Source organism: Pseudomonas sp. Irchel 3E19, assembly GCF_900187585.1.
GTDB lineage: Bacteria > Pseudomonadota > Gammaproteobacteria > Pseudomonadales > Pseudomonadaceae > Aquipseudomonas > Aquipseudomonas baetica.
On sequence record NZ_FYDT01000052.1, the window covers coordinates 1 to 43966 of the forward strand.

The following is a 43966-nucleotide window of genomic DNA, read 5'->3' on the forward strand; positions in this document are numbered from 1 at the left end:
CACCACGCAGGCGTTGGTGATGCTGGCTCGCAAACTTGCTCGGGTGGTATTCGCCTTGCTGAAAGGGCAAAGCGAATATCAGACAAAAGTCAGTTGAGGGCTTCCCCTCAACCATAGAATCTCCCACGCAATGCGTGGGAGCGATGAGATCGCAGCCTTCGGCAGTGCCTGGAATGGATGCAAGTGCTGCCGCAGACGACGATCTTTTGCGATATACGCTGACTACTGCGCCGTCAAAACCTGCTCGGGCTTAATACTGCCAAAGCTGAGCTGTTTGCCATTGATGTATCGAGTGCCGCGGAACATGTGCTGCCCACCCACCTCGACGAAATCCTCATTCATATACATGAGCACGATCACTGACACAGGCGCACTGACGCCAGGAAGATGACCTTGCAGCAGATTGAGCGCCCAATGGAATTCGAAGATCGGTAAATCATCGATTTCAATCTGGCGCACCTCATTGAGCAATCGGATGTCTTTGCAGGCAGTAATGCGCAACTTGTTCTCGAGCACTTCAAACATTGGCTTGCCATAACGCACTTCATAATCAGCGCCGGTCGCCCATTGATTCATGTAGTACAACGGAGAGGTGAACAGCTCGAACAAGCCCTTGTTGTCATGAATACTGCCAGCGGCGCCAAACAGATAGTTGTAGGAGTAGTGGTAAGCCAGGCCATCCAGCTCAGGCCGAATAGCGTTGACAGGGTTGTGCAGATAACCGGGGATATTAAGGTTGGCCATTTGCACAAAGTGAGTGAAGTCCAGCCGCATGTCGAAAGTGACCGTATAACGAATGGCCCGCTCATTCGGGCTCTCTTCCAGCTTGCCGTCTACATAGTCCAGCGTCATTCCTTCGAGTTTTCTATAGATACGTTCTGCCATGATCGCGCTTCCTGAACAGCGGAGAAATTCCACCACTCATGTGATCCGTTTTCAACACCAACGTCTACTGTCAGAAATTACAGGTAAAGCACCGTTTCCGATGAACGGTACGCCCCGTGCAAGTTAATAAGGATCGCGCCACAGGTCCGGTGGAATCGGCAGGGCGTCTTTCGACGGATCCGAGCGTTTGCTTTTAGGAAAAGCGGCGAAAAACCGGGACGGATTTATTTATCTTAAAAAGCCTTTCGGACGAACGGTTCGCATACCTGTGATTTCTGACAGTAGATGCGTTTTCTTATATCTGCTTGAGTAGCCACTCCTCAACTCAGCAGGACAATAGCCATGACCCCGAACAATAAGATCATCGAAGATTTCAATGATATGAAAGATTGCGCATATGGCGGCAACCAGGGATTCAGCAGACCCCATATGGACTTTAAATTCATTAGTCGACCTGATGAGACCTCTGCAATGGCCATCAGGAGCGCTCCGGATCGAGAGCACTTCGGAGGCAAGGTATTAGCGGTGATGGGTGGCAAGCTTAAAATAAGCTTGAACACGGCCGTTTCGGCTATCAGTTTCCGATTCATCAATGCCGGTAATGGATTCAAAGCCTATTTCTATGATGAAAATAATCAGGAACTAGGGCAGAAGGACGAGGAAGCACAGGGTGACGGCACAACGCTGAAGGAGTTGAAATTCGAACATCCGGGCATACACCACATCCACATCATCGAACCCAACGGAACGATCATGTTTTTTGACAATATCGAGGCGACTTCATGACGGGAGCCAGTCGATTCGCAGGTGCCTGAACTCAAGAGTCGCGCCGCAGGTCCGGCGGTATCGGCAAATCATCCTTGAGCGGATCCGGGCGCTTGCCCTTGCCTGCGCGGTACTGGCGGATCTGGTAGACGTACGCCAATACCTGCGCAACCGCCAGATACAGCCCGCCGGGGATTTCTTCTTCAAGCTCGGTGGAGTAGTAGATCGAGCGCGCCAGCCCGGGCGATTCGAGGAGCATGACATTGTTGGCCACGGCGATTTCGCGGATCTTCAGTGCGAGGAAGTCGCTGCCCTTGGCCAGCAACAGCGGCGCCCCACCCTTTTCCGAATCGTATTTGAGCGCCACCGCATAGTGGGTCGGGTTGGTGATGACCACGTCGGCGTCGGGAATCGCCGCCATCATCCGCCGCTGCGACATTTCGCGCTGGGTTTGCCGGATGCGCTGCTTGACCTCCGGCCGGCCTTCCTGATCCTTGTGCTCGTCGCGCACTTCCTGCTTGGTCATCTTGAGCTTTTTCATGCTCTCCCAGATCTGCACCGGGACGTCGACCGCCGCGATGATGATCAGGCCGCAGGCCAGCCACAACGAACTCCAGCCGACCAGCACCACGCTATGAATGATCGCCTGTTCCAGCGGCTCATGGGCAATGCGCAAAAGGTCATCGACGTCCGCCGACAACACCAACAAGGCCACCCCCAGGGTGATCAAAAACTTCGCCAGTGCCTTAAGCAATTCGATGACGGCCTTCATCGAGAACATCCGCTTCAGGCCTGCCCCAGGATTCATCCGGCTGAACTTGGGCGCCATCGAGCCTGCCGCGAACAACCAGCCACCCAAAGAGATCGGCCCGATCAGCGCGGCCAGCAACAGGGTGATCATGATCGGCTGAATCGCTACCAGCGCGATCTTTCCCGATTGCAGGAGAAACGCACCCATGGAGCCCTGATCCATGATCACCTCGCGCGACAGCGTGAAGTTCAGGCGCATCACGTCCATCATGTCTTCGGCGAGCATGCCGCCGAACACCAGCAGTGCGCCGGCACCGGCCATCACCACCGCGAGGGTGTTGAGCTCTTTGGAGCGGGCAATCTCGCCCTTCTCACGGGAATCCTTTTTACGTTTCTCCGTGGGGTCTTCTGTTTTGTCCTGACCGCTTTCGCTCTCTGCCATGACTCAGCGCGCCCGTGCCAGTTCGCGTAACAACTGCAAGGCCTCGGTGGCCAGCGGCTGGTACTGATTGAGAATGTCCGCCAGGCCGACCCAGACGATGAACAGCCCGAGCACCAGGGTCAGCGGAAAACCGATGGAGAAAATGTTCAGTTGCGGTGCGGCGCGGGTCATCACGCCGAAAGCGATGTTGACCACCAGCAACGCGGTCACCGCCGGCAATACCAACAACAGCGCCGCACCCAGAACCCAGCCAAGCTTACCGGCCAGCTCCCAGTAATGCGCGGTCATCAGCCCACTGCCGACCGGCAATGTCGTAAAACTTTCGGTCAGCACCTCGAAGACCACCAGATGGCCGTTCATCGACAGGAACAGCAAGGTCACCAGCATGGTGAAGAACTGTCCGATCACCGCCACCGAGACGCCGTTGGTGGGGTCGATCATCGAGGCGAAACCCATCCCCATCTGGACCGCGACAATTTGCCCGGCCACCGCAAAAGCCTGGAAAAACAGCTGCAGGGAGAACCCGAGCACGGCGCCGACCAGAATCTGTTCGGCAATCAGCAGCAGACCACTGAGATCAAGTGGACTGACAGCCGGCATCGGCGGCAGGCCCGGCACGATCACCACGGTAATCGCCACGGCGAAATACAGGCGCACGCGTCGCGGTATGAGGGTTGTGCCGAACACCGGCATGACCATCAGCATCGAAGCCACGCGAAACAGCGGCAACATGAACGTCGCCACCCAGGAACTGATCTGGGTGTCGGTCAGCTGAAGCAGCGATTGCATGGCTTAGCCGATAACCATCGGAATGTTTTTGTACAGCTGGATGATGTATTCCATGAAGGTCTGCACGATCCACGGACCGCCGACGATCAGGGTCACCAGCATCACCAAAAGACGCGGCAGGAAGCTCAGCGTTTGTTCGTTGATCTGCGTCGCCGCCTGAAACATCGACACCAGCAGACCGACCAACAGACTTGGCACCACCAGGATGGCGACCATCATGGTGGTCAGCCACAGGGCTTCGCGGAATATGTCGACCGCGACTTCTGGCGTCATGGCGTGACACCTCCAAAACTGCTGGCAAGCGTGCCGATAATCAGCGCCCAGCCATCCACCAGCACGAACAACATGATCTTGAACGGCAGGGAAATGATCAGCGGCGAGAGCATCATCATACCCATCGCCATCAGTACACTGGCCACGACGAGGTCGATGATCAGGAACGGAATGAAGATCATGAAGCCGATCTGGAACGCGGTCTTGAGTTCGGATGTGACGAACGCCGGCACCAGAATGGTCAGCGGCGCCTGATCCGGGGTGGCGATGTCAGTGCGCTTGGACAGGCGCATGAACAGCTCCAGATCGCTGGTACGCGTCTGCGCGAGCATGAAGTCCTTGATCGGCACCTGGGCTTTTTCCACCGCTTGCTGGGCGGTGAGTTTTTCCGCCAGATACGGTTGCAGCGCATCGTTGTTCACCCGGTCGAACACCGGGGCCATGATGAACATGGTCAGAAACAGCGCCATACCGGTGAGGATCTGGTTCGACGGCGTCTGTTGCAGCCCGAGGGCCTGACGCAGGATCGAGAAGACAATGATGATCCGGGTAAAACTGGTCATCAGGATGACCGCCGCCGGGATAAAGCTCAGCGCGGTCATGATCAGCAGGATCTGCAGACTGACCGAATACTCCTGAGCGCCGTCGGCGTTGGTGCCCAGCGTGATCGCCGGGATCGACAACGGATCGGCGGCCAATGCCAGCGGCGCGGCCAGCATCAGAGCCAGCGTCAAGACGATGCGTAGCGCACCCATTACTTCTTATCCTTCTGATCCTTGCCGAGAATCTTCAGCAGGTGCTGGGCGAATTCCGGCGTCGCTTTCTCGCTGCCACCCGGCACCTCGACCGGCTCCTTGAGCACGTGCAGCGCGGTGATGGTGCCAGGGCTCAGCCCGAGCAGAATCTGCTCGTTACCGACCTGCACCAGCATCAAACGGTCACGCGGACCCAGCGCGCGCGAACCGATCAGCTCGATCACCTGGCCCTTGCCCGCCGGCCCCGCCTGCTGCACCCGGCGCAACAGCCAGGCGAGGAAGAAGATCAACCCCAGCACCAGCAACAGGCCAAACACAAGCTGCGTCAATTGCCCGGCCACGCCACTGTTGACCATTGGCGCAGTAGCGGCGACAGGCGCAGCAGTGGTAGCCGCCGTGCCAGCAGTTGCCGCCGGCTCAGCGGCGAGCACGCTCAATGGCAATGCCAGTAGAACCCAGAGAAACCGCTTCACTCAGCGCAGCTTCTTGATGCGTTCGCTTGGACTGATCACGTCGGTCAGGCGGATGCCGAACTTCTCGTTGACCACTACCACTTCGCCGTGCGCGATCAGCGTGCCGTTGACCAGTACGTCCAGCGGCTCACCGGCCAGGCGATCAAGCTCGATCACCGAGCCCTGGTTCAGTTGCAGCAGGTTGCGGATGTTGATGTCAGTGCTGCCCACTTCCATCGAGATGGACACCGGGATATCGAGGATCACGTCCAGATTCGGACCGTCCAGCGTCACCGGATCGTTGTTCTTCGGCACGCTGCCGAACTCTTCCATCGGCAGACGGTTGGAGCCCGAAGCACCGGCATCGGCATCGGCGGCCAGCAGCGCGTCGATGTCGGCCTGGCCGTCACCGGTTTCTTCCAGGGCAGCAGCCCATTCATCAGCCAGTGCCTGATCGTCCTGGGCGTTCATATCGTCGTTCATCATTTGTCCTCGGCGGGCAACAATTCAGCTAAATGTGGGGGTGAAAGCGTCGCTTCAGCGACGCTCGATCGGCTCGATCACCTGCAACGCGAGGTTGCCTTTGTGCGAGCCCATCTTGACCTTGAAGGCCGGCACGCCGTTGGCGCGCATGATCATTTCTTCCGGCATTTCCACCGGGATCACATCCCCCGGCTGCATGTGCAGGATGTCGCGCAGTTTCAACTGGCGGCGGGCCACGGTGGCACCGATCGGCACGTCGACATCAAGCACGTCCTGGCGCAGGGCGTTGACCCAGCGTTCGTCCTGATCGTCGAGGTCCGACTGGAAACCGGCGTCGAGCATCTCGCGAACCGGCTCGATCATCGAGTACGGCATGGTCACGTGCAGATCGCCGCCGCCGCCATCGAGTTCGATGTGGAAGGTGGAGACCACAATTGCTTCGCTCGGGCCGACGATGTTGGCCATGGCCGGGTTCACTTCCGAGTTGATGTACTCGAAGTTGACTTCCATGATCGCCTGCCAGGCTTCTTTCAAGTCGACGAACGCCTGCTCCAGCACCATGCGCACCACGCGCAGTTCGGTCGGGGTGAATTCACGCCCTTCGATCTTGGCGTGACGGCCATCGCCGCCGAAGAAGTTGTCCACCAGCTTGAACACCAGTTTGGCGTCGAGGATGAACAGCGCAGTGCCGCGCAACGGCTTGATCTTGACCAGGTTGAGGCTGGTCGGCACGTACAGCGAGTGCACGTACTCGCCAAACTTCATCACCTGTACGCCACCGACGGCAACGTCCGCCGAGCGGCGCAGCATGTTGAACATGCTGATGCGAGTGTAACGGGCAAAACGCTCGTTGATCATCTCCAGAGTCGGCATGCGTCCACGGACGATGCGATCCTGGCTGGTCAGGTCGTAGCTTTTGACACTGCCGGGTTCGGCAGCGTTATCGGTCTGTACCAGACCATCGTCGACGCCATGCAACAGCGCATCGATTTCATCCTGGGACAGCAGATCCTGCACGGCCATGTCGTGTTCCTACTGCAGTACGAAATTAGTGAAAAGCAACTGTTCGATCACCACTTTGCCCAGCTCCTTTTGCGCCACTTCCTGGACGCTGGCTGTAGCCTTCTGGCGCAACATCTCCTGCCCGACCGGCGTCGCCAATGTGGCGAAATCCTGACCGGAGAAGAGCATTACCAGGTTGTTGCGAATCACCGGCATGTGCACTTTCAGCGCTTCCAGATCGGCCTGATTGCGGCCCAGCATGGTGATGCTCACCTGCATGTAGCGTTGACGGCCATTCTGGGTGTAGTTGGCGACAAACGCCGGCGCCATAGGCTCGAAAATCGCCGGTTGCTTGCCGACCGGCGCAGCATCGGCGGCCTCGGCAGGCTTGCTTTGGGCACTGTGCATGAAGAACCAGGTCGCCCCCACGGACGCGCCAATGGCCAGCAGCAACGCCAGCACGATCACGATGATCAGCTTGAGTTTGCCTTTGGTCGCGGGGTCTTTTACTGCTGCTGTTTCGCTCTTCGCCATGCCAATAATCCGTCACTATTCGGGTTTTCACAGTCGCACGGCAAGGCAAGAGCAAGTGTTATGCCAGAAGTGTCGGAGCAAATTGGGAGAACACACAAAACCAATGTGGGAGCGGGCTTGCTCGCGAATGCAGTGTGTCAGTCAACATTAATGTTGAATGTCAATGCGCATTCGCGAGCAAGCCCGCTCCCACAGGGGGTACAGGGTTGTGTCAGGCGTAGTAATCGACGGCACTGCTGCCGATCACGCTGGTCGTTTGAGTCGCTTCGGCCACGCTGACAGGCGCCAATTCTTCATCCGCAGAATCCAGACGACCACCGGCAGCGCTGCTACGACCACTCTGGCCCTGCTGCGCCTGTTCCTGACCTTGCTGGCCCTGCCAGCCACGGTTCTGGTCAGACACGTTAACGTCGACCTGGCCCATGCCCTGCTGGTTGAACATCTCCCGCAGACGATGCATCTGCCCGTCGAGCGCTTCACGCACACTTGGGTGCGCGCTCATGAACGTCACTTGGGTCTGCTGGTCCGGCACCATGTTCACGCGGATATCCAGGCGACCGAGTTCGGCCGGCTGCAATTGAATGTCCGCCGCCTTCAGGTTGACGCTCGACAGATACATGACGCGGTTGACCACTTCTTCCGTCCAGCCGCTTTGATGCATGGCGATCGGCTGGTTCACCGGCACGGCGTTCGCAGTCTTCGGCGTGGCAGCCTGAGTCAGTGCAGCCAGACGGTTGGCAAAGTCATCGACGCGGGTATCGCTGGTCGCGGCTTTCAGGTCTTTCAGACCCTCGTCGATCAACCCGCTGAAGGCTTTCTCGCCACCCTGACTGGTGCTGTCCTTGTCGGACTGCACGTCGAGCATGCTCGCCATGCCGGCGGCAAAGTTCTGCGCCGAGGTCAATTCACCGTCAGCCTGAGCTTGCGCAGGGGTCGCTTTCGGTTGTGCCTGGCTGGCAGCGGAAATGTGCCCGCCCTGCTCCATCGCCATGCGCACGGCCGGCAACGCATCGAGTGGATCGGTTGAAGGATCGAAATCGCTGTCGGCGCTGGCTGCCGGGTCTTTGAGCACACTTGGCAACACGGCGACTGCCGGGGTTTCGGTTTTCGGCGCGGCGCCGGCCTCGACGACCGGAGCTGGCGCTACGACTGGGGTTACTACCGGCTGCACTACGGCGGCCAACGCAGGATCCAGCGTCGGGTCGACCGGCGCGGCGTCGGTCACCGGGGTCTGCGACGTATCAATGGCGTCATCGCCGCTGACGGACTTGTCATCGGTCGCGGCAGGCTTGTCGGCAGGCAAGGCATTGCCGCTATCGGCAACGGCAGGCTTGGAAGTGGCCGACTGATCCTTGCCGACGTCCTTTTTGCCGCCATTGTCAGCGACCTTGTCACGCGGTGATTTGACCGAGTTGTCAGCGCTCGTCGCAGGCTTTTTCGAACCTTGATCGGCGAACACTTGAGCGAAGCTTGAGGCCTTGTCCCCGGCGTCTGCGGCCATTGCCGAGGTTTTGGCAGAGGCGGCCTGAGCCTTGGCCTGGGCGGCGTTCTGAAGAAGAATGTTGGGGGTCGCAGGCATGAAACGGTCTCCGCTGCACTGGGATCGTAGGTACAGTTGGCGGAGATAACTGCAAGTGCCGGGCCAGTTTTGTCCGACGCTTGAGAAAAGCGCCGGACGGTGGGATCAGTGCGTGTGAGCGGGATGTTTTTCGCTTTCGTAAACCGGACGAACTTCAGCAAATTCGCCGCTGATCTCAGCGACCAGTTTGACTATTTCCGCCGGGCTCTTGTCTTTGGCGTCCGATTCGAGTTCCTGGCAGAGCGCCGCCAGGCGGACAGCTCCCATGTTGCTGGCACTGCCCTTGAAACTATGGGCAACTTCCGACAACACCTTGGCATCAGAGGTCTTTTGCAACTCGCCCAAGCGACTTTCGGAATCCGCCAGAAAGGTATCCAGAAGCTCCGGATAACCCTCCTCCATGACTTCGCGCAGTACGCTCAGCGCCTCGCGATCTACATGTGTGTCAGCCACTTGTTCACTCCTTGATCAAGAATTACGCGGATTATGCCTCAACCTCCCAGAAAAACTCCACGCGAGCACTACGACCTTCGTCCGACCAACTGGCGTTGCGCCCCAATTGACGGACCAGGCTGACTCCGCGCCCCGACAGACGGGCACCGTCCAGCGGTCGCTCCATCACCCTCGCCACATCGAAGCCTGCGCCGCTGTCTTCGACGCGAATGACCAGACACCCGCCCTCGCCTCGCGGCGTGACCTGCAAATGCACGCGCACGTAACCGTCCTGCAGGGACTCCAGTCGCGTGTTGCGCTGCCCATAATAGCGAGCGAATCCCGATGCATCGCGCTTGAGGCTTGAGTCGAGCCCAAGCACGCCGTGCTCCAGGGCATTGGAATACAGTTCGGCGAGCACGCTGTAGATGGCGCCACCCTGCACCCGTAATCCGTGCACTTCCAGCAGTAACTGCAACAGATACGGCAAGGGATTGAAACGCTTGAGCGTGGTACCCCGAAACTCGAAGCTCACCGACCAGTCCAGCGGGCACGACTGGCCGCTGTCGGAATACACCGGCGTCGACGGCTTGACCTGCGCGGGCGCCAGGAGGCTGACTTCGACCATGCTCACATCATCTCGAGCCTCACCGCGAAACGCTTGCAGTGCGCGCTCGATATCCTCAAACAACTGATCCGGCTCACGGTTGTTGGCAAACACCTGCTGCAGGCGCTCGACACCGAACAGTTGATCACTGGCATCACTGGTGTCGAGCACCCCGTCCGACAACAGAAACACCCGATCGCCCACGGCCATTGAATGAACTTCGGTACGATCGTCGAACGCCTGCGGGCTCAGCACCCCCAACGGCAAATGCCGCGCCGCCAGCGGTTCGCGCTCGCCACTGGCGATGCGGTGCAGATAACCGTCGGGCATGCCACCGTTCCACACCTCGACCGAACGCCGTTGAAAACTAAGACACAGCAGCGTCGCGCAGCAGAACATGTCCACCGGCAGGATGCGCTTGAGCTTGGCGTTCATCTCGCGCAGGGTTTCAGCCAGCCCGTAACCTTTGGCGGTCATGCCGTAAAACACCTCCGCCAGCGGCATCGCCCCCACCGCCGCCGGCAGACCATGGCCGGTGAAGTCCCCCAACAGCACATGCATGTCACCGGCCGGCGTGTACGCCGCCAGCAGCAGATCCCCGTTGAACAACGCATAAGGTGACTGCAGGTAGCGAATATTCGGCGCACTCAGGCAACCGGAATGCGCGACTTTGTCGAACACCGCTTTGGCGACGCGTTGCTCGTTAAGCAGGTAATCGTGATGTTTGGCGATCAGGTCGCGCTGTTGCAGGACCGTGGCCTGAAGGCGCCGCAAGCGATCCATCGCCTTGATTTTGGCGGCGAGGATCACCTGATTGTAGGGCTTCGCCAGAAAGTCGTCGCCACCGGCCTCCAGACAACGGGCCAGCGCTTCGCTCTCAGTCAGCGATGTGAGGAAGATGATCGGCACCAGCGTTTCTCCGGCCAGCGCCTTGATCTGCCGCGCAGCTTCAAAGCCGTCCATCACCGGCATCATCGCGTCCATCAGGACCAGATCGGGTTGCTGGCGACGAAACAATTCGACCGCTTCTGCACCGTTGGCCGCCGTCAGGACTTCGTGCCCCTGGCGACGGACGATGGTCGACAGCAGCAAGCGGTCGGCAGCGCTGTCTTCGGCGATCAGGATGGTCAGCGGCTCTTGCGCCTGCATGGCCGTCAACTGATGTCGAAGAGCTTGTCGAAGTTGGAGATGGCGAGGATCTTGCGCACGTCGGAGTTGCTGTTGACCACCCGCACATCCGAGTCGTCGCCGCCGGCGTGATCGCGCAGCAGGAGCAGCATGCCCAATGCCGAACTGTCGAGGTAGGTGGCTTCTTTCAGATCGACCACAATGGATTCGGGTTTCTTGGCAAGATGCTCATAAGACTCACGAAATTCCTGATGGCGGCCAAAATCGAACCGCCCCCTGACCGAAATCGTCAGCTTTTGACCATCCGGGGATACTTCTGTAACGACTGACATTGACTGGCTTCCTTGTCATTGACGAACGTGTACAAGGTTTAGCACCTGGACTGGGTTGGGGCAAGGTTCAGAGTCGGATCAAATGCGGGAGAGGCGTGTGACATTGTGGGAGGGGGCTTGCTCCCGAAGGCGTTGTGTCAGTTAACACTTCCATCAGCTGACCGACCGCGTTCGGGAGCAAGCCCCCTCCCACTGATTTCGAGGCAGCCCCGCATCCAGTGAACAACCCCCACAGGGTTTAGCCGCGCGGCCTAGAAGGGTTCATGTCGTGGCAACCGCTGGGACAACTCGTCCAGCAGTTTCTGCTCGCGCTTGTCTTCGAGACGTTGCGCCTCTTCGCGATAACGCTGCACCAACTTGCGCAAACCTTCGACTTTGGCGAACGCCTGCTGCCATTCCTCACGCGCCTTATCGAGCTTGTTCTGGTGCCAGACCAGGCTTTGCCGCTGCTGATCGACAGCGGTGTCGAGTTGCGCCAGAAAGCCCTGAAAACCAAGCAGCCACTGCCCGCTCACGCCGGTGCTGCCGCGCACGATCCATTGCTGCGAGTAATCCAGACGGAAGGCATTGAGGTCGGCGAGTTTGCTTTCGGCGACTTTGACCTGACCCTGAAAATAGCCCAGGCGTTGCACGGCGGTTTTCTCGGCCTGTTCGGCCATGTCCACCACCGGTGCCAGGCGCGCGGCTCGGCTGACGGCCATGAGTGGTTACCCGCCCGCCGCAGGGGCGAACAGCGTTTCCAGATAAGCCTGGCTTTCGCCCATGTTGATTTTGTCGTTCAGCCCCTGGCGCTGGTACCTGACCAACTGCGGTTGCAGGGAAATCGCCAGATCGGTCTCGCGGTCGCCACCAGCAACATAGGCGCCGACACTGATCAGATCGCGACTCTGCTGATAGCGCGACCACAACTGCTTGAAATACTGCGCACGCTGCATATGTTCCGCCGAGACCACCGCCGGCATCACCCGGCTGATCGACGCTTCGATATCGATGGCCGGGTAGTGCCCTTCCTCGGCCAGTCGCCGGGACAGCACGATGTGCCCGTCGAGTACGCCCCGCGCCGAGTCGGCAATCGGGTCCTGCTGGTCATCGCCTTCGGACAACACGGTGTAGAACGCCGTGATCGAACCGCCGCCCTTCTCCGCGTTACCGGCGCGCTCCACCAGTTTCGGCAGTTTGGCGAATACCGATGGCGGATAACCCTTGGTCGCTGGCGGCTCGCCGATGGCCAGGGCGATTTCCCGCTGGGCCTGGGCGAAACGGGTCAGCGAATCCATCAGCAACAGGACGTTCTTGCCCTTGTCGCGGAAATACTCGGCGATCCGCGTGCAGTACATCGCCGCGCGCAAACGCATCAGCGGCGCATCGTCCGCCGGCGAGGCGACCACCACCGAACGCTTGAGGCCTTCTTCACCGAGAATGTGCTCGATGAACTCCTTAACTTCTCGACCCCGCTCACCGATCAGACCCACGACGATGATGTCGGCCTCGGTGAAGCGGGTCATCATGCCCAGCAGCACGGATTTACCCACGCCAGTACCGGCGAACAGACCGAGGCGCTGACCACGACCGACCGTCAACAAACCGTTGATGCAACGGATGCCGACGTCCAGCGGCACGCTGATCGGGTCACGGTTGAGTGGGTTGATGGTCGGGCCGTCCATCGGCACCCAGTCTTCGGCTTTCATGCCGCCCTTGCCGTCCAGCGCACGACCGGCACCATCGAGTACGCGACCGAGCATGCTCATGCCCATCGGCAAACGACCGGTTTCGGCCAGCGGCACCACGCGGGCACCCGGAGCAATGCCGGCGACGCTGCCGACCGGCATCAGAAATACTTTGCTGCCGGAGAAGCCCATGACTTCCGCTTCCACCTGCGAGGGGTGATAGCTGTCGTCGTTGATCACCAGGCAGCGCGTGCCCATGGCTGCACGCAGGCCTTCGGCTTCCAGCGTGAGGCCGACCATGCGCAGCAGGCGACCTTCGAGAATCGGCGCGCCGGCAATTTCGGTGGCCTCGGCATAGGTGCTCAGGCGCTTGGCGAAACTGGTGCGTTCAAGGCGCATCGGGTTCGTCCGCGAGCGGCTCTTCCGGGACTGCCGCCGGTTTGATGTCTTCAGGAATGTCCAGGCTCACGTCCGGCTCGGCCGGATGAAGGACTTGTTCGTGCAACTGGTCGAACAGCTTGTCCATGACCTGGATGACGCGGCTTTCGATGCTGGCATCAATGCGACTGTGCGCGGTTTCGACCCGGCAACCGCCCGGTAACAAGGACTCGTCTTCGACGATGCGCCAGCTTTCCTCATGACGTTCGCGCAGGGCTTTGGCCTGCTCGAAGTCCTGCGGATTGACGTACAGACGCACGTTGTCGACACCCAGCGGCAGCAACTTGAGGGCGTCGCGCATGACGTGTTCGATCTGGCTGGAGTCGATCGCCAATTCGCGCTTGATCACCTGTTTGGTGATGTGTTGCACGAGATCGACCAGCGACTTTTCGATCTGGGTATCTTGCTCGGCGATCGGCTCGAACAAATGACTCATCAGTTGCTCAAGGCTGGCGAGTTTTGCCGCCAGGGCCACTTCGGCCTCTTGACGCACCTTCAGCGTGGCGCTGTGAAAACCTTCTTTTTCGCCAACGGCGAAGCCCTCGTTGTAAGCCTCCTGGCGGATGCTTTCGAGCTCCTCAAGCGTCAGTGGCTGGACTTCTTCCAGCGGCACTTCTTCCATTTCCGGCGGTTCAGGCTCGGGCTCTGGCTCGGGTTCCGGTTTCGGCGGATCGAAGCTGGGCAGCGCCCAGGACTCAAAGCTGCGAACATCGCGGGCACGGATCAGATCCGTCACATCGTCATCGTGCTTATCCATGGGCTTAGATCATTTCCTCGCCACCCTTGCCACCCAGGACGATCTCGCCAGCTTCGGCCATACGACGAGCAATGGTGAGGATTTCCTTCTGCGCCGTTTCCACGTCGCTGACGCGCACCGGGCCTTTGGCCTCGAGGTCGTCGCGCAACAGTTCGGCGGCACGTTTGGACATGTTCTTGAAGATCTTCTCTTTGACGCCTTCGTCCGAACCCTTGAGGGCCAGCACCAGCACGTCGGAAGACACTTCGCGCAACAGCGCCTGAATGCCGCGGTCGTCGACGTCGGCGAGGTTGTTGAACACGAACATGAGGTCTTCGATCTGACCGGACAGGTCTTCGTCGACTTCGCGGATCGAGTCCATGAGCTGGCCTTCGATCGAGCTGTCGAGGAAGTTCATGATGTCCGCCGCACGCTTGATGCCACCCAGGGTGGTGCGCGAGGCATTCGAGTTGCCGGAGAACTGCTTCTCGAGAATCTGGTTGAGCTCTTTCAATGCTGCCGGTTGCACGGTATTCAACGACGAGACGCGCAGGATGATGTCCAGACGCACCTTGTGGTCGAAGTTGCCAAGCACTTCACCGGCCTGATCCGGGTCGAGGTATGCCACCACGATCGCCTGGATTTGCGGGTGTTCGTAACGGATTACGTCGGCAACCGCGCGCGGTTCCATCCATTTCAGGCTGTCGAGGCCGCTGGTGTTGCCACCGAGCAGGATGCGATCGATCAGGCCGTTGGCCTTGTCTTCACCCAGGGCCTGGGTGAGCATTTTGCGCACGTAGTCGTCAGAACCGACGCCCAGGCTGGTCTGGTCGCCGACGATGTCGACGAACTCGCTCATGACCTGTTCGACTTGCTCGCGATGAACGTTGCCCATCTGCGCCATGGCCACACCCACACGCTGAACCTCTTTCGGGCCCATGTGGCGCAGCACTTGCGCGGCATCGGTCGAGCCCAGGGACAGCAGCAGAATCGCTGCTTTATCAACCCGGGTCAGTTTGGCGACGGCGGCTCGGTTATCACTCATCTGCGTTAATCCACTCTTTCACGACCTGGGCCACGCGACCCGGGTCTTCTGCCACCAGACTCTTGATTGCATTCAGTTGCGCGTCATAACCCTCGCTCGGGCTCGGCAACAGAATGCTCTGCGGACCACCGAGGCTCACGCGGTCGTTGGAAAGTTCGCCGTCCAGGCCGCCCATGCCACCGAGTTCCACGTCGCTGCCCAGACCGGCCAGCTCCTTGCCTTTGCCACCGCCGGTGATGTTGTTGAGCACCGGTCGCAGCACACCAAACACCAGCACCAGGATGAACAACACACCCAGCACTTGTTTGACGATGTCCCAGAACCATGGCTGGGAGTAGAACGGAATATCGGCAATTACTTCACCGCGCTCGGCGGAGAACGGCATGTTGATCACGCTGACGCTGTCGCCACGGCTGGCGTCAAAACCGACGGCGTCCTGCACCAGGCGAGTGAAGCGCGCCAATTCGTCGGCGCTCCACGGCGCGCGGGTGGTTTCACCGTTGGCCGCATTGACCTTGACCTGATCGTCAACCACCACCGACACCGACAGACGATTCAGGCGACCCTGCTGCTGCTTGGTGTGGCTGATGGAGCGATCGAGTTCGAAGTTCTTGGTGGATTGTTGACGCTTGTCGGCCGGGTACGGCGCGAGCATCGGCTGACCGGTCGCCGGGTCCATGATCTGCTGGCCGTTGGCGTCAACCAATGGCTGACCTGGCTGCACCATACTGGCAGGCGCTGCAGCGCCACCCGTGGTTTGCGGTGCCGAGGCCGGCGACGGTGGCTGGTTGCTGAGGGCACCCGGCACACCTTGCGGGCCATTGCTGGCGGTACGCTGTTCGTTGACTGACTGCTCGCTGCGCAGCGCCGGTTGATCCGGGTTGAACTGCTCGGCAGTGGATTCGACGGCGTTGAAATCGATATCGGCCGACACTTCAGCCTTGTAGCGATCGTTGCCCAGTACCGGTTGCAGAATGTTGTGCACGCGCTGGGTGAGCATGCTTTCCATGCGACGGCTGTAATCGAACTGCTTGCCGGCCATGGTCATTTCAGAGTTTTCCGCCTGATCAGAGAGCAGATTGCCCTTCTGGTCGACGACGGTAATCTGCGATTTGCTCAGCTCGGGAACGGAAGTGGCCACCAGGTTGATGATGGCAACGACCTGGCCTGGCTCCAGCGAACGACCGGAGTACAACTCGACCAGAATCGAAGCGCTCGGCTTGCGTTCATCACGCACGAACACCGAACTCTTCGGAATCGCCAGGTGCACGCGGGCACCCTTGACGTTGTTCAGGCTGGAGATGGTGCGCGCCAGTTCACCTTCAAGGCCGCGACGGTAACGCGTCGCTTCCATGAATTGGCTGGTGCCCAGACCCTGTTCCTTGTCGAGGATTTCGAAACCGATGTTGCCATCGCTGGGAGTGACACCAGCAGCAGCGAGTTTCATCCGCGCACGGGACAAGTCATCGGCCTTGACCAGCAAGGCACCGGAGTTGGGTTCAACGGTGTAAGGGATGTCGGCGGAGGCCAGGGTGTCCATGACCTGCTTGGCGTCCATGCCGGCAAGACTGCCGTACAACGGACGATAATCCGGCTGCTGCGACCACAGCACCACGGCAAAGCCAATCGCCACGCTCGCAGCCAGACCGACCAACAGGCCCACCTGACGCAGCACGGTCATCTCGGAGAGGTTTTCCAGGAAGGACAAGCCGAACAGCGGCGGTTTGCCGTCTATCGGGGTGGCCTTGGCCGGAACGTTATCGGCGACTGCTTCTGCCATGACTCAATCTCTTCCTTAAACCGGCATCTGCATGATGTCTTGATAGGCCTGAACCAGTTTATTGCGCACCTGGGTCAGAGCCTGGAACGACACGCTGGCTTTTTGCGAAGCGATCATCACGTCCGTCAGGTCGACGCCGCTCTTGCCGATTTCGAAGGCGTTGGCCAGCTGGGTCGAAGCCTGCTGGGTATTGCTGACTTTGTTGATGGCTTGACCGAGCATGTCGGAAAAGCTGCTGCCTGCCAGTTCAGGGACAGCGGCGGTCGATTTCGGCGTCGACATGGCATCCATTTTCATGGCCTTCATGTCCATCATCAACCGATTGAATTCAATACCTTGGCTCATGGTCTACTCTCTTGGGCGGCCCGCATTTTTTTGACACTCACTCGACGGGTACACAGGTGTTAGCAACAAGGGTGCCAGCTCATGGGCACCTCTTTCAGAAAAGCTTTTTCAAACGTTGCGTGTGGCTCACGTGGCGAACAGATAACCTTCGACGTCCATCCCCGCATCGCGCATTTGCGCCAGCTTGTAACGCAGGGTGCGCGGGCTGATGCCGAGCTTTTGCGCCGCTTCTTTACGGCGGCCACGCTCAGTGCGCAGGGTGTCGATGATCATCTGAAACTCCCGGCGGCGCAGGTCATCGCCCAGAGCCCCGGCCGAATCCGCGTCGATTTCGACTTCGCGAATGACGGCCGGACCCGGGGTTACCGACGGCAAAGCGGCGAACGTCACGCTGCCCTGCAAACAGAAATCCTGCGGCTGGATCAAACCACCCTGCTGCAAAATCAACGCACGCTGAATCGCGTTATCCAGCTCACGCACGTTGCCAGGCCATGGATAACCGGTCAGGCACGCTTGCGCCTCTGGCGAAAGTTTCGCCGCGGCATGCTTCATTTTATTGACGTGTTTGGCCAACAACCGCTCAGCCAGCGGCAAGATATCGGCAGTGCGCTCGCGAAGTGGACGCCAGGCCAGGGGGAAAACCGACAGACGGTAGAAAAGGTCTTCACGGAACCGACCCGCCGCTACTTCGCCGGCCAGATCACGGTTGGTGGTGGCGACCACGCGGATATCCAGAGTGATCGGCTTACGCCCGCCAACCCGCTCGACTTCGCGCTCTTGCAGAACACGCAGCAGCTTGGCTTGCAGGCCAAGCGGCATTTCGGAGATTTCGTCGAGCAGTATAGTGCCGCCGTGGGCCTGTTCGAACTTGCCCGCCTGCGCCGCAATGGCGCCGGTGAACGAGCCTTTCTCATGCCCAAACAACGTCGCTTCAAGCATGTTGTCCGGGATCGCTGCGCAATTGATCGCAATGAACGGCTGATTGGCGCGATGGGATTGCTGGTGAATGTAGCGCGCCAGCACTTCCTTGCCGGTGCCGGACTCGCCGGAAATCAGCACCGTGGAATCACTGCGGGCGACACGCGCAGCTAACTCCAGAAGCTGCGCACTGGCTGGCTCGACCGCAATCGGACCTTCGGTGTCGCTGGCACTGAGGCTACCCAGCGCATGCCGCGCCACCAGATCAAGCAAAGCCTTTGGCTCGAACGGCTTGACCAGATAGTCCGCCGCGCCTTGGCGCATGGCATCGACGGCGCGCTCCACGGCGCCATGCGCGGTCATCAGCAACACCGGCAATTGCGGCTGACGGGCGCGCAGCAGCGAAAGCAATTGATGACCATCCATACCAGGCATGTTGACGTCGCTGACCACCAGGCTGAACGCCTCGCACGCCACCGCCGCCAACGCCTCTTCAGCGCTGCCGACCGCATGATAATCGTGGCCCGCCAACAGCAGCGTATCGGCCAGCGCTTCACGCAACGAACGGTCATCCTCGACCAGCAGAACCTTGATGCCCATGTCTTTCACTCAGCTCCCTGTACAGCGCAAAACAGCGGCAGGATCACCTGCGCGCACGTGCCGCGCCCGACGCGCGAACGCAGCTGCAATTCTCCCTGATGTGCCCGCGCCACCGCTTTGACCACGGTCAGGCCAAGGCCGGTACCGGTGACTTTAGTGGTAAAAAATGGCTCACCAAGGCGCTCCAGCACCGCCGGCTCGATCCCGCTGCCGGTATCGCTGACGCACACGCGCAGCGTGTTGTCGCGGGTGTAGCAATGCACCTTCAAACGCACATCGGCGGCGCTGGCCTGGATCGCGTTTTCGAGCAGATTCAGCAGAGCGCCGACCAGCGTATCGCGATTGCACAGCAACTCGCCGGCATGGCTGTCGCACTGCCAGCGAACAGGCAGATCCTGCACATGAGTCAGCGCGGCAGCCTGGAGTGCCTGCATCAGGGCATTGGGCGTGAGGCGGTCGGTAAGCGGCAATTCGCCGCGAGCAAACACCAGCATGTCGCGCACCTGATGCTCCAGCTCGTGCAGGCGCTCCTTGAGGCGTCCGGCAAACCGCTGCTGGGTGGCGACAGGCAGTTCCTGCTCAGTCAAATGACTGGCGTAGAGCAGCGCAGCGGACAATGGCGTACGGATCTGATGCGCCAGCGACGCAACCATGCGTCCCAGCGAGGACAGGCGCTCGTGGCGTGCCAGTTGATCTTGCAGATGACGGGTTTCTGTCAGGTCGTTGAGCAGCACCAATTGCCCCGGCTCAGCGTCCAGCGAGCGTGTGGCAATCGACAGGCGCCGACCGTCTTTCAGGGAGATTTCGTGACCGTCGTCTTCACGCGGGGCGAAGCAGCGCGCAATGACATGGCGCCACAGTTCGCCTTCCAGCGGCAGACCGAGTAACTCAATGGCGGCCGGATTAGCTTCACGCACGATGCCATGACCATCTATGACGATAACGCCACCGGGCAACAGATCGAGGAGGTTTTGCAAACGGTTGGCCAGGCGTTCTTTTTCCGCCAGTTCCTGCATGCGTTGGGCACTGACCACCGCCAGTTCACCCTTGAGCTCAGTGACCCGCGCCTCAAGCATGCTGTAGGAGTCAGTCAACTGACTGGACATCTGACTGAAGAGCGCGAACGCCTGCTCGAGACCCTGACGGCTCGCCTGCTCTACGGACGACGCTTGCCCCTCGGCATTGGGGGCTGAAGACATCTGGGAGGCTTGGGGCATTGTGCTCTCTCGCTTGGCTGACCGTCAGTTAAACGGAACGTTGCGAGTGATGTAGCAATACCCGTGCCTAAAAAAAATCGCTTATAAATGAAGCAGTTGAAAAACAGGCGTCAATCCTCCGCCTGTTCATCTCCGTCGCGCCGACTCATGCCGTACTTACGCATCTTCTCCACCAGCGTGGTCCGCCGAATACGCAGACGCTCCGCAGCTCGTGCCACAATGCCGTTAGCATCGTCCAGAGCCTGCTGAATCAGGCCCTGCTCCAGACCACCGAGGTAGTCCTTCAGATCAAGGCCTTCCGGTGGCAGCATGGCGTTGGCGCTGAAGTCAGGCGTATGGCCGTTGATTGCCACGCGCTCTTCGAGATCGCTGCGCAGGCTGTCGACCATTTGCTCGTCTTCGTCGTCGACGTAGCGGAATTTCTTCGGCAACTCGACCACGCCGATCACCCCGTACGGATGCATGATCGCCATGCGCTCGACCAGGTTGGCCAGTTCGCGGACGTTGCCCGGCCAGCCGTGACGGCACAGCGACATGATCGCGGCCGAATTGAAACGGATCGAACCGCGTTTTTCGTGCTCCATGCGCGAGATCAACTCGTTCATCAGCAGCGGGATATCCTCGACGCGCTCACGCAGCGGCGCCATCTCGATCGGGAACACGTTCAGGCGATAGTAAAGGTCTTCGCGGAACGTACCGATCTCGATCATGCTTTCGAGATTCTTGTGGGTCGCGGCAATGATGCGCACGTCGACGCTCTGGGTCTTGTTGCTGCCTACGCGCTCGAAGGTGCGCTCCTGCAACACGCGCAGCAGCTTGACCTGCATCGGCAGCGGCATGTCACCGATTTCGTCGAGGAACAGCGTACCGCCGTTTGCCAGCTCAAAGCGGCCGGCACGGCTGGTGATGGCACCGGTAAAGGCGCCCTTCTCGTGGCCGAACAGTTCGCTTTCCAGCAGCTCTGCCGGGATCGCCCCGCAGTTGACCGGCACGAACGGCGCGTCACGGCGCTTGGAGTGGTAATGCAGGTTACGCGCGACCACTTCCTTGCCGGTACCGGACTCGCCAAGGATCAGCACGCTGGCGTCGGTGTCGGCCACTTGCTGCATCATCTGGCGTACGTGCTGGATCGCCCGGCTGGTACCGACGAGGCTGCGAAACAGATTGGGTTCACGATGACGGCCGCGTTCACGAGCCTGGTCATACATCTCGCGATAGACCTGGGCGCGGTGCAGCGAATCGAGCAATTTGCTGTAGCTGGGCGGCATTTCCAGGGTCGAAAGCACGCGGCGACGCTGGTCTTCAGGCAAGTCGACGGAAGAATTATCGCCCATCAACAAAACCGGAAGGAACTCATCCCAGGTCGAGAGTGTCTTTAGCAAGCCCAAAAGCGCGCCAGGAGCATTAACCGTCCCGATCAGTACGCAAATGACCTCACGACTAGACGACAAAGAGCCGACTGCCTGCTGCCAGTCATGGCTGCCGCAGGGTAAATTTTCTTCGCCGAGAAAATTTAGAATCACCGCCAGGTCGCGGCGGCGAACGCTATCGTCATCGATCAGCAGAATTTTGGTTTCACGCCACATGCAATAGCAACTTCCCTAGTCAACTCAATGCCCGAAATATGGGGCAAGCGAGACGCTTGCAGGACACCATGTGCCTGTAGACGCCTGAAATCTGAAAACAGCCACTAGTTAAGTCAAAAAACCGTGCACAGTCAAATTTATGGCGCACATCTGGATTAACTGGGGGTTAATTAACCAAACAGATGGTAAACCTTTGCCGCCTTTTGCGCTTGGGTGATCTGCGACATCTCGTTGGCTATCGCCTGCCGTTCACCCATGGCCACCTCAAGAAGCTCCTTGTAGACATGGAGCAACTCCTCAAGGTTGTCGCGCAACGCGACCTCGTCCAGCGAAGCCTCACTCAAGACGTCTTCCATGCAGGAACGGCAAGCCAGATCCAACTCGCCAATGGCTTCCCAGTTACGTTCGGCCAGAGCACTGACCAACGCTTCACGGGTATCGGCAATTCGCTGCAATACAAGACTCATGGTGATCTCCTTTAGAACTGCGGAGCAGGCACAGGGGCAATCGCATCCCAACCTTCTTTGACCGTGCTCAGCAGGCCGGCGACCTCATCAAGAATGCGTGGATCGCTGCTGATATTCGCCTCGGCCAGACGCTTCATCATGTAGATGTACAAGCCGTCCAGATCCGCCAGCGTATCAGCACTGTTTTCCAGATCCAGACCTTCACGCAAACCACTGACAATGCCGATAGCCTTGCTGATCGACGTGCACTTGCCAGGAATGTCCTTGCGCTCGATGGCGCCTTTGGCCTGAGCAATGCGGGCCAGCCCGCCTTCCATCAGCATTTGCACCAGACGGTGCGGGCTCGCCTCGGATGTCTGGGCGTGCGCACCGACTTTCTGATATTGCCGAAGGGCTAACATTGGGTTCATGTTCTACCTCATTGCCACAATGACTCGTATAACCAGTGTATCGCCATCGAATCACAGAACTTTAGATCAAAAGACAAAAACCCGGCGCACGCCGATAAAGCGTAGCCGGGTTTCTGTCGTTGCCAGCCGTTACTTCGCGGATTGCTGAGCGTTCATCGTGGCGAAGAACGAGGTGATGTTGCTCGCCGTCGCCTTCATCTGCCCGACCAGAAGGTCCATGGCGTTGTACTTGGCCGTCAACGTCTTCGTCAGGTTATCGACGCGCAAGTCCAGGGCCGCCTGCTGCTTTTGCAGAGCGGTGGTTCGGCTCGTCAGGTTGGAACTGCGCTGATCGAGCAGCCCGCCCGTTTCCGAATACGGCTTAAGCGCGGTGTTCATGCGCGACAACAGGCCGTTTTTGGCATCGGTACCGCTGAACAACTGCTGAACCTGACCGGCCATGCCCGGCGTTTCCATGCGTTGTTTGAACACCGCGGTGTCCAGCGTCAGCAAACCGGTCTTGCTGTCCGTCAGAACACCCATTTGCGACAGCACGGCCAATTGCCCTGGCTGGCCCGCTCCTGGAGCGGTCAGTTGAGCACGAATATCCGCCATCAGAGAACGCGGCAGCGCGTCACCGGTGAACGCCGCAGACACCGTCAGATTGCCATCCTCGTCCGGCGTAGCCTTGGACAGGGTGTCGATGGTTTTCTTCAGGGTGTTATAGGAATCGATGAACGACTGCAGAGACGTCTGGATGCCGGCGGTGTTGGTCGCTACCGAGACATTCGCAGCGGTTTGCTTGCCACCCGCATCCACAGGGCTGGCGGTAACGAGATTCAGCGTCATGCCGCTGATTGCACCGGTCACCGTATTGGACTTGCTGGTGACAGTCAGCCCGTCGATGGTCAGGGTTGCATCCTTGGCCACCTCTCCGACCGCGCCCGAAGCGCCCGCCGCAGGGGAACTGCCCATAGGCTGGGTACCGTCGATTTCCAGACCCGCGATGCCGCTGACCTTGAGGTCCATGCCAGCGCCGGTCTTGTTCGAACTGAGCACCAGGCGCGAAGCACCTGTGCTGTCAGTCACGATGTTGGCAGAGATACCATTGGCCGACTGCGCGGTGTTGATCGCGTCTCGCGTCGACTGCAAGGTGGCATTGGCCGGAATCGTGACAGGGTAATCAGTGCCATTCTGAGTGATTTTCAGAGTACCACTCGGAATGGCACTGGCGGCACCGCCGGCAAAGGCGGCACTGGCTATTTTCGAGCCGGTGGCCAGGTTCTTCACGACAACACTGTAGGTACCAGGCACGGCAGTCTTGTCCGACGTTGCACCGAGCACGGCCGGGGTGTCCGACGTCGCGGTGAAACCGGCAAACGCAGGGCTCGACGCACTGTTCAGGTCGGTCATCGACTTCTGGAACGCGGCCAGAGCACTTTTCAGCGAACCAACGCCGGAAATCTTCAGCGAGTTGGTTTTCGTCTGCGTGTCGATCTGGGTCTGCTTGGCAGACTTGTCGGCGTTGACCAGCGCGGTCACGATCGCGCCGATGTCCAGACCGGAACCCAGCCCGGAACCCGGTAGAATTGGACTTGCCATGTGCATCTCCCTTCAGATTGTTGCCATTCTTTTGACCGTTACACGCGTCCTGAGAACGGACAAACATAATTCATGCCAGCTATCAGACTTTGGCGTCAAACAACACGTGGCTCGCATTGGCGAGGCTGTCTGCCAGCTTGAGGGCTTCTGCGGAGGGAATCTGTCGAACGACTTCACCCGTCTCGCTTGCGATCACCTTGACGATGACCTTACCGGAGTGTTCATCAATCGAGAACTCCAGATTGCGCTTGATCGACTGGACAAACTTTTCGATCTCCTGCACCGCCAGTTTCAACTTGGCGTCGTCCGTCTCCTGACGCTTGTCAGCAACCGGAGCTTCAGCCTTGGCAACTCTAGGCGTCTCTGACGGTTTGTCAGCAACCGGCGTTACTGGCTTGGGAGCCGGGTAAGACAGGTTAAGCTTGACGCTCATGTCCATGCCCATCACCTCCTAACGTAAAAAAGCGAGAGAGCACGACAAGCGCACCCCCCCGCTCAAACTCGATCCGAAATTACTGAAGCAGCTTCAGTACAGCGGAAGGCAGTTGGTTGGCTTGAGCCAGAACAGAAGTCGAAGCCTGTTGCAGGGTTTGCTGCTTGGTCAGGTTAGCAGTCTCTGCGGCGAAGTCGGTATCTTGTACGCGACCTTGTGCAGCAGTGGTGTTCTCGGTGATGTTCTGCAAGTTCTGGATGGTGCTGGTCAGACGGTTTTGCGAAGCACCCAGGCTGGCACGAGTTGCACCGATGGCAGCGATAGCGGCGTCGATTGCAGTGATCGCGTTGTCGATGTTGGTAGTAGCGCCAGTGACGGTAGCACCGGTCAGGGCCAGAGTACCGCTGCCTACCGACAGGCTGGCGGCGTCGAACTTGGAGCTCAGTACCAGGTTGATGTGGTTAGCCGAACCGGTGTTTGCGCCCACTTGCAGGGTCACAGTACCAGCCGAACCGTCCAGCAGGTTTTTGCCGTTCAGGTTGGTCGAAGCCGAGATACGGGTGATCTCGTCGGACATCTGAGCGAATTCAGCGTTGGTAGCGGTCTGGTCAGCAGTGCCGTTGGTACCGTTACGTGCTTTAACAGCCAGTTCACGCATACGCTGCAGAATGTCGGTAGTCGCTTGCATAGCGCCTTCAGCGGTCTGAGCAACGGAGATACCGTCGTTGGCGTTCTGGATGGCTTGGGTGTTACCACGGATCTGCGAGGACATACGGTTCGAGATCTGCAGGCCAGCGGCGTCGTCTTTAGCGCTGTTGATTTTCAGGCCGGAAGACAGGCGCTGCATCGAAGTCGACAGAGCGTCGGAAGCGCGGTTCAGGTTTTTCTGAACGTTCAACGACGTAGTGTTGGTGTTTACTGTTAAAGCCATGACGAATTCCTCGTTGGTTGGGTACTGCGGCTTCCGGCCCTGGCAACCGCCGGGTATGGCCTAGAGAACCTTCGTAATAGTTATCGTCGGGTTTGCAGGTTGCTTGAGGGCTTTTTAAAAAAATTTTGCCATCACCCTGCCACCCCAGAGAAAACAAGGGCTTAGCCGCCCCCACCGCACGAAAAACTGACGCCATAAAACCGACCGCCACGCAAACCTGCGGGCCAGTGCGGTTGCCCGCCCTCAGGCCGGCACACTTTGCAGCAGCTCGAGCAGTTCGTATTCCATGTAATCAGCCAGACCCAACCAATCCTGCCGCTCCTGGCAGTCGAGCATTTGCGTGAGTATCTGCGCCCACAACGTCTGGACATCTGCAGGCGCGCCCTGAAGCAAATGCTGTGCACCTTCAAACACGTCGACCATGATCAACGCCGCCTCGACGTCACGTCCCAATCGAAACAGTCGCGCACACTGGCGGCATTCGCCGATGCACTTTTCCATCGCCGTCATTGCACGAACTCCTGATTGAACTGGGTCCCGACAATCAGCGCACCCGCCCGGCTGCTGTTGAAGAACTGCACGTGCGGATGCGCGGCGATATAACGCTCCAGCACACACAAATAACCACGGAAGTTCAGTTGAGTGCTGACCTTCTGGCCATTGCCATCGCGCACCCAGTGCCGCGCCTGACTCACCCCCGCCCCCAATTCGCCGTCATCCCAGCCAGCATGGGTCTTGTTCATCGGGAAGGCGAAGTCAGCGCCAAACAGAGTGATGCGCGTCGCGCCCATTTTCACCGCCAGATCCACGGCCGGGTGAATCACACTGCCACCGACATGCAACAGCCCACGGGGATACTGCTCGCGCAATTGCGCGTACACCGGACTTGCCGAATAGCCACCATAGCGCTTGCCTTTCCAGGCGCGTAAAACCTCGGGATCACTCATGGGCAAGTACACCAGCGGGATGCCATCGGACTGCTCGAACGGCAGATGCCGAAAGCCGATGCGTTGATCGATGGTCACCACCAGGTCCGGCACGATCCCGCGTTCACGCAGCGGTCGGTAAGCGGTGTCGACGCAGATCAGTAGCGCACGATCCGCGTGCTGCTGGAGAGCTGCCAGTCGCTCAAAGTGGCTTTCGAGCGTCGGCCCGGTGCCGATCACGTAGATCTGCCGATCGGTGCAAGTGCCGAACAATTGCGCCACATCGTCATCGCCGAGCAATACCGGCAGGCATTCCTGCAAGCGCTGTTGAATGAACGGCGACTGCGCATCGAATTCACGATTGTTGAAGCTCAAATGCACTTCATTGACCAGCCGATCACGGATCTTCGCGTTGAAGTCATCGGCCAGCAGCATCTCGGCAGGCAAGGCAAAAAACGGTGTGCGGATATCGGACAGATCGCCGGCGTAGAACAACTGCACACGCGGATCTTCCAGCCACTGGCGCTGATCGAGCAGTTGCACCACCAGCGCGAACAGCGCGCCGTTGAGAATGTGCACGTACAGACGCTCAAGACCGTCACGCTGCAGCAGGACAGTGGGCAAATCGCCAAGGCCGGTGCCATAGACATGCAAGTGCGCTTTGTCCGCCAGGCTGGCGGCCTGGACCTGGGCCTCATGCAGTCGGTCATGGCGACTGGTGAGCTGAATGCCACCAACACTCAGCGTCGAACCCAGGCCCTGTACCAACCCGGCTTCTATCGCCGCACTGTCTTCAGCCATCAATCGCTCGAACAGCGCCGGCCAGCGTCGCTGAAGGACCTCGGCATTGGCCTGGAAAAACTCGCTCATGACGGCTTTCGCTCCGTTTCAGGCAAAAAAAATAGCGTTCAAGGTTAACCTTGAACGCTATTTTTGTATCCGCCGTTTTTACTCAGGCTCAAGGGCGATAGATAATCGCCGAGCCCCACGACAGACCGACACCGAAACCACTGAGTGCAATGCGCTGCCAGTCGGAATCGATCACGTGTTTTTCCAGCAGCAGCGGAATGCTCGACGAAACGGTATTGCCGGTCTCGACCATGTCCTTGATGAACTTCTCAGGCTCGCCTTCGAAGCGTCGCGCTACGGCGTCGACAATCGCCGCACTGCCCTGGTGAATGCAGAAGGCATCGATATCGTCGGCCATCAAACCCGAATCGTCGAGCAGTTCATGCAAATGCGCCGGGACTTTGAGCAGCGCGAAGTTGAACACCTGACGACCGTTCATGAAGAACACGCCATCGGTCACTTTCAGGTGTGGCGCGCCGGAACCGTCGGTGCCGAATTTGGCTTTACCCAATGCCCAGGTCGGATCTTCGCCCATCCAGGTCGCAGTGGCGGCATCGCCAAACAACATGGTGGTGTTGCGATCTTCCGGATCGACGATCTTCGAATAAGGGTCAGCGGTGATCAGCAGACCATTCTTCAAACCTGCGGCTTCCATGAAGCCCTTGATCGCGTAGATGCCGTAGACGTAACCGGAACAACCCAGAGAAATATCGAACGCGGCGACATTGGTCGGCAAGCCGAGTTTGTCCTGCACAATGGCGGCAGTGTGCGGCAGGCCTTCTTCGTCACCGTTCTGAGTGACGACGATCAGTGCGTCGATCGATTCACGTTTCAGCTCTGGGTTGCTGGCAAACAGCGCATTGGCTGCTTCCACGCACAGATCGGAGGTTTCTTGTTCAGCGTCTTTGCGCGGCAGGAACGCCGAGCCGATCTTGCCAAGGATGAACTCTTCATCCTTCTCGAATTTTGCACCTTGTGCGTAATTGTCCACGCCGGCTACAGGAACGTAGCTCGCAATGCCTTTTATGCCAATCATTACGGCTTCCCAATAAAAAACAGCCCAAGACCACCGCTCGCAAGGATTTGAGGGGCGCCGACAAACAGAAAACGGCCGCCACAACGGGCAGCCACGGGGAGCGCAAAGGGCTATCACTGGAACCAAAAGCGGGCCAGGCGCCATCTCCCCGATCAATACAATACAGTGAAGATGCGCGTTATGACTCGCAGGTCACGCGATTTTGCCGAATCGCTTGCAGATCGGCTTATTCGACCAACGACCAATCCAGCGGCGTGCCGCGCTTGATCGGGCCGCGAGCGTGACGCCCCAGGACTGCATCGGTGTGCTTGGGCGGCAGACCTTTGCCTGGGCGAATGGCGCGCAGATTGTCCCGCGTAAAGAGGTCACCCGCGGCCATGTCGGCGGTAATGTACAGCGAACGGCGATACACCACCGACTTGAGTTCAGCTTCGGTAGAGCCATATTGAACCTGACCCAACGCTTGCCACGCACGTTCGGTTTCCAGCACCAGACTGGCCATTTCTGAAGGCTCCAGCGAGAAACCCGCGTCCACGCCGCCCGCCGAACGGTCGAGGGTGAAATGTTTTTCCACCACCGTCGCGCCCAACGCCACCGCAGCCACCGACACGCCGACGCCCATCGAGTGGTCAGACAGCCCCACCTCGCAACCGAACAGCTCACGCAGATGCGGGATCGTGCGCACGTTGCTATTACGCGGCGTCGCGGGATAAGTACTGGTGCACTTGAGCAACACCAGATCCTTACACCCGGCCTCGCGGGCCGCACGCACGGTTTCATCGAGTTCGGCGATGCTGGCCATGCCGGTGGAAATGATCAGCGGCTTGCCGGTGGCGGCGACACGGCGGATCAACGGCAGATCGGTGTTTTCGAAACTGGCGATCTTGTAAGCCGGCACGTCGAGGCTTTCGAGAAAGTCGACCGCCGTGTCATCGAACGGCGTCGAGAACGCGAGCATCCCCAGCTCTTTGGCGCGAGCGAAAATCGGCGCATGCCATTCCCATGGTGTATGGGCCTTCTCGTACAAGTCATACAAAGAAGTCCCCGCCCACAGACTGCCCGGGTCCTTGATGAAAAACTCGCCCTCGGCCAGATCCAGGGTCATGGTCTCGGCCGTATAGGTTTGCAGCTTCAAGGCATGGGCGCCGGCCTTGGCGGCGGCCTCGACGATTTGCAAGGCCACGTCCAGCGACTGGTTATGGTTGCCGCTCATCTCGGCAATGATGAAGGGCGGCGCGTCGGCACCGATCAGACGGTCGCCAATCTTGAAACTGCTCATGAACGGTGTTCCTTCAAAACCTTGATGAACGCGCAGGCATTCCGGGTGAAGCCGGCGTCGCAAAAAACATTCAATGAAGCGTGATTGCCCGGCAGCACCTGCGCCGTGATGGCGTTCAATTGCGGCCAGTGTGCGGCGGCGAACGACTCGCCACGCGCCAGTAGCGCCCTGCCCCAGCCAAGGCCGAATCGCCCTTCAAACAGATACAGCGAGACTTCGGCTTCAAAGCCGCGCAACTCGTAGCGCAACACACCGACCGGGCCGTCATCAGCCTCGGCGATCAATACCAGGCGCTGTGGATGGTGCAAACGGGTGTTCAGCCCATCACGCAACAGCGGCGTATCGTCCTGCGTCGCCGCACGCACCTTGAGTACCGCACCGGCCAAAGCCGCCGCGACTCGCCATGCGCCGCGACCGTCGACCAGTTGCCGCGAACGCTCCGCCAGGCTCCGACGCAAATACTGATTGCCGGCAACAAAGCCAATTGCATCACGCAACTGCTCGACACTGATCTGCTCGCGCGCGCCCATGAATACATGCGCGCCCGCTGCCGCCATCACCTCGCCATTGACCTGCTGGTTGTTCGACACCGCGATGCAGATCGTCGGCAAACCCAACGCTGCCCGCTCCCAACTGGTGCCGCCGCCGGCGCCGATAAACAGATCGGCCTCGGTCATGCGCTGCTGGAAATCGCTGACAAAACTGTACAGGTGCCAGTTCGGCCGTGTCTCGGCCAGTGCCTGCATCTGCGCCCACGCCGGGTTGTCGGCACCGGCGACGAAGTCCACTTCAAGTTCAGTAAAATCGGCCAACGCCAACATCGCGTGATGGGTCTGCATCGCCGCGTCGAAACCGCCAAAGTTCACCAGCACTCGCCGGGCCTGGGGTTTGATTTCGATCGCCGGGCAATTGAACTCCTCACGCAACATGGCATAGCGCGGGCCGAGCAAAGTACGGCAGCCTTCAGGCAACAACGGCGTGTAGTTTTCGCTGAGTCCGGACAGATTCTGATTGAGCAGCAAATCAACGCTGTAACGCCGTGTCGCCAGATCGTCGACGGCTGCGATGCGCGGCGCCCAACGGCGTGCGGCGGTCTGCCAGTGATGATCGAGGCCGTAATGGTCGGCGATGATCCAGTCGAATTCGGCGTGATCTTCCAGCAGCACGTCCAGCGCATCGATGTCGGCCTGCCACGGCAGCATCGACTCGATGGCCTGCTGCGGGTCTTCATCGGGGTAGAGATCGGGCAGCGCGAAGGTTTCGAAACCCTCTGCGCGCAATGCATCGAGTCGATGCCCCGGCAACTGCCGACAGGCAAACGCGACATGACTGCCCTGCTTGCGCAGCACCCGCGCCAGCGTCAGGCAGCGGGCGATATGGCCGCTGCCGATGGTGGGCGAGGCGTCGGCGCGAATCAGGATTCTCATTGCAACTCTCCGCCGGCCTTGAGCGCGGCGTAAAGGTATTCGGCACGTTTCCAGTCTTCAGGCGTATCGATGTCCTGCACCAGATGCCGGGGTAAAATCACCGGTAGACTGGCCGACGAGTAGACCTCCTCGCCGCGCAACCACGCATCACGCCGCCCCCAGTAAAACTGGCCGGCATCCTGAAACGCTTCGGGCAGATCCTGCGAGCGGGTGTTACGAAACTCCGGGTACAACGCCGTGAGCGCGCCCTGTCCGTCCAGCGTCAATGCACGCTGCACCGGAAAGCCGAAATTGCACACGGAGAAGGTGAAGGACTGGTCTGGATGCTGCTCCAGCAACTCGAATCCCTCGCGCAGATAGCGCGCCTGCAAAAGCGGCGCGGTGGCGTACACGCAGCAGGCGTAATCGAAGCTCGGCAGTCGCTGCAAGGCATGCACGATCACGGCGGCGGTGCCGGTAAAATCATCGGCCAGCTCCGCCGGGCGCAGGAACGGCACCTGCGCGCCATGAGCTTGCGCAACGTCGGCAATCTCTGCGTCATCGGTGCTGACCACGACCTGATCGAACAGGCCTGAATCCAACGCAGTGCGGATCGAACGGACAATCATCGGCACGCCGTCAAACAGCGCAAGATTCTTGCGCGGGATGCGTTTGCTGCCCCCACGGGCCGGGATGATTGCAACGTTGCTCATCGTGTCCTATTCCTCAACAAGCAGTCTTCGCAACTGCTCGACCACATGATCCTGTTGCTCATCGCTCAGCAGCGGAAACATCGGCAGGCTGATCGCTTCGCTGTAATAGCGTTCGGCTTCAGGGAAGTCACCCTCGGCGAAACCGAGCGCTTGATAGTAGGGCTGTAAATGCACGGGAATATAGTGCAGATTCACGCCAATGCCGGCCGCACGCAAGCCTTCGAACACCTGCCGGTGACTGAGATTGATGCGATCGGTCTGTAAACGAATCACGTATAAATGCCACGCCGACTCCGCGTCGGGTTGGGCGCTCGGCAGCGTCACCGGCAAGTACGCCAGCAGTCGGTCGTAACGCGCCGCCAATTCGCGGCGGCGCGCAATGAAATCGTCCAGTTTGCCAAGCTGCGACAAGCCTAATGCGGCTTGCAGATCGGTGATCCGGTAATTGAAGCCCAGCTCGATCTGCTGGTAATACCAGGGGCCATGGCTGGCTTCGGTCATCTGTTGCGGATCGCGAGTCATGCCGTGGCTGCGCAAGCGTTGCAGGCGTTCCGCCAGCGCTGGGCGGTTGGTCAGCACCATGCCACCCTCGGCGCTGGTGATGATCTTCACCGGGTGGAAACTGAAGACGGTCATCGCCGCAAATTCACCGCAACCGACCGGACGTCCGGCATAGCTGGCGCCCACGGCGTGCGAGGCATCTTCGATCACCGTGAAGTTGTAGCGCTCGGCCAGTTCGCCGATCTTGCGCATATCGCAGCTCTGCCCGGAAAAAGCCACCGCCACCAGTACCTTTGGCAAGGTACTGTCCTGCTCGGCCTGATCCAGCTTCGCTGCCAACGCAAATGAATCGAGGTTCCACGTCAGCGGATCAATGTCGACGAAATCGACATCTGCGCCACAGTAACGCCCGCAATTGGCCGAGGCCAGAAACGTGTTCGGCGTCGTCCACAAGCGATCCCCGGGGCCAAGCCCAGCGGTCAGACAGGCAATGTGCAGCGCTGCTGTGGCGTTGCACACCGCTACGGCGAAATCCGCCTGGCAGCGCTCGGCCATGGCCTGCTCGAAGCGCTCGATGGTCGGCCCCTGGGTCAGCCAGTCGGACTGCAACACGTCGACAACGGCATCGATGTCCGACTGATCAAGGCTCTGCCGACCGTAGGGAATCATGTCGAGAGCTTCGCGTGCAGCTCGGCGATCTGCCCGACCGAGAGATAGTGCGCATTGGTGTCGGAGCGATATTCAAAGTCCTCACTCACCGGCCGCCCCTGCTCGCCCAGTTTGTCGACAGCGAAATCGACATCAATGCTGGTGAAGCGAATCGACGGCTGGATGGTGTAGTGATCCTCGAATTCAAGGGTCATCCGCGCATCGTCCAGCGGCACCATCAACTCATGAAGTTTTTCCCCCGGACGGATGCCGACGTTCTTGTGCGGCAGATGCTCAGCCATGCCCCGGGCCAGATCGACGATGCGAATCGACGGAATCTTCGGCACGAACACCTCGCCACCGTGCATGCGCGCAAAGCTGTCGAGTACGAACTGCACGCCGTGATCCAGCGTGATCCAGAACCGCGTCATGCGCTCGTCGGTGATCGGCAACTCCGTAGCGCCATCAGCAATCAGCTTGCTGAAAAACGGCACCACCGAGCCACGTGAGCCGGCGACGTTGCCGTAGCGCACCACGGCAAAACGGGTTTGCTGTTCACCGGCAATGTTGTTGGCAGCGACGAACAATTTGTCCGACAGCAACTTGGTTGCGCCGTACAGATTGATCGGGCTGGCAGCCTTGTCGGTAGACAGCGCGACGACTTTCTTCACGCCGTTATCGATGGCCGCCGCGATGATATTTTCTGCGCCATTGACGTTGGTGCGGATGCATTCGGTCGGGTTGTACTCCGCCGCCGGCACCTGTTTCAAGGCCGCAGCATGCACCACGTAGTCGATGCCGCGCATGGCCTGACGCAAACGGTCAGCGTCACGCACGTCACCGATGAAGTAACGCATGCACGGCGCGTTGAACGTCTGCTGCATTTCGTACTGCTTAAGCTCATCGCGCGAGAACACCACCACCCGTTTGGGCTGGTATTGCTCCAGCAGGCGGCGGATGAAATTGCGCCCGAACGAGCCGGTGCCGCCGGAGATGAAAATCGATTGACCGTTGAACATGTGCTGATTCCTGTCCGGCGGACTTAAGCGAGCAACTGCGACCAATGGAGCGGAGTATTTTCAGCCAGGGTGTAGCTTTTGCCGGTGAGAGCCAGGTTGGCGTTGTAAGCCGGATCCTGGGCGAAAGCGCCGCTCCACTTCTCACGCAATGCCGCCAGCGCCTCAGGGGCTTGCGGCTGCACGCCGTCATGCAGCACCTGCACCAATGGCGTCCATACCGTGAGGTAACCGGCCTGACCGGCCTTGAGGCACAGATCGACATCGCTGAAGCCGTTGGCGAAGGTCACTTCGTCCAGACCGCCAACGGCGTTGAACAGTTCTTTACGCACCATCAGGCAAACTTTCGACACGGCCGAATAATTCTGCTCGACCGCCAGGCGCTGCATGTAACCCTTGTGGTTGTGTTTTTCGCCGACAAAGGCTGAGCCGACGCCACCGTTCAAGCCGAGAATCAGACCGGCGTGGGTAATCTTGCCGTCGCGTCCCACCAGTTTGGCACCAACGATACCGACTTCCGGACGTTGGGCATGGTTGAGCAGCGAGTCGACCCAGTTCGGGTTGACGACTTCACTGTCAGCGGCCAGCAATACCAGATAGTCACCCTGAGCCTGCTCGCTGGCGGCGTTGTACAGCGCGACTTCGCCAAGCGGCTGATCGGCACGCAGCACATTCACCTTTGGATGGCGCAACGTGCCCAGCCAATCGTTGACTGCCGCCGACTGATTCGGGTTGGCAGCCAGCAACACTTCAAAACGGCTATAGCGGGTTCTGAGCAGCACGCCGTCCAGGCAGCGGCGCAACACCTGCAGATCGTCGATCACAGGCAGGATGATCGAAACCATTGGCTGTTCGGTGTGGCGGTAATCGACCTGCCAGGTACCCGGAAGATTCGAGGTGACCTTGGCCTTGTAACCGCGATTGCCCAAATGACGCAGCAACGCCTGACGCTCGTGGTCGTTCTCTTCCAGCTCCGTTGCCTGGGTGATCAGCAGCGGCTCATCGAGATGCGCCAGACCGTCGAGGCCACCCTGTTCGATGATGCGCAGCAGCAGATCGAACTCGAGCGCCTTGCTGAAATCGGCCTGATAACCACCGACCTCCAGCAGAACATCGCGACGCACCAGCCAATGGCGTGCCATCAACGACGGAACGCTTTGCAACAGATCCAGATTGAAACCGGGACGGAACACATCAACCAGCGCGCCACCGTCCTTGCGCTGAATTTCATCGCTGGCCACTGCGCGCACGCCTTCGGACGAAAGCAATTCAAGGCTGGCGCGCAGCAGACCACTGGCGGTGAACTCATCACCCGCCCGAGCCAGCAGCAACCAATCGCACGGGGATTGCGCGGCGCTCTGGTTGAGCTTGTCGACATAGTTGCCCGGGGTGACGCGGACAAAGTGCAGGGTGTTTTGCGCAGTGGTCGCCGCCGGCGCTTCGCCGGTGGTGAACACGACAATCTTGAATGACTTGCATTGCCCTTCGAGCAGGCTGTCGAGCGAGACCTGCAACTTGTCGATGTCGTTGTCCAGATCCAGCAGGAACACACCGAACTGCGGGCCGCCGCCATTGGCCGCCAGGCGCTCGGCAATCGCTTTGCCCTGTTGTTCGGCAGGCGCGCGGGTCGCCAGCCACTTGAGCAGGCGACCGGACTGCATGTTGTCGAACATCGCTTGCTGATCATCGACGGTCAGTGCTTCAAGGCGGGCCAACCATTCGTTCATGGCTTGCGCCGCTTCGTCGTCGCCCAAGCCCAAGGTGTCCAGTTGCGCCGCGAGACGCTTGACCAGGGTCTGGTTGAACGCATTGAGGTCATGGGCCTGCCACAAACGGTCGACCACACTTTCCGGCGTATCGTTGTTGCGCGCCTGCAACAGATGCGCCTGACGGGTCCAGATACCTTCCAGCCCTTCCAGTTGAAGGCGTCCGGCCGGCATGGTGTGCAGCATGAACTCGAACTGCTCCAGGCGGTCGAAGAACGCCTGATTGTAGAACGGCATTTCGACGTACTGCAGCGGGCCGAAACGACGATCCGGGACCTTCGTCTCCTGATTCCAGGAAGACTCGAAAATCAGCTCCGCGGTCAGCGCGCGCCGGGATTTCAGGCTGTCGGCCATCGCTTCAAAACTTTCCAGGGCAAACGCCTTGGCCTGTTTTGCATCCAGCCCTTCGATGGCGGTCGGCAACGAAACGAGGAATTCGGCAAACGCTTCGCGCTCGGCGCGCGATTTGCCGTCGACATAGGTCAGCGAGTGATACACATCGGTGTTGTGCTCGGAGACGCCATAGTTGATCTCGCGCACCACGTAAGGCATCGGCAGAATGCGTGCCTTGGCGCTGGCCAGCAGGAAGTAGACGTGGCCGATTTCCTGCCATTGAAAGTTGGTGCCCGGCGGCAAGGCCGAATGCCAGGTTTTCATCAAGTCGGTACGGGTCACCGCATAAAACGGCGGGATGTACTGGCTCATGTAGTCAATGACCCGATCCTGCGCCCGCTCGGCGCAATAGTCTTCCTGGACCTTCTTGTCGCGGCGGAAGTAGCTCACGCTATTGGCCTGCGTCAGGTACATCAGGCAATAACCGTGGCACATGCCGTAATCCTGGTTGGCTTGCAGGAAGCCGACGGACTCGACGAGCGAGTCGTGCAGGATGAAATCGTCATCGGCCGCCAGCACCATGTACGGCGTGGTCAGTTGCTCCACGCCGTAGGCCAGTTTGGCTTGCATGCCCCAGTAAGCGAACTGCGGCACATGGTGGTAATCGACCGCAGAAAAATCGCCTTCAGGTCGCTCGGGTGTGGAATCCAGAACCATGATTGTGCAGGGCAAGCTGCTGTAGTACTTCACGGCCCGACGCAAAAACGCCGGCCGATTGTGCGTAATCAGTACCACGGTCAACAGCTCATTGAGCGGCAGCGCTGGTTCAGAACTGTACTTGCCTTGCATAACTTCTCTCCACAACCGGCGACTCGCCGAAATAACGCTTTGGTGATGTTGCGTATTAACGAACGCGACGCAGATAGCCGTCCGGCGCCACGGTGATCAGCAGCTTGTTTTGCAGCTGCTGGTCGATCTCGAAATCCTTGTTCTCTTCCAGGTACTTCCACACTGCGGTTTTCGGGTTATCGCCCGGGCCCCACGGGCGATCCGGGAAGAAGTCGGCCGGCATGTCTTCAACCACGGTGTCCATGACCACGCAGTAGCTGTCGACTGACACCAGCGGTGCGTACAGACGCAGCTCTTCGAGGACGTGATCGTGGGTATGGTTGGAGTCGAGCACCAGGATGACTTTCTTGCCCTTGGCTAAGGCTTGCACCTGAGCAGCAATGCCCGCATCGATGCTCGAACCTTCGATCATCTTGATGCGCTTGGCCATCGGGTGGCTTTCGATCGCTTCACGGTTGTGCGGGCGAATATCGAGGTCGATACCCAGCACTTCGCCGTGGCCTTGCAGCTCCAGCAACGAGGCGTAGTAGATGATCGAACCGCCGTGGGCGATGCCGCACTCGATGACCAGATCGGGCTTGACCTGCCAGATGATCTCCTGCATCGCCATCATGTCTTGCGGCAGCTGAATGATCGGACGGCCCATCCACGAGAAGTGGTAGCTGTACTTGTGTTTGGCCGATTCGTTGAAGAAATCACGGGCCAGGCCGGTGAGTTTCTGATCGTCACCCTGCTGGGCGATCTGCTCGCGGCATTCGGCTTCAAAGGCTTGGTTGATGCTGTTGTCGGTCATGTTCAAAGTCTCAATGGTCACTGGAACGAAGCGCTATCGACGGCGTGATAGACGTAGCGTCCACCGGTCATCCGCTTGATTTCTTCGAGGTAATTGGAGTTCATCACAAACAGGTTGGCGCCTTCGGGCAACGCATCCATGGCCTCTTGCGGCGAGGACACCCGGGCACCGCTCAACGGCAGATAACGCCCTTGCTTGGCCGGGTTGATATCCACCACGCGATCCACCGCCACGCCGGCGCGTTGCAGGAACAGCGAATAGATAACGCCTTTGGAGGACGCGCCCCAGATGGCCGAACCTTGCTCGGGCGCGGCCTGAATGATCTGCACCGCGCGGTCGAGGCTGGCGGTGAAACCTTCAGGCAGCGTCAGGCGTGGCACCGGTTGCTCCGGCGTCAGGCGCAACGTCGCAAGGTCGGCGACGATGTACAGGTATTGGCCACCGAACAGATGGCCAGCCTCGTGCACCGTGCCGAACATGCGGCGCAGGTCATCGAGGCGGAAATAATTGACGTGCTCGTAGAACAGGTCGAACCAGGCCTTGTGCTCAAGGATCCAGTCCAGGCACGGCACTTCGATGTAGATCTGCCCGCCCTGATTGGCTTCGGCAATCACCGAGAGGAAGCTCACCGGGTCCTCGATGTGCTCCAGCACGTGGCGCAGCACGATGGCGTCCGCCGCCAGGCCAAGCCCGCGAGTGAACGGTGCCTTGATCACGTCGGCATTCTCGCCCTCGTAAGCCGGATCAATGCCGGTAATCGAGTAGCCGAGGCCTTTGAGCAACTCCAGGAAATAGCCCTTGCCGCAGCCGACTTCGATCAGCTCCTGGCCTTTGAAGTGCTTGGCGATGATCCCTTCAACGTCGCTCAGGTGTTTCTGGAACTGGCCGGAATGCGCCTGCTCGTTCTGATAGTCGGCGTCGTAGCTGAGCTTGTCGGCGTCGAACGCGGCGTTGAAGATCAAACCGCTACGCTCGTCCTGCACCAGCAACATGTCGGCGCTGGCCGAGGCTTGCGCCGATTCGGCATCGGCAAAAGTGCGGTTTTGCAGGACCGGCAGGTCGGTGACCCGATACAACTCGTGCCTCATTGCGGCTCTCCCAATAACTGTTGCAAACGCTCGGTCACCGCCCAGAACGCCAGCGGTTCGTGGGTCGGGTATGGGTAGTGGCCGAGGTTCAATTCGATGAACTTGCCGCGTTCACGCAGGCGTTGTTCGACCAGCGCGCGCACCGATACCGGTTGGCCGCTGGCGCAATTGATCACGCCGTCAAAGTCGCGTTGATGCAGGATCGTCGCGAGGTAATCGGCTGCGGTGTTGATCGGCAAAAAGTCGCGCAACTGCTCACCCGCCGACATGTTGAACACCGCGTCACCGGCATCGATCGCCCGGTCCAGCGCCGCCAACAGGCTGTTGGGGTTCTGCCCTTCGCCATGCAGATAGAACAACCGCGCCCACTGCAACGTGAACGGATGCTCCTGCTGCAAGTTTTGCAAAAACAGCTGCAAGGTGTGTTTGGCCAGGCCGTATGGATTACTCGGCTGTGGTTTAGTCTGTTCACTGAGCGGGCCGCTTTGCATGCCGTACTCGAAGCAGGTGCCGGTCACCAGAACTTGCTTCACGCCCGCCTCGACCGCGCCTTTGATAAAGCGATAGTCGGCCATCAGGTTGTGTTCGAAATGGAACAGCGCCCGATAGTTCGGCAAGCCCGGCCAAGCCAGATGCGCCAGCGCATCGACACCCTCAGTCAACGCGACAGCATCCAGATCGTGCGCGTGAATATCCGCTGCGATGAACTCGACGTCGTTGATCCACGGCATGCCTTGCGCGGTTTCTGCGTTACGCGCCACCGCACGAACGGCGCAGCCGCGTGCCAGCAATGCGCCGACCAGATGCCGACCGACGAAGCCCGTAGCGCCGGTTACGAGGACTTTCACAGCACGTTCAACTCAGGCACGGCGATCACGAAGCGGCCGTCCCACTGACGCACTTGCGCCAGTTGCTGACTGACTTCGTGCAGCAGGTTCCACGGCAGCACCAGCACATAGTCCGGTTTCTCGATATCGATCTGCGCCGGCGCGACAATCGGGATGCGGCTGCCCGGCAGAAACTTGCCTTGCTTGTGCGGGTTGGCATCAGCCACCCACGCCAGCAAGTCGGGTTTGACCCCGGCGAAGTTGAGCAAGGTGTTGCCCTTCGCGGCGGCGCCGTAGCCGACCACGCGTTTGCCGTCAGCCTTGGCCTGCAACAGGAAGCGCAGCAGATCGTGCTTGATGCGTTCGGCGGCAGGCGCGAGGGTCGCGTAGTACTCGGCGGTTTTAACCCCGGCATCGAGTTCGGCCTGCAACTGTTGCTGCACCGAAGATTGAACTGCGCGCCGCTCACCGTCCTTGCGCTGGACGAACACGCGCAGCGATCCGCCGTGAGTGCTCAACTGGCTGACGTCGAAGACTTCCAGACCGTTGCGCTCGCACAGGGTCTGCACGGCAGTCAGCGACAGATAGGAATAGTGCTCGTGATACAGCGTGTCGAACTGCGCGCCGGCCATCAGCGTCAGCAGTTGCGGAAATTCGAACGTGGCCACACCGGCAGGCTTGAGCAGTGCTGCGAAACCACCCAGGAAATCGTTGATGTCTGGCACATGCGCGAGCACATTGTTGGCGGCCATCAGGTCAGCGCCCCAGCCTTCGCTTTTCAGCTGCGCAGCGGTGTCGCGACCGAAGAACAGTTCACGAATTTCCAGACCTTTTTCCCGCGCCGCTTGCGCGGTGCTGCGGGTCGGCTCGACGCCCAGGCACGGAATGCCGCGACCGGCGACGTACTGCAGCAGGTAACCGTCGTTGGCGGCAACTTCGACCACGCGGCTGTCAGCCGTCAGGCCAAAACGCTCGACCATCTCGGCGACATAGCGCTCGGCATGCGCCAGCCAGGTGCTGGAAAACGAACTGAAGTAGGCGTATTCAGCGTCGAACAAGCTGTCGGCGCGAGTGTAATCCTCGGTCTGCACCAACCAGCATTGCTGGCACACGGCGACTTTCAGCGGCACCCATTGTTCGGCCTGCTCCAGTCGATCGGCGTGCACGTAGGCATTGGACGGTGGCGAGGTGCCGAGGTCGATCAGCGGCAAGCTCAGCGGTGCGGCGCACCCACGGCAGTTCATAGACGCACTCCAGCAAAGTGTTGATCAAGCGCGGAATGGCTGGAATCGCGCGCTGACAAATTATTGACAGGCAACGGCCAGGCAATCGCCAGCCGTGGATCGTTCACCGACAGACCGCCCTCGTGCTCTGGCGCGTAATCGGCGCTGTGCAGGTAAAGCAATTCGGCGTCTTCGGTCAGCGTCTGGAAACCGTGGGCGAACCCGGCCGGGATCAACAGACTGCGACCGTCGCCGGCCTTGAGATGCTCGGCGTGCCATTGCAAGAAGGTCGCGGAGTCCGGACGCAGATCGACCGCCACGTCCCACACCTCACCGCGCAGGCAGGTGATCAGTTTGGCTTCCGGCGCATTCGCGTTTTGATAATGCAGACCGCGCACGCTGCCCTTCTCGCGGGTGCAGGAATGGTTGATCTGACGGATATGAAATTCGCTGCCGAACGCACTCAGACTGCCTTCACAGAACAGCCGGGCGAAGTGCCCGCGCTGATCTTCGAAACGCTTGTGCTGGACGCTGAACAGTCCGGCCAGCGGCAATGCTTTCAGGGAAAACTCGCTCACAGCGCGCCTCGGTACAGGTTCAATTGGCCGAGGGTCACACGGCGCATGTCATCGCCGTTCTGCCACGCCAGATGCCAGTCGAGGGTCTGGGTCAGGCACTGCTGCAAGGTCCAGCGCGGCTGCCAGCCGAGTACCTGACGGGCGCGGCTACTGTCGAGGCGCAACAGACCCGCCTCGTGCAGTTCGCTTTTTTCGATGCGCAAACCGCGCGCCTGTGGCCAGCGACTGGCGAGCAGCTCGACCACTTCGCCGACGCTGCACATGTCGGCCTCGCCCGGCCCGAAGTTCCACGCACCGGCGTATTGCGGGCCTTGTTCGTAGAGGCCGGCAGCCAGTTGCAGATAACCGGCCAGCGGCTCCAGCGCGTGCTGCCACGGGCGCACGGCTTGCGGGTAACGCAGGGTTACCGGCTCATCCGCAGTCCAGGCTTTCAGCACGTCGGGAATCAAGCGCTCAGGCGCAAAATCACCGCCGCCCAAAACGTTGCCGGCACGCGCCGTGGCCAGGGCCAGGCCGTGTTCAGCGTACTTGTCCGCCGGGAAAAACGACGCGGCGTAAGACTGCGCCAACAGTTCACAGCAAGCCTTGCTGCTGCTGTACGGATCGTGACCACCGAGGGCTTCGTCTTCACGGTACGGCCACAGCCATTCCTTGTTGGCGTAGACCTTGTCGGTGGTCACCAGCACGCAGGCGCGCACGCAACCGACCTGACGAATCGCTTCAAGCAGATTCAGCGTGCCCATCACGTTGCTGGAATACGTACCGAGCGGATCGCGATAGCCTTCACGCACCAGCGGCTGGGCCGCCAGATGCAGGACGATTTCCGGCTCGGTGTCGGCGATGATTTCCAGCAAGGCGCCGAGATCACGCAGATCGCCACGCTGATCATTGATGCCTTCATGGACTCGCGCCAGTTCGAACAGGCTCGGTTCGGTCGACGGATCGAGGGAAAAACCGCTGACTTGCGCGCCGAGGCTTTGCAGCCACAGGGTCAGCCAACTGCCCTTGAAACCCGTATGACCGGTGACCAGCACACGCTTGCCACGCCAGAAATCCGCACTCAGGCCCATTGCTTCCATGGGGCCTCCCCGCTCATCCACAGCGCTTCGAGATGGTTCTTGTCACGCAGGGTGTCCATCGGGTGCCAGAAGCCTTCGTGCTCGAAAGCTTTCAGTTGTTCGTCCTGCGCCAGACGCGCCAGCGGCTCGGCTTCCCAAGTGGTGGCGTCATCGGTGATATACGTCAGCACTTTGGGCGAGAGCACAAAGAAACCGCCGTTGATCCAGCCACCGTCGCCACGTGGTTTTTCGGTGAAACCAAGCACCTGATCGCCTTGGCGCTCAAGGGCCCCGTAACGACCCGGCGGTTGCACGGCGGTGACGGTCGCGAGGCGGCCGTGAGCTTTGTGGTAATCCACCAGTTGAGCGATGTTTATGTCAGAAACGCCGTCGCCATAAGTGAAGCAAAACGCTTCTTCGTCCTGGAGGTAACGGGCAGCGCGCAGAAGACGGCCACCGGTCATGGTTTCCTCGCCGGTGTCGATGAGCGTGACGCTCCAAGGCTCGCTGTAGTTCTGATGCACGTCCATGCGGTTTTCGCGCATGTTGAAGGTGACGTCAGAGGTATGCAGGAAGTAGTTGGCGAAGAAGTCCTTGATCGCGTACCCCTTGTAGCCCAGGCAAATCACGAAGTCGTGAATTCCGTGAGCGGAATACTGCTTCATGATGTGCCAGAGAATTGGCTTGCCGCCGATCTCGATCATTGGCTTGGGCTTGAGGTGCGACTCTTCACTGATGCGCGTGCCGAGGCCACCCGCCAAAATAACTGCCTTCATCGTCTCCCCTCTCGTTCGTCACCGGGCTGCGTGCAGCTTGCTTGAGCTGTGCAGGCCTTCTGGCTAAACCTTTTGCCGCAGCGGGCGCCGGCGGGATGACCGCGAGCGCTCGTTTTATGGCGATTTGCGGTGGACTTGCAGGAAACGCGCCAGCTCCATAACCCCTGCCCCCACCACTCAACAGGATGAGCGTTAGTTTAGTTGCAGCTCTCCCACAGTTGGATCGCGACAGCCTGACAGAACCTGATCGACTGTCAGGCCGCCATCGCCAGCAGGCTGGCTCCTACCGTTCAGAGCTGTGTAAGACCCAAGCGGCGAAGCCGCCCCACCCAACACAATGAGCGTTAGCTCGAGTACCGCTCTTGATCTTCACCACTCAACACAATGAGCGTTAGCTCGAATACCGCTCTTGATCTTCACCACTCAACACAATGAGCGTTAGCTCGAGTACCGCTCTTGATCTTCACCACTCAACACAATGAGCGTTAGCTCGAGTACCGCTTTTGATCTTCACCAACCAACACAATGAGCGCCAGCTCGAGTACCGCTCTTGATCTTCACCACTCAACACAATGAGCGTTAGCTCGAGTGCAGCTTTTGACCTTGAAAGGCCCGTCGGCAGGCTGAGTGGAGGGATTGATCCGGGGGTGGGAGCGCAGCGACCGCTTGGCGAAGCCAAGCACATCGAGAGGAGGTGCAGCGAAGCAAACCGGAGGCGATGCGCCCGGATCAATCCCGGAGCGAAGGAACCCCGAGCCTCAGCGAGGGGCCGAACGTCAGGGTAAAGACCTTTGCTTCCTTTGGGGCGTTTGGAGAGTGTCAGATTTTTTGTGTGCGGGCTGGTAATGGCCTGCCGTTAGGCAGGCCTTCATTTCACCAGTTTGACCTGATGAATCGATCTCCGTACAAAATCGCAAACTGATTCATAGCGTTTTTCCA

Annotated in this window: 44 protein-coding genes and 1 pseudogene; 2 read left to right on the forward strand and 43 right to left on the reverse strand. The window is 59.6% G+C overall.

Annotated elements, in window-relative coordinates; genetic code table 11:
* Nucleotides 1-97: pseudogene (locus CKW18_RS24350) on the forward strand (IS110 family transposase); the annotation flags it as partial.
* A 125-nt stretch (nt 98-222) separates the two neighbouring features.
* Here CKW18_RS24350 and CKW18_RS24355 read toward each other — a convergent pair.
* Complete coding sequence (locus tag CKW18_RS24355; RefSeq protein WP_095191123.1) at nt 223-885, reverse strand: hypothetical protein; 663 nt, start codon at nt 883-885, stop codon at nt 223-225.
* Nucleotides 886-1227: 342 nt separating this feature from the next.
* Between CKW18_RS24355 and CKW18_RS24360 the strand changes: the two genes are divergently transcribed.
* Nucleotides 1228-1671 carry a hypothetical protein gene (locus CKW18_RS24360; RefSeq protein ID WP_095191124.1) on the forward strand — a complete coding sequence of 148 codons (444 nt, stop codon included), beginning with the start codon at nt 1228-1230 and terminating at the stop codon, nt 1669-1671.
* Nucleotides 1672-1702: 31 nt separating this feature from the next.
* On the opposite strand, the gene flhB is transcribed toward CKW18_RS24360, so the two are convergent.
* The 42 genes from flhB to rfbF all read right to left on the reverse strand — a co-directional run bounded on the left by flhB (nt 1703) and on the right by rfbF (nt 43027).
* Nucleotides 1703-2842, reverse strand: coding sequence for a flagellar biosynthesis protein FlhB (gene flhB / locus CKW18_RS24365; RefSeq protein ID WP_095191125.1), 1140 nt, complete (start codon nt 2840-2842; stop codon nt 1703-1705).
* A gap of 3 nt (nt 2843-2845) precedes the next feature.
* A complete protein-coding gene (fliR, locus tag CKW18_RS24370) occupies nt 2846-3631 on the reverse strand; it encodes a flagellar biosynthetic protein FliR (protein ID WP_095191126.1) in 786 nt (261 codons plus the stop codon).
* A gap of 3 nt (nt 3632-3634) precedes the next feature.
* Entirely contained in the window at nt 3635-3904 is a 270-nt protein-coding gene (gene fliQ / locus CKW18_RS24375; RefSeq protein WP_095191127.1) for a flagellar biosynthesis protein FliQ, read from the reverse strand.
* Nucleotides 3901-4659, reverse strand: coding sequence for a flagellar type III secretion system pore protein FliP (gene fliP / locus CKW18_RS24380; protein ID WP_095191128.1), 759 nt, complete (start codon nt 4657-4659; stop codon nt 3901-3903). The genes fliQ and fliP overlap by 4 nt, the downstream gene beginning before the upstream one ends.
* Nucleotides 4659-5132: a flagellar biosynthetic protein FliO gene (gene fliO / locus CKW18_RS24385; RefSeq protein WP_095191129.1), complete on the reverse strand. Its 474-nt coding sequence runs from the start codon at nt 5130-5132 to the stop codon at nt 4659-4661. The genes fliP and fliO overlap by 1 nt, the downstream gene beginning before the upstream one ends.
* Nucleotides 5133-5594: a flagellar motor switch protein FliN gene (gene fliN / locus CKW18_RS24390; protein WP_095191130.1), complete on the reverse strand. Its 462-nt coding sequence runs from the start codon at nt 5592-5594 to the stop codon at nt 5133-5135.
* A 54-nt stretch (nt 5595-5648) separates the two neighbouring features.
* Entirely contained in the window at nt 5649-6617 is a 969-nt protein-coding gene (gene fliM / locus CKW18_RS24395) for a flagellar motor switch protein FliM (RefSeq protein WP_038363850.1), read from the reverse strand.
* 9 nt (nt 6618-6626) lie between these two features.
* Nucleotides 6627-7130, reverse strand: coding sequence for a flagellar basal body-associated protein FliL (gene fliL / locus CKW18_RS24400; protein ID WP_095191131.1), 504 nt, complete (start codon nt 7128-7130; stop codon nt 6627-6629).
* Between the two features lie 211 nt (nt 7131-7341).
* The gene (locus CKW18_RS24405) at nt 7342-8709 is read right to left on the reverse strand and encodes a flagellar hook-length control protein FliK (RefSeq protein WP_095191132.1); all 1368 of its coding nucleotides are present in this window, start codon (nt 8707-8709) and stop codon (nt 7342-7344) included.
* 105 nt (nt 8710-8814) lie between these two features.
* Nucleotides 8815-9162, reverse strand: a complete 348-nt coding sequence (locus CKW18_RS24410) for an Hpt domain-containing protein (RefSeq protein WP_095191133.1) — start codon at nt 9160-9162, stop codon at nt 8815-8817.
* Between the two features lie 31 nt (nt 9163-9193).
* Nucleotides 9194-10897: a fused response regulator/phosphatase gene (locus CKW18_RS24415; protein ID WP_095191134.1), complete on the reverse strand. Its 1704-nt coding sequence runs from the start codon at nt 10895-10897 to the stop codon at nt 9194-9196.
* A gap of 5 nt (nt 10898-10902) precedes the next feature.
* Complete coding sequence (locus CKW18_RS24420) at nt 10903-11208, reverse strand: STAS domain-containing protein (protein ID WP_095191135.1); 306 nt, start codon at nt 11206-11208, stop codon at nt 10903-10905.
* Nucleotides 11209-11459: 251 nt separating this feature from the next.
* Entirely contained in the window at nt 11460-11909 is a 450-nt protein-coding gene (gene fliJ, locus CKW18_RS24425) for a flagellar export protein FliJ (protein WP_095191136.1), read from the reverse strand.
* A 6-nt stretch (nt 11910-11915) separates the two neighbouring features.
* The gene (fliI, locus tag CKW18_RS24430; protein WP_095191137.1) at nt 11916-13274 is read right to left on the reverse strand and encodes a flagellar protein export ATPase FliI; all 1359 of its coding nucleotides are present in this window, start codon (nt 13272-13274) and stop codon (nt 11916-11918) included.
* Nucleotides 13264-14070: a flagellar assembly protein FliH gene (gene fliH / locus CKW18_RS24435; RefSeq protein WP_095191138.1), complete on the reverse strand. Its 807-nt coding sequence runs from the start codon at nt 14068-14070 to the stop codon at nt 13264-13266. The genes fliI and fliH overlap by 11 nt, the downstream gene beginning before the upstream one ends.
* A 4-nt stretch (nt 14071-14074) precedes the next feature.
* Nucleotides 14075-15094, reverse strand: coding sequence for a flagellar motor switch protein FliG (gene fliG, locus CKW18_RS24440; RefSeq protein ID WP_095191139.1), 1020 nt, complete (start codon nt 15092-15094; stop codon nt 14075-14077).
* The gene (fliF, locus tag CKW18_RS24445; RefSeq protein ID WP_095191140.1) at nt 15087-16874 is read right to left on the reverse strand and encodes a flagellar basal-body MS-ring/collar protein FliF; all 1788 of its coding nucleotides are present in this window, start codon (nt 16872-16874) and stop codon (nt 15087-15089) included. The genes fliG and fliF overlap by 8 nt, the downstream gene beginning before the upstream one ends.
* A gap of 15 nt (nt 16875-16889) precedes the next feature.
* Complete coding sequence (gene fliE, locus CKW18_RS24450) at nt 16890-17219, reverse strand: flagellar hook-basal body complex protein FliE (protein ID WP_095191141.1); 330 nt, start codon at nt 17217-17219, stop codon at nt 16890-16892.
* A gap of 126 nt (nt 17220-17345) precedes the next feature.
* On the reverse strand, nt 17346-18737 hold the full coding sequence (locus CKW18_RS24455; protein ID WP_095191165.1) for a sigma-54 dependent transcriptional regulator: 1392 nt from the start codon (nt 18735-18737) through the stop codon (nt 17346-17348).
* Between the two features lie 5 nt (nt 18738-18742).
* Complete coding sequence (locus CKW18_RS24460; RefSeq protein ID WP_167394904.1) at nt 18743-19936, reverse strand: PAS domain-containing sensor histidine kinase; 1194 nt, start codon at nt 19934-19936, stop codon at nt 18743-18745.
* 128 nt (nt 19937-20064) lie between these two features.
* Nucleotides 20065-21540 carry a sigma-54 dependent transcriptional regulator gene (locus CKW18_RS24465; RefSeq protein WP_095191143.1) on the reverse strand — a complete coding sequence of 492 codons (1476 nt, stop codon included), beginning with the start codon at nt 21538-21540 and terminating at the stop codon, nt 20065-20067.
* A gap of 170 nt (nt 21541-21710) precedes the next feature.
* On the reverse strand, nt 21711-22007 hold the full coding sequence (locus CKW18_RS24470; RefSeq protein WP_095191144.1) for a flagellar protein FliT: 297 nt from the start codon (nt 22005-22007) through the stop codon (nt 21711-21713).
* A gap of 11 nt (nt 22008-22018) precedes the next feature.
* Nucleotides 22019-22417 (reverse strand): flagellar export chaperone FliS, encoded by a 399-nt coding sequence (gene fliS, locus CKW18_RS24475; protein WP_095191145.1) that lies wholly within the window; start codon nt 22415-22417, stop codon nt 22019-22021.
* A gap of 129 nt (nt 22418-22546) precedes the next feature.
* Nucleotides 22547-23998, reverse strand: a complete 1452-nt coding sequence (gene fliD, locus CKW18_RS24480) for a flagellar filament capping protein FliD (protein ID WP_095191146.1) — start codon at nt 23996-23998, stop codon at nt 22547-22549.
* An 82-nt stretch (nt 23999-24080) separates the two neighbouring features.
* Nucleotides 24081-24437 carry a flagellar protein FlaG gene (locus CKW18_RS24485; protein ID WP_095191147.1) on the reverse strand — a complete coding sequence of 119 codons (357 nt, stop codon included), beginning with the start codon at nt 24435-24437 and terminating at the stop codon, nt 24081-24083.
* A gap of 73 nt (nt 24438-24510) precedes the next feature.
* On the reverse strand, nt 24511-25362 hold the full coding sequence (locus CKW18_RS24490) for a flagellin domain-containing protein (RefSeq protein WP_095191148.1): 852 nt from the start codon (nt 25360-25362) through the stop codon (nt 24511-24513).
* Nucleotides 25363-25605: 243 nt separating this feature from the next.
* Nucleotides 25606-25872 carry a hypothetical protein gene (locus tag CKW18_RS24495; protein ID WP_095191149.1) on the reverse strand — a complete coding sequence of 89 codons (267 nt, stop codon included), beginning with the start codon at nt 25870-25872 and terminating at the stop codon, nt 25606-25608.
* On the reverse strand, nt 25869-27158 hold the full coding sequence (locus tag CKW18_RS24500; RefSeq protein WP_095191150.1) for a motility associated factor glycosyltransferase family protein: 1290 nt from the start codon (nt 27156-27158) through the stop codon (nt 25869-25871). Before CKW18_RS24500 ends, CKW18_RS24495 begins: the two co-directional genes overlap by 4 nt.
* 88 nt (nt 27159-27246) lie before the next feature.
* Nucleotides 27247-28173: a ketoacyl-ACP synthase III gene (locus CKW18_RS24505; protein WP_095191151.1), complete on the reverse strand. Its 927-nt coding sequence runs from the start codon at nt 28171-28173 to the stop codon at nt 27247-27249.
* Nucleotides 28174-28399: 226 nt separating this feature from the next.
* Nucleotides 28400-29452 (reverse strand): pseudaminic acid synthase, encoded by a 1053-nt coding sequence (gene pseI, locus CKW18_RS24510; protein ID WP_095191152.1) that lies wholly within the window; start codon nt 29450-29452, stop codon nt 28400-28402.
* Nucleotides 29449-30879, reverse strand: coding sequence for a UDP-2,4-diacetamido-2,4,6-trideoxy-beta-L-altropyranose hydrolase (gene pseG / locus CKW18_RS24515; RefSeq protein ID WP_095191153.1), 1431 nt, complete (start codon nt 30877-30879; stop codon nt 29449-29451). The genes pseI and pseG overlap by 4 nt, the downstream gene beginning before the upstream one ends.
* A complete protein-coding gene (gene pseF, locus CKW18_RS24520) occupies nt 30876-31571 on the reverse strand; it encodes a pseudaminic acid cytidylyltransferase (protein ID WP_095191154.1) in 696 nt (231 codons plus the stop codon). Before pseF ends, pseG begins: the two co-directional genes overlap by 4 nt.
* Before the next feature lie 6 nt (nt 31572-31577).
* Nucleotides 31578-32741, reverse strand: a complete 1164-nt coding sequence (gene pseC / locus CKW18_RS24525) for a UDP-4-amino-4,6-dideoxy-N-acetyl-beta-L-altrosamine transaminase (RefSeq protein WP_095191155.1) — start codon at nt 32739-32741, stop codon at nt 31578-31580.
* Complete coding sequence (pseB, locus tag CKW18_RS24530; protein ID WP_095191156.1) at nt 32738-33739, reverse strand: UDP-N-acetylglucosamine 4,6-dehydratase (inverting); 1002 nt, start codon at nt 33737-33739, stop codon at nt 32738-32740. Before pseB ends, pseC begins: the two co-directional genes overlap by 4 nt.
* 23 nt (nt 33740-33762) lie before the next feature.
* Nucleotides 33763-36684 carry a TIGR00180 family glycosyltransferase gene (locus CKW18_RS24535; protein ID WP_095191157.1) on the reverse strand — a complete coding sequence of 974 codons (2922 nt, stop codon included), beginning with the start codon at nt 36682-36684 and terminating at the stop codon, nt 33763-33765.
* 55 nt (nt 36685-36739) lie between these two features.
* On the reverse strand, nt 36740-37477 hold the full coding sequence (locus CKW18_RS24540) for a cephalosporin hydroxylase family protein (protein WP_095191158.1): 738 nt from the start codon (nt 37475-37477) through the stop codon (nt 36740-36742).
* A gap of 17 nt (nt 37478-37494) precedes the next feature.
* Nucleotides 37495-38565, reverse strand: a complete 1071-nt coding sequence (locus tag CKW18_RS24545) for a class I SAM-dependent methyltransferase (RefSeq protein ID WP_095191159.1) — start codon at nt 38563-38565, stop codon at nt 37495-37497.
* Nucleotides 38562-39413 carry an NAD(P)-dependent oxidoreductase gene (locus CKW18_RS24550; RefSeq protein WP_095191160.1) on the reverse strand — a complete coding sequence of 284 codons (852 nt, stop codon included), beginning with the start codon at nt 39411-39413 and terminating at the stop codon, nt 38562-38564. Before CKW18_RS24550 ends, CKW18_RS24545 begins: the two co-directional genes overlap by 4 nt.
* Nucleotides 39410-40636 (reverse strand): class I SAM-dependent methyltransferase, encoded by a 1227-nt coding sequence (locus tag CKW18_RS24555; RefSeq protein WP_095191161.1) that lies wholly within the window; start codon nt 40634-40636, stop codon nt 39410-39412. The genes CKW18_RS24550 and CKW18_RS24555 overlap by 4 nt, the downstream gene beginning before the upstream one ends.
* Entirely contained in the window at nt 40633-41193 is a 561-nt protein-coding gene (locus tag CKW18_RS24560) for a dTDP-4-dehydrorhamnose 3,5-epimerase family protein (protein ID WP_095191162.1), read from the reverse strand. The genes CKW18_RS24555 and CKW18_RS24560 overlap by 4 nt, the downstream gene beginning before the upstream one ends.
* Nucleotides 41190-42272: a CDP-glucose 4,6-dehydratase gene (gene rfbG / locus CKW18_RS24565; RefSeq protein ID WP_095191163.1), complete on the reverse strand. Its 1083-nt coding sequence runs from the start codon at nt 42270-42272 to the stop codon at nt 41190-41192. The genes CKW18_RS24560 and rfbG overlap by 4 nt, the downstream gene beginning before the upstream one ends.
* Nucleotides 42254-43027 carry a glucose-1-phosphate cytidylyltransferase gene (gene rfbF, locus CKW18_RS24570; RefSeq protein WP_095191164.1) on the reverse strand — a complete coding sequence of 258 codons (774 nt, stop codon included), beginning with the start codon at nt 43025-43027 and terminating at the stop codon, nt 42254-42256. Before rfbF ends, rfbG begins: the two co-directional genes overlap by 19 nt.
* Nucleotides 43028-43966: the final 939 nt, after the last annotated feature.

Excerpts from the sequence above, each read along its gene's own strand:
- fliH (WP_095191138.1), bottom strand. The coding sequence starts at position 14,070 with ATGGATAAGCACGATGACGATGTGACGGATCTGATCCGTGCCCGCGAT.
- fliS (WP_095191145.1), bottom strand. The coding sequence starts at position 22,417 with ATGAACCCAATGTTAGCCCTTCGGCAATATCAGAAAGTCGGTGCGCAC.
- CKW18_RS24460 (WP_167394904.1), bottom strand. The coding sequence starts at position 19,936 with ATGTCTTCAGCCCCCAATGCCGAGGGGCAAGCGTCGTCCGTAGAGCAG.
- CKW18_RS24405 (WP_095191132.1), bottom strand. The coding sequence starts at position 8,709 with ATGCCTGCGACCCCCAACATTCTTCTTCAGAACGCCGCCCAGGCCAAG.
- pseI (WP_095191152.1), bottom strand. The coding sequence starts at position 29,452 with ATGAGCAGTTTCAAGATTGGCGACCGTCTGATCGGTGCCGACGCGCCG.
- CKW18_RS24535 (WP_095191157.1), bottom strand. The coding sequence starts at position 36,684 with ATGCAAGGCAAGTACAGTTCTGAACCAGCGCTGCCGCTCAATGAGCTG.
- rfbG (WP_095191163.1), bottom strand. The coding sequence starts at position 42,272 with ATGGAAGCAATGGGCCTGAGTGCGGATTTCTGGCGTGGCAAGCGTGTG.
- flhB (WP_095191125.1), bottom strand. The coding sequence starts at position 2,842 with ATGGCAGAGAGCGAAAGCGGTCAGGACAAAACAGAAGACCCCACGGAG.
- CKW18_RS24360 (WP_095191124.1), top strand. The coding sequence starts at position 1,228 with ATGACCCCGAACAATAAGATCATCGAAGATTTCAATGATATGAAAGAT.
- rfbF (WP_095191164.1), bottom strand. The coding sequence starts at position 43,027 with ATGAAGGCAGTTATTTTGGCGGGTGGCCTCGGCACGCGCATCAGTGAA.
- CKW18_RS24545 (WP_095191159.1), bottom strand. The coding sequence starts at position 38,565 with ATGAGGCACGAGTTGTATCGGGTCACCGACCTGCCGGTCCTGCAAAAC.
- CKW18_RS24420 (WP_095191135.1), bottom strand. The coding sequence starts at position 11,208 with ATGTCAGTCGTTACAGAAGTATCCCCGGATGGTCAAAAGCTGACGATT.
- CKW18_RS24470 (WP_095191144.1), bottom strand. The coding sequence starts at position 22,007 with ATGAGTCTTGTATTGCAGCGAATTGCCGATACCCGTGAAGCGTTGGTC.
- CKW18_RS24490 (WP_095191148.1), bottom strand. The coding sequence starts at position 25,362 with ATGGCTTTAACAGTAAACACCAACACTACGTCGTTGAACGTTCAGAAA.
- fliF (WP_095191140.1), bottom strand. The coding sequence starts at position 16,874 with ATGGCAGAAGCAGTCGCCGATAACGTTCCGGCCAAGGCCACCCCGATA.
- CKW18_RS24455 (WP_095191165.1), bottom strand. The coding sequence starts at position 18,737 with ATGGGCATCAAGGTTCTGCTGGTCGAGGATGACCGTTCGTTGCGTGAA.
- fliQ (WP_095191127.1), bottom strand. The coding sequence starts at position 3,904 with ATGACGCCAGAAGTCGCGGTCGACATATTCCGCGAAGCCCTGTGGCTG.
- fliL (WP_095191131.1), bottom strand. The coding sequence starts at position 7,130 with ATGGCGAAGAGCGAAACAGCAGCAGTAAAAGACCCCGCGACCAAAGGC.
- CKW18_RS24465 (WP_095191143.1), bottom strand. The coding sequence starts at position 21,540 with ATGTGGCGTGAAACCAAAATTCTGCTGATCGATGACGATAGCGTTCGC.
- CKW18_RS24540 (WP_095191158.1), bottom strand. The coding sequence starts at position 37,477 with ATGACCGACAACAGCATCAACCAAGCCTTTGAAGCCGAATGCCGCGAG.
- fliN (WP_095191130.1), bottom strand. The coding sequence starts at position 5,594 with ATGAACGACGATATGAACGCCCAGGACGATCAGGCACTGGCTGATGAA.
- CKW18_RS24500 (WP_095191150.1), bottom strand. The coding sequence starts at position 27,158 with ATGAGCGAGTTTTTCCAGGCCAATGCCGAGGTCCTTCAGCGACGCTGG.
- fliP (WP_095191128.1), bottom strand. The coding sequence starts at position 4,659 with ATGGGTGCGCTACGCATCGTCTTGACGCTGGCTCTGATGCTGGCCGCG.
- fliR (WP_095191126.1), bottom strand. The coding sequence starts at position 3,631 with ATGCAATCGCTGCTTCAGCTGACCGACACCCAGATCAGTTCCTGGGTG.
- fliG (WP_095191139.1), bottom strand. The coding sequence starts at position 15,094 with ATGAGTGATAACCGAGCCGCCGTCGCCAAACTGACCCGGGTTGATAAA.
- fliD (WP_095191146.1), bottom strand. The coding sequence starts at position 23,998 with ATGGCAAGTCCAATTCTACCGGGTTCCGGGCTGGGTTCCGGTCTGGAC.
- CKW18_RS24485 (WP_095191147.1), bottom strand. The coding sequence starts at position 24,437 with ATGGACATGAGCGTCAAGCTTAACCTGTCTTACCCGGCTCCCAAGCCA.
- pseG (WP_095191153.1), bottom strand. The coding sequence starts at position 30,879 with ATGAGAATCCTGATTCGCGCCGACGCCTCGCCCACCATCGGCAGCGGC.
- fliJ (WP_095191136.1), bottom strand. The coding sequence starts at position 11,909 with ATGGCCGTCAGCCGAGCCGCGCGCCTGGCACCGGTGGTGGACATGGCC.
- fliE (WP_095191141.1), bottom strand. The coding sequence starts at position 17,219 with ATGAGCCAAGGTATTGAATTCAATCGGTTGATGATGGACATGAAGGCC.
- fliI (WP_095191137.1), bottom strand. The coding sequence starts at position 13,274 with ATGCGCCTTGAACGCACCAGTTTCGCCAAGCGCCTGAGCACCTATGCC.
- fliM (WP_038363850.1), bottom strand. The coding sequence starts at position 6,617 with ATGGCCGTGCAGGATCTGCTGTCCCAGGATGAAATCGATGCGCTGTTG.
- CKW18_RS24495 (WP_095191149.1), bottom strand. The coding sequence starts at position 25,872 with ATGACGGCGATGGAAAAGTGCATCGGCGAATGCCGCCAGTGTGCGCGA.
- CKW18_RS24555 (WP_095191161.1), bottom strand. The coding sequence starts at position 40,636 with ATGAACTGCCGTGGGTGCGCCGCACCGCTGAGCTTGCCGCTGATCGAC.
- pseF (WP_095191154.1), bottom strand. The coding sequence starts at position 31,571 with ATGAGCAACGTTGCAATCATCCCGGCCCGTGGGGGCAGCAAACGCATC.
- pseB (WP_095191156.1), bottom strand. The coding sequence starts at position 33,739 with ATGTTCAACGGTCAATCGATTTTCATCTCCGGCGGCACCGGCTCGTTC.
- CKW18_RS24355 (WP_095191123.1), bottom strand. The coding sequence starts at position 885 with ATGGCAGAACGTATCTATAGAAAACTCGAAGGAATGACGCTGGACTAT.
- pseC (WP_095191155.1), bottom strand. The coding sequence starts at position 32,741 with ATGATTCCCTACGGTCGGCAGAGCCTTGATCAGTCGGACATCGATGCC.
- CKW18_RS24505 (WP_095191151.1), bottom strand. The coding sequence starts at position 28,173 with ATGATTGGCATAAAAGGCATTGCGAGCTACGTTCCTGTAGCCGGCGTG.
- CKW18_RS24415 (WP_095191134.1), bottom strand. The coding sequence starts at position 10,897 with ATGCAGGCGCAAGAGCCGCTGACCATCCTGATCGCCGAAGACAGCGCT.